This window comes from Shewanella sp. N2AIL, assembly GCF_022690845.1.
GTDB lineage: Bacteria > Pseudomonadota > Gammaproteobacteria > Enterobacterales > Shewanellaceae > Shewanella > Shewanella baltica.
In genome coordinates this window covers 1-57,671 of sequence record NZ_JALBYT010000019.1, presented here as the reverse complement: position 1 = coordinate 57,671, position 57,671 = coordinate 1, and the positions used below count along the sequence as shown (strand labels likewise).

Below are 57,671 nucleotides of genomic sequence, written 5' to 3'. Positions count from 1 at the left end.
TTGCCGCTGTTTGGCTTAAGCCTGAGGCTACAATTGGATATTTGATTAATTCAGTTCTTGCTTATTTTGTGATTGAGAGCACAACATCGTCATCGATATATTCGGGTTAATTCCTAGTTAAATAGTAGGATAAACTTGAATTTAGGCGTAATTACAACAACACTTGTAACATTGTTTATTGCTGTTCGTTTGCTAGGGAATTGGCTCATATGGACAAGGATGAGTTTTCTAAATCGCATAGCCCATCAAATAATATCTACTTTAGCGTGCTGAGTTCTAGCTGGCTGATGATTGTCGCTGCTTTACTTTTTATGGGCATTTCTTGGTATGTGCTGGAGCAATATCTTAGAGATAGGGGTGAAGAGCGTTTCGAGAACAGTGTTCAAGAGTTAACCGAAGCGGTGAATCGCAGAATGCTTGCCTACGAGCAAGTCTTACGCGGTGGTGTCGGCTTGTTATTGTCCTCCAATAGTGTGACCCGCAAGGAATGGCAAACCTATGTTGTCAATGCGCATTTATCCGAGTATTACCCGGGTTTCCAAGGCTTTGGCTATGCTCAGTTACTTAAACCTGACACATTAGATGCCCACGTCCAACAAGTTCAAGCCGAAGGCTTTAAAGACTATAAAATATACCCTGAAGGAGTTCGTGATCAGTATTGCGTGATCTTGTATTTAGAACCTTTTGATTGGCGCAATCAAAGAGCTTTTGGCTATGACATGTGTTCCGAGGCTAATCGGCGTAAAGCCATAGATCACGCCATTAGCACTGGCCAGCCAACTATCTCTGGCAAGGTCGCTTTAGTTCAAGATACTCCCGAAGATGCTAAAGCGGGTTTTTTGATGTATTTGCCAATTTATCAAGGAATTGTGGCAACGGAGGCAGAGCGGAAGCAGCAGGCGATTGGACTCGTGTATGCGGCGTTTAGGATGGACGACCTCATGCAAGGAATTATGGGGGATCGATTCTCAGGTTTGAAGCTCGCCATTTATGAAAGCCCGCAGGCAAGTGCCGACAGTTTAATGTTTACTAGCAGTAAAGTACTGCCAAATCAAAAAGATGTGTTTTATCAGTCACAGACCGACTTGATTGGCGGTAAGCAGTGGCGCTTAGACATTTCATCACAATCGCGTTTTATCTCAAGATCGGAAGAGACCCAAGGTATCTGGCTGCAATTTATCGGTTGTGCATTCATTTTGGCGCTGTTTTATTCTGTGCTAATCATGGCGCGTAATCGATATAAAGAGTCATTACTTACCTCTGAGCTAATCGCGAATGAAAAACGCTTTAGACTCGTCATTGAAGCCTCCCCAAGCGCACTATTTATGGTCGATAAGGCAGGGTTTATTACGTTAGTGAACACCCATGCCGAACGCTTATTTGGTTATGCCAGAGACGAGTTACTCGGCCGCTCTATCAATATGTTATTGCCAGACGCGCTGAGGGATGCGCATCAGCAGCACATGAATAATTACTTAGTGCAGCCCATTGCGAAAAATATGTCGTTGCGGGATGACTTATTTGGCTGTTGTAAAGATGGCAGTCGACTCGCGATAGAGGTGGGGCTGACGCCTATTCATTTCAGTAATGGCATTTTCATTCTCGCGACGATTAACAATGTGTCTGAACGTAAGCGCATTGAAGTCCAGCGTGCAGAACACATGCAAGAGCTTGAGCGGATTAATCAAGAACTCGACCGCTTTGCCTATATCGCCTCCCATGATTTGAAATCCCCACTACGGGGTATCGAGCAGTTAACATCTTGGTTAGCAGAGGATTTATCCGATAACACCAATGAAAACGTGCAGAAATATCTTGGGCTGATCCAAAGTCGTATTCATCGCATGGTGTTACTGCTCGATGGGCTATTGATGTTCTCCCGTATTGGCCGTGTCGATACTGAAACCACAGAGGTCAACAGTCGGCAACTGGCTGAAGACATGTTTGCGCTCGTCGCGCCGCCACAGGGGTTTGAATTAGTTCTAAAAGGGGAGTTTCCAAATTTCCATACTGTACGCGCACTGTTGGAATTGGTGATACGAAATTTAATCAGCAATGCCATTAAACACCATGACTTAGGCACAGGTGTGATCACTGTCTTATGTGAGGCCGCGGATAAACATTATCTATTCAGTGTGATAGACGATGGCCCTGGTATCTCAAGTGCCTATCAGAATAAAGTCTTCGAAATGTTTCAAACACTTAAACCTAGGGATGAAGTCGAGGGCAGTGGTTTAGGGTTATCACTTGTGAAGAAAACAGTTGAAAGTTTAGGTGGGAATATTCAACTCAAATCGCAGGGCAGAGGCTGTTGTTTTTACTTTACTTGGCCTAAGCAAATAGTGAAAAAGGAGCTTCTATGAGAGCAGCAGATCAATATCAACAGGTCACCATTTTATTAGTTGATGACGATGATGTGGATTACATGGCCGTGCAGCGGGCGATGAGGCAACTTAGGTTACTCAATCCCTTAGTACGAGCGCGGGATGGCATTGAGGCACTAGCGATTCTCACCAGCTTAGACACGATTAAAGGCCCGTATCTTATTTTGCTCGACCTTAATATGCCAAGAATGAATGGCTTTGAGTTTCTTGAGCGGATACGTTCAGATCCTTCACTTTCATCATCTGTCGTTTTTATGCTCACGACGTCGAGTACCGATGAAGATAGAATGAAAGCCTATAGCCATCATGTGGCTGGCTACATGGTTAAAACTGACATAAAGGACGGTTTTAACAATATTTTTAATATGCTTGAAGGTTACTGGCGAATAGTCGAGCTCCCATCCGCATAAGGTGAGTATATGGATTTACTACTGATCGATGATGATGAAGTCGATAGAACGGCAATTATCCGAGCACTTAGGCAGTCAAAGTTGACGTTTAATGTGATCGAAGCCAATTGTGCATTTGATGGTTTGAATCTTGCCTTAGAACGTCATTTCGACGGCATTCTATTGGATTATTTATTGCCCGATGCCAATGGGTTAGAAGTGTTGATTAAGCTCAATGCCATGACGCAAGATCAGACTGTGGTCGTGATGCTGAGTCGCTATGAAGATGAGAAATTGGCCCAGCGCTGTATTGAATTAGGTGCGCAGGATTTTCTGCTCAAGGATGAGGTTAATTCGCGGATACTAACCCGTGCGATTCGCTACGCAAAACAAAGATCTTCAATGGCATTGGCGTTACGTAATAGCCATCAAAAACTCAAAGAGCTGGCCGAGCACGACTCGCTTACTAAGTTGGTTAATCGTTATGGCTTTGAACTGTGTCTGAATCGAGCGATCGCAAGGGCGAAACGTTGCCACGATTATTTAGCCGTTATCTTACTCGATCTCGATGATTTTAAAGCGATCAATGACACTTTAGGCCACCAAACTGGTGATGTGCTGTTAGTTCAAGTGGCGGCTCGATTAAGTGAAGTGCTGCGCGATGGCGATATTATTGCCCGCTTAGGCGGGGACGAATTTGTCGTACTGGTGACGGATAACGATTATAAATATTTCCCCATGATAGTGGCCAATCGACTACTAAAAGTCTTTGAGGATGAATTTTGCCTCGGTGATAACGATGTGCTTATCGGTGCCAGTATCGGTGTGGCTTTTTATAATGAAGCGGCTTCGAACAGTTCTGAGCTGATGAAATGCGCCGATATCGCAATGTATCGTGCTAAAAAGATGGGCCGAAACCAGATCCAGTTTTATTCCGAAGCCTTAGACAAAGAGGTGCGCTACCGCAATCATATCGAATCAAGTTTGCGTATGGCCTTAAAAAGAAATGAGTTTAAGGTCCACTATCAAGCACAGGTTAATGCGAAAACCCATCAGTTGGTGGGGATGGAAGCCCTTATCCGATGGCAGCATCCAGTGGATGGCATTATCGCCCCCGATCAATTTTTACCTATTGCTGACGAAATTGGCTTAATGGATGACATTGATGATTGGGTGCTTGAACAAGCCTGTACCCAAGCTCAGATTTGGTTATCCCAGTTACAGCCTTTAGGCCAAGAATTTACTATTGCAGTTAACCTCTCAGCCTCTCAAATAGGCAATGAGAACCTGTTCGATAAAATAGTGCATATATTGACTAAGACAGGCTTGCCTGCTGGAGCATTAGAGCTTGAAATTACAGAGAATTGCCTCATTGAAGATCCCCATGAACATGCCAAAGTGCTCGATAGAATCGCCGGATTAGGGGTGCGTTTTGCCCTCGATGACTTCGGGACGGGTTTTTCGTCATTAGAACACATCAAACTGTTTCCGATCAGCGTGCTGAAAATCGATAAAAGCTTTGTCGCTTCCTACGACAAAGATGAAAAAGACACCCGATTGCTCGCCGCTTTACTCAACTTTGCCTATGGGTTTAATGTTATTTCTGTGGCGGAGGGTGTTGAAACGTTAGAGCAAGCAGAGTTTTGTACTGCACGCCATTGCACGGTTTTACAAGGGTATTTATTTTCACGTCCCTTAGATACCGCGGCGTTTGAGGCCAAGTATATTCTGCCACTATTAACCCAAACTCAGCTCCCTGTGTGAGAGGTCCCGAACTATTTCAATAGCATAGTGATTTCGTCTGGTGAGGAATATTTTCTTGCTTTACACTGAGCAATAGACAAATATCAGCCCCTTTTTCTGTCGCTGTACTTTTAGTGCTGCAGAACGGTTTATTCACTCATGCTTAAGTTGGTCACTCAGCAATGAAAATAGGTATTTTATCCCAATTCCCCCAGTTGTATTCGACGCAACGTTTAGTGGCGGCTTGTCAAAGCCGCGGACATGAAGCGGTCGTGATCAATACGCTGAACTGCTACATGAATATTAATTCCATTAAACCTAGCATTCATTATGAAGGCACTGAATTAGTTGGTTTTGATGCCATCATCCCGCGTATTCATGCCAGCGTGACTTTTTATGGTTGTGCCGTTGTACGTCAGTTCGAAATGATGGGCGTGTATGCCGCGAATGATTCGATCTCCATTGCGCGTTCTCGGGACAAATTACGGGCGCTGCAATTGCTCTCCCGCAAAGGGATTGGTATGCCTGTGACTGGCTTTGCCAATAAGCCAAATGATATCCCCGACCTCATCAATATGGTGGGCGGCGCTCCGTTAGTCATTAAGTTACTCGAAGGTACTCAAGGGATTGGCGTGGTATTAGCTGAGACGAAAACGGCTGCTGAGAGCGTGATAGAAGCATTCTTGGGGCTGAAAGCGAATATCTTAGTGCAGGAATACATTAAAGAATCCAATGGCAGTGATATTCGTTGTTTTGTTGTCGGTGACAAGGTCATCGCCTCTATGAAGCGCCAAGGTCCCGAGGGGGATTTTCGCTCTAATCTGCATTTGGGTGGCTGTGGTGAGGTGGTTAAAATCACTGCAGTGGAACGTAAAATGGCGATTGCGGCGGTGAAAGCGATGGGATTGGTGGTCGCTGGGGTGGATATTTTACGCTCTAATCGTGGTCCTTTGATCCTTGAGGTGAATTCGGCGCCAGGCATTGAAGGGATTGAACAAACCACAGGGATTTCAGTGACTGAGCCTATTGTTGAATATATCGAGAAAATGGTCGCTGCCCGTAAAACCAATAGACCTATTATTGCCTAATAGTTGATTACGCTAAAAAAACGCCACCGTTTAAGGTGGCGTTTTTTATGCTTAGAGCTTAGAGGTTAGGGCTTAGCCCTTAGACGTAAGACTCTAAATGTTAGACCTTAGAGATCAAAGCTGTAGGAATAGCCGAGTACCAGTTTGGCATCATCATCGGTGAGATCGGTATCAGAAACCATGAACGACACTGTGCCCATGCTGGTATCTGCACTGAGTGTGACGTTATAGTCGGCATAGTTATCTTCGCCAAACCAAGATTGCACAACATCACCGCTTGAGTAGCCATAGTGCACTGATAAGCTAAGTTTTTCAGTGAGAGGCACAGAGACAGTCGCGGCAAGATAGCTGAGATCTTTATTATCTAACGGATCGGAGGCGACATCGTCACCGGCATTGATGACATGGGAGTAACCCAGTTCAAGCCACTTCCAAGTCACTGCAGCATGGAGTTCACCAAAATCAATGCTGCCAGGAGCGTCTGGGTAGGCGTAGTAGAGGTAGCCAAAGTCGTAACTGATGTCTTCGGTAATATTGCCACCATAACCCGCGTAGAGATCTAGCTCGTAGCTCGTATCGTCACCAAAATCCACATTCGATGCCCAAGTGCCGGCATAAAATCCAGAATCATGGCTGTAGTCAATCCCACCTTGGATTGCGACCGCATCTTTAGTTTGGGTCGCACCGCGCCATAGGTAATTAGAGGTACCACCAATGTTGCCTGATACGGCTGCAAAGGCATTGCCAGCCAGTAACATTCCCGTCGATAAGGCCAAAACGCTATACAGTGATTTCTTCATGCTCATCCCCTCGATTGACTTATTTATCGATTCACCATTGGCGCACTTAAGTAAGCAGTGGTCATTAGTGCATCTTGGTTTTTTTCTAAGAAGGGATTTGCTAATCACATGCCACTATTACAATCATATGTAAAACAATACATTAGAATATCAAGTGTTAATGAAATGTTTTTATTTGCCAGCTTATGGGGCAGAGGCGCACTCTTGTTGTGCAAAAAGTATTCAGGATTTCACTGGAAGAAAGCAAAAAAAACGCCTCACAATGGAGGCGTTGTTTTGAATTTTCTCGCTTAGTTTACGCTGTCGCGTAGGGTTTTACCCGCTTTAAACTTAGGCACAGTCGCTTCAGCGATTTGAATTTCTTTACCTGTTTGTGGGTTACGGCCGGTGCGAGCTGCACGAGTCGCAGTTTCAAACGAACCGAAGCCTACGATGGAGATTTTGTCACCATTTTTCATTGATTCGGTAATGGCTGCTTCAAAAGACTTCAATGCGCGTGCGGCTTCTACTTTCGTTAGATCGGCATTTTCTGCAATTTTGGCGATAAGTTCAGTTTTGTTCATTTTTATTGTCTCTTCTTTCCGTAGATTTATTTGAAATAAGCGTGCCTAACATGCCATAAGGTTTAGCGCTTGGAAAGCCTTTTGCGTCTAAGGTGCCGCAGGATGTTCGGTAAAGCGCAGAATATTTGCTCAGTTCGTGACTTAAGTTTTATTCTGGTTTTATTCTTCTAACAGTTGATAGAGTAATTTTTTTACCAATTTGGGTTCAAAGGGCTTGTCGCATAAGGCATTCACACCCGCTTGGGATACATTGCTGAGGTGGGTATCGTTGGCTTCGGAAGACACCATCAAGATGGGAATATGTGATTGTTGGCTTTCATTACGGATATATTGAGTCAGCGCAAGGCCATCTACGCTTGGCATATTGTAGTCAGTGATCACTAAGTCAAACATATTGTTTTTCATCAACTCTATGGCCTGTGCGCCATCTTCGGCCTCGGTAATCAGTTTCATCCCTAGGTTACCGATAGTGCGTTTAATAACGTTTCTTGCCATGCGGCTATCATCGACCACTAATACGCGCACATCCTGCACATCGAAATTACTGAGGTCGAGTTCATCGTGGCTGAGCAGATCGATAGTGGCATTTAAGGCTGTGGCTAAATGCTCGGCACTGAAGGGCTTAGGCAGGATAGCGACCACACCCGATTGGCGGAATATCTCAAGTTGCTCACGGCGACATTCGCTCGATACCAGCATAAATTGAATATCTTTGCAGTCAGCGCTAGCCCTTAAGTAGCCTAAGAGATCGATGGCGGTGCCATCATCAAAATGCATGGCGCTGGCGATAAGATCGGGTTTGTGGCGAGCAATAATATCTTTAGCCGCTTCAATGTTTTCTGCGGTTTGAATGCTGAGAATGCCTTCCTGTTGTAAGCGTTGAATAATAATTCGACGCTGGATATCTGAAGGTTCTACCAAAAGAATGGAAAGTTCACTGGGCGATAAATGGCTCATAGTCTACTTCAAGTTAAGAGTCGCAAGTATTTTATTGGGTCGCTAAGCTACGCGATTAGTAACAGCTTAGCAACAAATGTCCATTACTGCGTTTGACGGGTCAAATAATGACTCGTGACCTTAGAAAATGCGATCCAATATTGCAGGAGTAAAATGACAATAATGCTTATCGTCAGCGGCAACATAGGAATATTGTGACCAGAAACAATCACTTTTACATCTTCAGGGGTAATACGATAGGCAATAATCGCTGTAATGCCTAGGGCGGAAAATCCTAAGGTTTGCATGCCGATATAAATCTTCAATACTAAGCTCGACCACGGGGTGCGCATCATTATGCCAACGAGCACGGGGAGGACGCCTAGGGTGAATACATCAAAGGATTGCGTTGTCACAGCCCGTAAAAGTGCGGCAATGCTGAAGAGGCAATATAAAGAGATCAGTAGCATAAGACGTTTAGGCATAGATGTATGTGTAGACAAGTAGCGAAGAAGATGAGCAAGTGTAGGAAATGCCCTAATCCGAGTCCAGCATAACCTTAATATCGTGTAGAATATGCCTTTTTGTGAAAGGCTCTAATAGGTGAAGTTTATGACAGAAGTTGAGTTTTGGGGTTTAGTCACGCGAACGGAAGCGGCGCAATCACAGGAGTCTTTGACTCAAGCACTGAAGCAGAAACTCGCCGAACTGAGTAATGAAGAGTTAAAAGCCTTCGATAAAATCTTTGGTCAGCAGATGCGCCGGAGCTATTTGTGGTCGGTGTGGGGTGCGGCTTACATTATTACTGGCTGTGATTCTGAATATGCTTTTGCCGAATTCAGGTGTTTTTTGATTTCACTCGGCAAAGAAATCTACGATGGTGTAGTCAATCAGCCTGATACTTTAGCGCGTTTAGCCGCTTGGCCTGAGCGAGATGCCTATGCTTATCCCTTTGTGGATGAATACGATCTTATTGCTGGGCAATTATATGAAGATAGAACCGGTGATGAATTGCCCTTTACGCCATCGGGCAAGGCGACGCCCGTAGGGAAGAAATTTAGCACTAAGTCCAAGGATTTAAAGCAACAATACCCTGAGCTCAGCGCCCGTTTTCCATTTTAATCTTGGCAATCGCTTATGAGCGTAAGCAGGCATTGGTTGTGACATCGAAGGTCATGCCGTATTTAGGGCAGATGTCATTCATAAACTCATGTTCTTGCACGGTTAATTGCTGAGTAAAATCTTGCTTAAGCTGCTCAGTCATTTGGGTTTCAGCCGCATGTTGCGTCTGAGCCAATTTGCTAAAATGAGCGTTAACCGCCTGTTGTTGGCTGATGGTCAATGGCGCCGCATGGCTTGAAAGACTTATGCAAGTTCCGATCGTTAGCAGGGCTAGTAAAGCAAATTTATGTGAGTAAGAATTTGATAAGTTAGCTATTTTTAGGTTCATAGGTAAGCTCCAAGTTAAAAATTACGTTTAACACGTCAGTTCTAAATCGTGCATCCTTAGACGGTAAAGAAAACGAGTTGTGCTGTGAGGGGCTTAGCTTATTGTATAAATATTGAACCTATGCTGAACGGTTAGTTAGCGCTCATTCTTCATTTCTTTGCATTGAAAGCCTTGCTTGCGTGTATCGAATTGGCACATAGAACCACATTCCCAAGGTACATCGTCGTAAAAGGCCGATTGTTCGCGAGCAAAATCGCGGCAGGTCTCATAGCTGTCAAAGTTATCCGTTTTTTTATACTTTCCAGAGTCATAGCCATGGTTATAGATAAAGGCTGACCAAGTTTTAGGGCCGGTATTTTTATCACTCGGGGAGATAAACCAAATCGCACTAACCACGCAGGTAAACAGGATAAGAATGAACACAGGTACAACGGGGAATTTCATTTTTATTAAGTGAGCCATGTAAACAATAGCGGAAGGATAACGTTTTTTTTGTGGTTATGCGCGTAAAATGTTCACAAATTGATAACTATGCACTTACTTAGTGCAGTCTCGATACAAAAAGATACGTGTCAATTGTGGTTATCAGATAAAATTTACGTATTTATACAAAAGCTTACATAGCATTAGCTGTACTTATATCAGTTTTGCGTTAAGCTCTAGTTCAGGTTAGATTTTGTACTGTGGTTCTCAGAAAGTTATCTAGGCCTTGGAGGCAAACATGAAAATTCAGTCCCTTTTACTCGCAGGTGTATTAAGTTGCAGTGCGGCTTGGGCGGCCGATGAAGCGCCAGTGAATCCCGTCACCGAAGATGGGGTGGTTAAAATTGTTTGGCAAAGTCCTAAGGATTTTCGCGATATCAAATCATCGGGGGAAATCCAATCCCGCTATGAGAAGCGCTTATTTGAGACCTTAACAGAAAACATCAATAAAGAAGCGGCGAAGATTTTAAAGCCGAATCAAAAGCTTGAAATGACGATCACCGATGTTGATCTGGCGGGAGATATGCGCCCAACCTTTGGTGCGACCGCCAATGATTTACGCATTATTAAAGACATTTATCCACCGCGTATAACTTTTTCCTATCAAGTTTTAGAAAACGATAAAGTGATTATTGCGGGTGATGAAAAACTGACGGATATGGGTTTCATGGGGGGGATACAGTCTCTAAGTGACAAACCTTTTATGTACGAAACCAAAATGTTGACTGATTGGTTAAAGAAGACGATTGCCCCACAACTTTAATCGTCAATCCTTCAATTGTTAAATCGGTCACTTAAGACTCAAGCACTGAGCGCTTGAGTCTCGATAGTAAGGTGATTTTCTAACAGGTAAAATCCGTTATTCGCGGATTTTGCCTGTTTTTTTGCTCGGGCACTTAAGGTCGACAGGCTATGTTCATTGGCGTTAAAGGTCAGTGCTGGTGGCAAGATACCCACGCACAGGCTGATCAATTGATGGTAGCAGGCTTCGCCTTGTCTATCGTCGGCGAGCATCTCTTGGGCTTGCCAATGCTCGGCGCTGTAAAACAAATGCTTATGGGTTTCAAAGTCCGCAAGAATTCGCTGACAACGGCTGATCATATGTTCACAGGTGCTGATAATCACAAAGTCATCGCCGCCCACATGGCCGATAAAGCAATTGTCACTTTTATATTTCAGTAACAGATTAGTCACTTCACAAATCACTTCATCGCCGCGACAAAAGCCATAAATATCGTTATAGGGCTTAAAGTTACATAAATCAAAATAGGCTAGATAAAAGTGTTTCTTTTGGATTTTAAGGCGTTTTAATTCCTCCTGAATGGGCACATTGCCCGGCAAGTCTGTCAGAGGATTTGCATGGCGGGCCATCTTAATTCTGTGCTCTGTGATCCTTTGCAGTAAATCTTTAGTGTGGCCTATGCCGAGCAGTTTGCCTCGGCGAAGTATGATGAACTGCTGAGCGACTGTATTGGCCGTCTCCGAGGTCAGCAATTGGCTCACAGTAGATAAGGGTTCGTTGGCCTCAATTTGGATGACCTGCGGGTCCATCACTTCACTTACGGCATGATTCTCATGCAAGGCACGACCATAGGGCGTACTGAAAAGTTCGAGTAAGGTCGCGCGGCTGATAATCCCCAGCGGCAACTGATTATCGACTACCACAACCGCCTGCAGTGCGGGTTGCGAGCTAAAGGTGTCACTTAAAAATTTGAGTTTGAGTGTGGGCGCCACTGTGATGGCGTTCGTGCACAGGCTTTCGGCGGATTCGCTGTATCTAGGTTGAATCTGAGTATTGTTTGGCACTAAGGTCGCTTTCATCGCGCGGCAGGGGAGCACTTCTGGACGACCTAACAAATAGCCTTGGCAATAGACGATACCCAGTTGTTTGAGTACGGCTAATTCCTCTTGCGTTTCAATCCCTTCTGCTATCACTTTGCAGGTTAAGCTTTGGCATAACTCCACAATTGAGCGGACAAACTCTTGTTTGACGGGGGTCGAATCAATTTCATGGATAAAGTGGCGGTCGATTTTGACATAGTCGGGCGACAATTCTGACCAAAGTCTTAGGCCTGAATAACCTGCGCCTAAGTCATCGATGGCCGTTAAAAAACCTTGGCTACGATAATGATTCAAGCAAGATTTGAGTAAGTCGATATCATCGGCGGGATATTGCTCCGACAGCTCAATCACCACCTGCGATGGCGCTATGCCGAGTTGTTGCAACAGCTGTAAGGTCATACCCTTGGGATGCGCGGGATCTAATAATGCCTTGGGTGATATATTGATAAACAGCTTGCCTTGGAACTGACGCAGCTTAAATTGCTCGAGTGAAATGCGCCGACAAAGGGTTTCTAACTCGCTTAACTTGCCTTCATGCTCTGCGGTCTGAAATAGCGGCACTGGGGAGTATAACGGGCTGTGTTCAGGGCCGCGACTTAGGGCTTCAAAACCGTGGATCTTATGTTCTAATATATTGAAAATTGGCTGAAATAAGGGATTAATTGCCGATTTAGAAATTATCTTATCGAGCTCTTTAGCCAGATCTAAACTTGTCATTACGTCAGCCCTTTCGTCTATGTGAGCGGAGTCTATGACTTAGAAATGACAAAATGATGACAATTTTGAGGGAGCTTAACGCTAGCTATGCGGGGGTTTTGAGTGGATAGCAGATGAAAAGAGCTGAAGTCTACTGGCGAGTTTCAGCTCTTCATCTAGGTTAGCTTTGCGTCTTAAAGGCCTGCAGCGTTTGCAGTAAAGCGCCGAGCTGGCGTACATAGGTTTCGAGTTCTTTAGGATCGAGCGCTTCATATTCTTCCATACGAGTTAAGTCATCGACCAACTCTTGTACATAGGGTAGAAAACGATTACTCGAAGCGATAAAACCTTGTTCTGCCGTGAATATGCTGGTGAAGTTTCCATGGCCAGCTTTCTTTAGCTCATCTAACTTAGCGTCGGCGTCTATGGCTTGGCGATAGGCGATTTGAAGATTCTCTTTCAGTTGCTCTATAACCTTGGTATGTGGCATAACAGCGTCTCATTGCAAAATTTGCAGGAATTATAAGGGGCAAAGGATATGGCAACAAGCCAATGGCGATTAATTGCATCAATCTGTTTTCTGGCGTTGACGGGTTGGAGCACCAAAGCGGTGAGTACCGAAACCGATAAGCCGCCATTTTATCAAGTGCAATGGCAAGGAAAGAGCGCGTATCTACTGGGTTCGATTCATATTGGACGTGCCGATTTTTATCCTTTACCCACCCAAATTGAAACCGCGCTTGGCAAAGCGAAGGGCTTAGTCGTGGAAGTCGATATGAATAAAGCCGATAGCAATGCCTTGCTGCGCCAATACGGCCGCGCCGATAAAACCAAAGGTTTAGATTGGCAGAGCCGAGATAAACAAACGGTTGAGAGCATGACGCCTTACTGCGCTGCCACGGCGAATGTTTGTCAGTCGATTCAATCCTTCGCGCCTTGGCTGCAAGCCACGCAAGTTAACTTAATACGTTATAACAACTTAGGTTACAGCACGGATTATGGCGTTGATATGCAGTTGATGGCCCGTCATGCGGCTTTACCTGTGTATCAGTTAGAAACCGCCGAGTCGCAATTTCAGTTATTAGCGTCCTTTGATAGCCAAGCGCAGTGGTCTATGGTGCGTGAGGCGATTAGTACGTCGGATGCAGATCTTTTATCGTTAATTGCGGCTTGGCGCTCAGGTAATGAAGCTGAGCTTGATAGCATAATGCAGGAGCAAATGGGCGGCGAGGGCGACACTGAGATGCTAGAGAAAATCCTCTGGCGGCGAAACCATGTGATGGCCGACGGCATTATAAAGTTAATGGGCTCGACTGAAATAACTTCACCATTATTTGTAGTGGTTGGCGCGGGTCATGTTGTGGGGGATAAAAGTGTGGTGCAACTGCTAGAGCAAGCAGGCGCCAAAGTGAGCGCCTGCTGGAAACAGACTTGCCAGTAATCGTTTAGGTCGCAGTGCTTAGAGCGATGCGCATTTAACCTGCAGGACTCTGCCCTAAAAAGTGTACATATCGACCCAGCGAAATGTAGGGCTCGCGTTGCGAATACTCGAGCTCCATTTTCAGTAGTTTTTGATAATCGAAATCCACTGGCTGACTCTTTTTCAAATAGTCGTGGATCACCCGCACGCCGGACTGGCTGATGAGTGACATTTGCCAATCGCTAAACCACTCTTTAACCTCTTGAATATAAAGTGGATGAGTGGGTGTTAGCTGTACTTTCTTCTTTACTTTTAAATCTGCGGCGACGTAATCGAAATTGCCCGACACTAAGGCATGAAAGCGCATGGCTTCTTTGTTGTAAAACATCAAAGAGAATATTCCCGCGGGTTTAAGCATAGTGAGTAGGCCCGCCATAGTGGGCTTAGCATCCGTTAACCATTCGACGACGGCATGGCACAATATGATATCGAAATAGCCATGGTGCTCGACCGATAGTGCTTGAATAGGCGCATGGATGAGCTGGATAGCTAATGGTTCAGGCGATGCATCTATCTGTTCTTGCGCTTGCGCCAACATCTCCGCTGAGATATCGCACAGCACCACTTCGTGGCCGAGGCGGGCCAATTTTTGGCTAAAGTAACCAAAACCACCGCCTGCATCTAATACTCTGAGTTTTCTATTCCCCAGTTTTGCTAGCGCAGGTGCGAGGTCGCGCCACAGTACGGCGGCACGAATGTCGCCTTTAGGCGTACCATAAATGTTTTTCGCAAATTTTTGCGCGAGCTTGTCGAAATTCTTATCTTGCACGTGATAACTAGGTTAAAGAGAGTGGAACGATAGTGTGGCACAGACGTAAATTTTTCGCACTCAGGAGATGTTATTGCCGAATCGAGATGGACAGATTTACATCGTGATATTTTAATCTATTGATTTTATTGGTAGTAATTATTCCTACTAAACTTAGGGATACACAGAACTCTGTCCTCTGGGTTATAATCACGCCGTTTTCGACAAACCTGACTCTATAGCTATCCATTCGGTGAGTCAGCATCAGCCCTTATTAAGACGCAGCGCTGCCTGTTTTACACTCGTTATCAACTTGATTGAGCAGACGTTACTCGTCTGTGCGGGGTAATTTATGGCAATGCATTTATGTGCCAAGGGATAGTTAATTAAAAGGTACTCAGACTTGAATAATGCATATTGTGTTGAATTGAACGCGATGCCGTCGCTGTTTTCTCTTTATCGCAAGATCTTCTTTGGCCGTAAGCCGGGTTGGGATCAGCAACCGCTGCCCCATATTAAGGTGACCGCGCCGCATGTGACTGTGTCTGAAACTAAAGTAAGCCAATACGCGCAGGTGTGTGGTTTTCAATTTGACGGTAAAGTGCTGCCGCCAACCTATCTCTATGTGATGGCATTTCGCCTGCATGCGGTGATTTTTACCCACGATGGCATCACTTTCCCGCTGCTTGGGATGATCCACCTCAAGAACCGCATTCAAGTGTATCGCCCAGTGACGGTTGACGAGACTTTCTCCCTCGAGTGCGCCTTGACCACAAGCCGTGAGACTGATTCAGGCTTAGAGTTTGAATTTGTGTCTAAGGCGTTTGTGGGTGAAGAACTCGTTTGGGAATCGCTATCCACCTATTTATATCGTATCGATGTTGCTGGACGTCGGGTTCGTCCACCTAAAGCCATTGATATGGCGTGGGAAACGCCGCAAAGCTGGCGCTTGAGTGAAGATTTAGGCCGTCGTTATGCTAAGGCGTCTGGCGACTATAATTTGATCCACTTGCATCCTGTGCTCTCAAAGCGTTTTGGTTTTGATCGCGTGCTCGCCCATGGTATGTGGTCTAAGGCCCGTTGTTTGGCGGAGTTGATGCCAAGTATTGGCGATCGTCCATTTACTGTGGATGTGACCTTTAAACTGCCACTGTTGATGCCTGCCGATGTCGGGTTTGGCTATGAGCAGAACACCGATAATATGGTATTTGAATTACGTGACAGCAAAGGCCGTCGCCCGCATTTAAGTGGCGATGTGCAGTTTTAAATCGCACTCAATAATGCATACAACAATGGCGCCTTCTGGCGTCGTTGTTGTTTATGGTTGTTGCGTTTGGGAGGTAAAAATTAAGGTACGCTGTGACCCATAGATGCCTGCCAAATACTGAACCATTGCTGGCGATCGAGCTGGATCTCATTGGAGGCAACGGCACGCTTTATCCGCTCGATATTGCCACTGCCGATAAGCGGCACCGGTCGGCTTGGTAGCATACGAACCCAGGCATAAATCACTTGGCTGATATCTTGGGCTCCCACTTGCTCGGCGATGAGCTTGAGGGTTTGATGCAAGCGAACTGCCTGTGGATTAGTGGTTTCAAAAATCTTTCCGCCCGCTAAGCACGACCAAGCCATAGGCCGAATACGACGTTGCTGGCACAAATCGAGCGTACCGTCGTGTAGGGTGCTCATCGCTAGTGGCGAGAGTTCCACTTGATTAGTGACTAAAGGAGCATCCAAGCGCGATTGCAGCAAGGAAAACTGTGCATTGGTGAAGTTCGATACGCCAAAATGCTGCACTTTACCTGCTTGCTTGAGGATCTTAAATGCCTCGGCGACCGCATCAGCGTCCATCAGGGGATCGGGTCTGTGGATCAGCAGCAGATCTAAATAGTCGGTATTGAGCTGTTTAAGGGAATGCTCGACGCTGGCAATAATATGCTTGCAGGAGGTGTCGTAGTGATTAACGTAGCGCTCAGGGCGGCAGGCAAACGCGGGTTTAATACCGCACTTACTGACAATTTGCATCTGTTGGCGCAGTGCAGGCTTTAAGGCTAATGCCTCGCCAAACAAGGTTTCGCATTGATATTGGCCATAAATATCAGCGTGATCCATAGTGGTCACGCCTAGTTCTAGGTATTGCTCAATCAGGCTAAGGCGCTGCATGGGCGTCATGTCCCAGCTTTCCATTCGCCAGAAACCAGCAACAAATTCAGAAAAAGTAAAATGGGACTCGCTCATGCTGTTCCTCTTTGGGACTGTGTGCTTTGGATTTATAGGGCGCAGGGCAAAATATTTGATACAGATTAAGGAATCGCTCATTAACCCTTTCGATGGCTATATATCTTAAAGCCAATCACCTAATATCCGCCCTATTCAATGAGTGTTGTGCTTAGCAACCCCTCATACTAAACCAAAGCGTATCTGAAAGGGAGAAATCGACGCATGCTGACAGATATGGATATTTCGAGTCGCGCAAGCCTTAAAAACATCACCGAACTGGGCGCCGACTTAGGCCTGTTACCCGAAGAGATGATGCTATTTGGTCACACTAAAGCCAAGGTGGAGCTTAGCGTGTTGCAGCGTTTAGCGGGGCAACGCAAAGGTAAATTGATTATCGTCACCGCAGTTACGCCTACGCCCCACGGCGAAGGTAAAACGGTGACGAGCATTGGCTTAACGCAATCGTTAAATGCCATAGGCCAAAAGGCCTGTGCTTGTATTCGTCAGCCCAGCATGGGACCTGTGTTTGGGGTGAAAGGCGGTGCTGCGGGTGGCGGTTATGCGCAAGTGGTGCCCATGCAGGAGATGAACTTACATCTCACGGGTGACATTCATGCCGTCAGTAGTGCCCACAATTTAGGGGCCGCGGCGATTGCGGCGCGGCTATTCCACGAGGCGCGCTTAGGTAAAACAGAATTTGAAGCGCAATCTGGACAAGCGTTTTTGGATATAGCTCCCAACGAGATCCGCTGGCACCGAGTGGTCGATCATAATGATCGCTGCCTTAGGCAAATTCATGTGGGCTTAGGCGATAATAACGGCCCGGAGTACGGATCTAGTTTTGATATTACTGCCGCCTCTGAGTTGATGGCGATTTTAGCCTTAAGCCATGATTTGGCGGATATGCGGGCGCGGATCGGTCGTTTAGTGCTGGCCTTAAATACCCAAGGGCAAGTGATTACCGCCGAAGACTTAGGTGTGGCTGGGGCGATGACGGCCATCATGGCCGATGCGATAAAACCGACGTTAATGCAGACCTTAAATGGCTCGCCTTGTCTGATCCATTCGGGACCCTTTGCCAATATTGCCCACGGTAACTCGTCGATCATTGCCGATGATATCGCCCTCAGGCTGGCGGATTTTGTGGTGACTGAAGGTGGTTTTGGCTCGGATATGGGCTTTGAAAAGTTCTGTAATATCAAGGTTCGTCAATCGGGTCAGGCGCCAGCTGCCGCGGTGTTGGTGACGACTTTAAAAGCGCTGAAGGCCAATAGTGGCTTGGCAACTGAGGTGGATAGCAATGTATCAAATATCCATGTGCCAAACATCAATGCGACAAACATCAATGCCCCAGATCAGGCTCGACTCGAAGCGGGCTTTGCAAATTTAAACTGGCATATCAACAATGTGGCGCGTTATGGCATTCCTGTGGTGGTTGCCATTAATCGTTTCGCCACTGATTCCGATGCTGAGTTGCAATGGCTAATCGAAGCTGTCAACGCGAGTGCCGCCTTTGGCTGTGAAATTAGCGATGCCTTCAGCCAAGGGGAGGCGGGCGCTATCGCCTTAGCACAAACTGTGGTTCGCGCCGCTGAAACTGAGAGTCAGTTCAAACTGTTATATCCAGATGAAGCGTCATTAGAGGCTAAGTTGTCCACCTTAGCCGAAGTGGGTTATGGCGCTGCAGGCGTGAGTCTTTCTATCGAGGCGAAACAACAGGTACAGAAACTGACTGCCCTTGGCTATGGACATTTGCCCCTGTGTATGGCCAAAACGCCGTTATCCATTAGCCACGATCCTAGCTTAAAGGGTGTTCCTAAGGATTTTGTGGTGCCAGTGCGAGAGTTAGTGTTACATGCGGGAGCGGGATTTATAACTGCCTTAGTGGGGAATGTGATGACTATGCCAGGCCTTGGGCTTAAGCCGGGTTACTTGAAAATCGATATTGATGCCAAAGGTGAGATAGTCGGTTTAGGCTAACGTTTAGATTCAAAACTAACATTTCAATGAAAACTCACGCTTAGATGCAAAAGCGCTGCAGAGATAAAAAAGGGCGAGCTTGCTGCTACGCCCTTTGACTCTGGTTTAACGTGCTAATGCTGGTTTAACGCTTTGGCTGGTTTAAGGTTTTAGCGCTAGTTTTAGAAAGGTTACTTCGTGGTTTGATAGATATGCACATCGCGCTGCGGGAACGGAATGCTGATCCCTTCGGCGTCGAAACGCATTTTCACTTCACGGGTAATGTCCCAATACACTTCCCAATAATCTTCCGGTTTCGCCCAAGGGCGCACGATAAAGTCGACCGAAGATTCCCCCAGCAGATGCAGTTTAATCGTTGGCGCTGGCAGTGCTTGCACCTTTGGATGCGCCTCGACGATGGATTTGAGAATCGCTTCAGCATGTTCGATATTGTCGCTGTAACCAATACCAAATGTCATATCCACTCGACGTTGGTGCTCGGCCGTGATGTTGTTAATAGTGTCGCCCCAAATCTTATTGTTAGGAATAATAAGACGTTGGTTATCCATGGTTTTAATCGTAGTCGAGACCAGACTCATGTGGCTTACTCGACCCGTGACGCCAGCGGCGTTGATTAAATCACCCACATCGTAGGGACGATAAATTAAGATCATCATGCCAGAGGCAAAATTCGACAGGGTATCTTGCAGGGCAAAACCAATAATCACACCCGCAATACCAAAGCCTGCGAGTAGCGGCCCAAGTTCGATCCCAAGCTGGGACAGGGCGACCAAGAGTCCTATGGTAAAGACGGCTTTGCCTGATAGCGAGGTGAAGAAGTCTTGTAATAACTTGCTCAAATTCAACTTAGAATTGCTAACGGTATTCTTCACTATCTGTTTGGCTAACTTGCCGGCTAGACCCGCGATAATTAAGATCAAGCAGAATACAAACAACTTAAACACGACGGTAGGGCCATGATTTATCGCTTGTTCCTGCGCTGTATTCAGCCACTGCTCGACTAAGCTCGAGGCCACATCAAAGCTCAACACGTCCTGAGTAATATCGCCTGACACACTGAACAAGGTCTTTTTCAGCGCGGCGGTGTCTTGGCCTAAAGCATCGAGTAAGTTGATGTCGATATTTAAGCTTTGGCTATTTTGGGCCAAACGTTCCTTTAGCATCATCACATGGCTAGTTTGCGCCGACGTGACATCTTTACCGGCATTGGTTGCGGTATCGACCGCGGCTTGCAGTTGCTGCTGGGTGTAAGTCACTAAACTTTCTAGCATATCTGCACGCGCAATCAAGATTTGCAGCAGGGACTCTTGTGCTTCGCTAACATCTTGGCCAACTTGTTCGAGCCAATTGAGTGTCTCGAGTTGTTGTTTGTAATAGGTGTCTTTGTCTAATTCGCGCTTAGAGATATCGAGCAGAATCGCATCATCTTTACCTGAGCCTAATTGCTGCTCTAATTTATCAATGTTGTCATCGATATAGCTATCAATCTGTTGGATGTAGTTCAATTGCCCTTGGATCAATGGCTGCAGAAAAGCACTGTCGATCGGTGTTGCTTCGAGCAGATCTTTAATCTTATTACGTAACTGTAAGGTTTTGTTTTGAATGCGATATTCGACAATCGTTTTCAACTCACCTTTGGCATGTTTTAGTTTATGGATATCGGTATCGATAGCCTGTTGCAACATAGCCAGTTCGGCTTTGACCGCCACAGGTGTGGTTGATGTATTATCGGTTACTGCGACAGGTTCGGCTTGCGTTGGAGATGAAAGGCTTAACAATGGAATAAATAGGGCAAACACTAGAGCGAGGTAGCGATGCATAGGTGTGATCTTAAATAGAAATATGTTTGAGTATGATAGTGGCTGCCGGATTGACTGTAAAACGTCGTCGAGTGAAATTTGCTTCGGAGCTAAGGTTTTTTGTAGCAAGGGTGTATTTGGCTTACTGCTGGGCTCGTGGTTTTCCCTGCATTTTCGACAAGATTAGCCTTTTATCAGCATTTGCAGGCCGCACTCTGGCAGGGATCTGGTAAACTTGCGCATCGCTATTTAGGAATCGTGTTTTCATGTTGTGTTCCCATTGTAATCAGTACATCAAGGTCAGTGACATCACCCAACAAAGAGGCAAAGGTTTTGACGCCCAAGTGCGTTGTCCTCACTGCACCGCTTGGTTAGGCCGTAGCCCAACATTGGCTAAGCTTAAGTTATTAGGCTTTTATTTGAGTGTGTTTACGGCGGGATACAGTTATTTTGATGCCTCAGTGCGGCACTTTGCGATCCCTGTGATGATTTTTTCGCTGATGTTGTTGTTCGTGAGTCACTTTATGGACCAAGTGATCACCATTGAAGCGCCGGAACCCGTCGATGATAGTGACCAAAGACAGAAGTACCGATAACAAAGCAATAAGACAATCTGCTGAGGCAGAAATGATTCGAGCGCCTTTAGCGGGCGCTCAAGGTATAGCGAAGAAGGAGTTTACCCAGGTGAATTACCGCCACAGAGTGTGACTCCTGGTTTACTGAACGACTTGTTCTTGGGCCGCTAAGGAATGCTCAACGTAATAAATTCCACCAAATATCACCACGCTGAAAATCACTATCCCTAAGATAAGCCCTAAGTTTTCACGAAAAAATGCTAGCATGAGAGTTGCCTTTTGGTGGTTAAAAACGGACGCCATATCGAGCTCAATTTCGCCGTTGTGCTCGCTGACATAAAAACTAAATACACTATAGTTACACTCACTTAAGCTAATCTTAAATGCACTCTTTTACCAGCACTCCCGTAAGGTTTCGCCGTTATGTACGAGGCAAGTTGCCGCTAAAATTACCTACTTCAAATATCTTGTAACCTTTTGCAAAGTGATTACCTTATTGCAACTTGCTATGGCCCTGACATAGACTTATGCAACTTTTTAACTATGGGGACGACTGAGTGAGACTTAAACGTCACATTAGACGCACGATTTCGATATGGCTTTCGGCCATCTTGATATTGCTGTCTTTTGCCGCCTCAGCCCATAGTGTGACTCATCTTGACGATGGGGCTAAGACCCACTGTACCCTGTGCTTCCATCAGCACCAGCTCAACAAGATTTTATTGACCCAACCGCTGACGTTCAATTTAGGCGTGCAGCATTTCGATGTGGTCGAATTTGTTTTACCCCCCTCCATTTCTGAACACGTCAGTGTTTATCGCAGTCGTGCACCTCCTGCCACGCTCTAAATCAACTCAAACATTTTAACTTATTGTATTTCTTGATGACTTTATATTAGTCGTCGAGTGCTAGTTGTATTTTGGAGATATCATGACTGTTTTAAATACCCGAATTTCTTTGGTGGCTTTGGCGTGTGCGTTTGTTTCGCCTAGCCTATTGGCTGAAGATTCGAGCCTCACTAACCCAGCGATCAGCGCCGTATTAAATGGTTACTATCAAACGGGTGAGCGTCCATTAGCCGAGAGCCCGGATGGCTTTGGTTTAGGTGAGACTGAGCTGGCCCTGAGCGCCAATATCGATGATATGTTTTACGGTAAAGTCACTGCTGTGGTTGAGATGCATGACGGTGACACTGAGCTGAATCTTGAAGAAGCCTTCATTCAAACCATGGCGATGCCAGCTGGCTTTTCTATCCGCGGTGGTCGTTTCCTATCGGACATTGGTTACCTCAATAACCAACATTTACACACAGATTCTTTCACCGACCGTCCTGTGGTTTACCGTGCATTTTTAGGCGGCCATTATTTTGATGATGGTATACGTTTCAACTATGTAGCACCAACTGACTTGTATTGGACTATGGGCGTTGAAGCCTTTAAGGGCGACAGTTTACGTGCCGCCGATGAGCATGGTGAACGTGAGTTTAAGAAGGTCGGCGTTTATACCTTGTACTCAAAAATCGGTGGCGACATAGGCGATAACAGCTCATGGCAAGCGGGTTTAAGTTACCTGCGTAACGAGAATGGCCAAGTGACTGCCCATGAAGAAGGCGAGCATGAAGATGAGCATGACCATGGTGATGAGCACGCAGGTCATAGCCACGCCGCATCGTACACAGGTAAAAATACCTATGGTGCTGATTTTGTTTATAAGTGGGCGCCTAACGGTAACTACAAATATCAGAATCTTACTGTGAGCGGCGAGTATTATCGGGTGAGCGATTTTACCCCTGTCGATCTGCATCCTGAGGATGCGCCGAGCCAAGATTACCACCAAGGTTGGTATCTGAGCAGTGTGTACCAATTTACGCCGAGCTGGTCAGCGGGTGTGCGTTATGGTGAAGCGGATACGCAAGAGCTCCATGGCGATCATTTCCATGGGCAGAAGTTGAAAGAATCTGAGGTGAGTTTGGCTTGGCATTCTAGCCATTTCTCGACGGTTCGTTTCCAGTATACCAATCAAAAGGGTACTAACTTCGACGGAATTGAAGACGATAACATCTTCACAATTCAATACATTATGTCTCTGGGGGCTCACGGTGCGCATCAATTCTAATTTAGCTAAATTGGCCGCAGTGGCCTTATCTGTCACTTATACCGGTTTGGCCCACGCCGAACTGAACGTGTTTGCCTGTGAACCTGAATATGCGGCATTAGCGAAGGAGCTGGCTCCTACGGCGAGCATCTATTCGGCAACAACGGCATTGCAGGACCCGCACCAAGTGCAGGCGCGTCCGAGTTTGATCGCCAAAATGCGTCAGGCGGATCTTGTGGTCTGCGCTGGTGCCGATCTTGAAGTCGGTTGGTTGCCTATGCTGCAAATGAAGTCGGCAAACGCGAATGTGCGCTCGACCGATCAAGGCTTATTTTTCGCCGCCGATCAAATCGAGACCTTAGATAAGCTGGCCAGTGTCGATCGCAGCATGGGTGATGTGCATGCCCAAGGCAATCCACATATTCATTTCGACCCGACGCGGCTGTTAAAAGTCGCCACGGCACTGAGTGCTAAGCTGACTCAGTTAGATCCTGCTGGCGCGGTCGATTATCAAAAGTCACTGGCAGATTTTACCACTCGCTGGCAAGCCGCAGTCCCGCGTTGGGAAGAGCAAGCTAAGGGATTACAAGGTAAAAAAGTGATCGCTTACCACTCAAGCTTCAGATACTTATTCAACTGGATTGGTATCGAGCAAGTGGCAGATTTAGAGCCTAAACCGGGTTTGGCTCCGACTAGCGGCCATTTAGCGAGTCTGCTGACGCGCGCTGAACAAGGGGATATTCTGGCGGTGGTCGTGGCCTCTTATCAGGACGAGCGCGGTGCGAAATGGCTGGGTGAAAAAGCGCACTTGCCCGTGGTGATGCTGCCTATGTCTGTGGGGGGCAACGATAAGAGCCAAGATTTATTTAGCCTTTATGACAGCGTGATTTCCCTCTTAAATGGAGTGAAATAAACCTATGTTTGATCTTGAACTGATGTCGATTCTGTTGCCTGCATTGGCAGCGGGGATCTTAGTGTTGTCGACGCATATTGTACTTGGGAGACAAGTACTTAAGCGTGGCATCATCTTTATCGATTTAGCGATAGCGCAAGTTGCCGCCTTAGGCGCGATTGTCGCTCACATGGACCACAGATTAGAAGACATGCCGTTTGCTAATGTGTGGATGCCAGCGCTGTTTGCCCTCGCGGGCGCAGGGTTTATCGCTTGGTTATCTAAGCGGATGGCGGGTGAGTTGGAGGCAATGATTGGCTGCTTTTATGTGTTGTCTGCGGTAGCGGCTATGTTGCTGCTGGCGAACGATCCACACGGCGCCGAGCTGTTAAAGCAATTGATGTCAGGTCAGATCCTGTGGGTGAGTTGGTCACAACTGATTTTGCCGGCAGTGGTGTATTCACTGGTGTTATTGGCGATATTCCTGCGTCCCCAGATGTTGGATGGTGCAGGGTTTTATCTGCTATTTGCGCTGGTCATTACCTTGTCGGTTGAATTAGTTGGCGTTTATCTGGTGTTCAGTACCTTGATATTGCCCGCTTTAGCACTGAACAAGTACCGCGGTAAAGGTCGGTTATTTTACGCTTACCTCGTCGGTTTGTTGGGCTATGTTTTAGGATTAGTCCTGTCGGCGACGTTAGATCTGCCCAGCGGTGCGGCGATTGTCGCGACTTTGGCCGTGAGTGCCTTAGTGATCCGTTTAGTGTTAGCTAAAGTTACGCCTCAGGCAACGGGATCTGAAATCCTGCCAAAGCACCACGCTTAGATAAATATTGATATAAAAGCCCATAGATACACTGGATTTTCAGTATATCGATGGGCTTTTTTGCTTGCTTGTTAGCAAGTCAGCTTACAGATGTAAACAATATATTGAGTCCCAAAGCCATGGTGGATATACTGTCGCCACTTTTATAGTCGGAGTAAATCGTGCTTTTAATCGTCAGATCAATGCTGTTGGCGGTGTCATTGTTGCTTGCCTTTATTTTTGGTGGCTTAGTGTGTTTATTAAGACCTCGGCACCGCGACAATGTACATATGTTCGCCAAGATCTTCTCATCGGTCGCTCCGATCCTTGGGATCAAAGTGATTGTACGTCGACATAAAGATGTGCAGGATGGCCCCTATATTTTCCTCGCAAATCATCAGAATAACTTCGATCTTTTCACTCACACGACAGCGGTACCTAAAGGCACTGTGAGTTTGGGCAAGAAGAGTTTGGCGTGGATGCCATTATTCGGTCAAATCTATTGGTTGTCAGGAAATATTCTGATCGACCGTAAAAACCGTCATAGTGCCTTTGATACTATGGCGAAAACCGTGGAAAAAATTAAACAGAAGAATTTGTCTGTGTGGATTTTCCCTGAAGGGACACGTTCACGTGGGCGCGGTTTGTTACCTTTTAAAGCGGGCGCTTTCCATACTGCGATTGCGGCGGGAGTGCCTGTTGTGCCGGTATTGGCCTCGTGCCAAAGCCACATTAAGCTCAATCGCTGGAATAACGGTGTAGTCATTATCGATATGATGGCACCTGTGCCGACCGCAGGTTTAGATAAAGCCGATGTGAAAAACTTCTCTGCGCAAATTCATGCCAGCATGTCGGCGAGATTTGCTGAGATAAATCAAGAGGCGGCAGCACTTATGGGTAAAACTCTCGCGAGTGATGACGTATAATATACCCAAGCTACCTGAAGATACGAGTTTCAGAGCGCCTAGGGTGCTTCAATTCAAGGTGCATCAATGAAAGAATGTCGGTCACCTTTTGAATTGATGCAACACGGAAATGGAGTGCCCTAGGCGCTCCGTCCCGGCGGGTTTTAACGCACTTTATGCTGAGTTAGTTATTTTTAACTTAGCCCGCTAGGTCTGCAAATAACCGCCTTGCCTAAAGTGCGTTAAATTCCCGCTGAATCCTGCATCTTCAGGTTGTTTGGGTATAATGCCAATTTGAGCCAGATTTACCTTAACGGAGACAAATCCATGTCTATTGAAAGTCAGTTAAAAGCCCAACTTGCAGAGAATCGTGACATAGTGCAAGCCCTGCTTGACGATGGCTCAGAGCCTGATGCGGAATATATTATTGAGCATCACTTTTCATCGACCAATTTCGATCGTCTCGAAAAAGCCGCAGTAGATGCCTTTAAATTAGGTTTTGAGGTAAACGACGCTGAAGAAATGGAACTGGAAGATGGTTCAATTATTTTCTGTTTCGATGCTGTCGCGCACCACAAACTAGAAGTTGAATTACTGGATAAAGCCGCAGAACAACTGCTGCAATTAGCGGTAAAACAGAAAGTGGAATATGACGGTTGGGGCACCTATTTCGTCGGTGATGAAATGGATGACGAAGAAGATGAAGACGACGAAGATGATGGTTTCCCTCATTAATTCGTACGTGAATATCTAATCTGTACCGTTTTAAATAAAAATGCCCATCTATGATGGGCATTTTTATTGGTTTGATATGTTAGTCTTGGGTCGTTTTATTCACACTTGTACTGGTATGCAAAACGCTGCAATTACGGCCTTTTTGCTTTGCTTCGTACAGCGCTTTATCGGAGCAAGAAATCCAGCTTGAGCTGCTGGTGATGTGGGAACCAATTTCGCACACACCTAAACTCACAGTCACAGAGATCTTCAGGCTTTCATACAGAATGACGGATGCGGCGATTTTTTCCCTGAGTCGCTCGGTGAAATACATGGCATCGGCGCCGCTGGTTTTGGGCAATACGACTGCAAATTCTTCGCCGCCATAACGTCCGGCGCAATCGGTCTCACGCAGGGATTGGCTGAGTAAGTGGGCGATATGCTGGATCACTTTATCACCCGCAACATGACCATAGCTGTCGTTGATATGTTTAAAGTTATCGATATCTATCATCACTAAACTTGCCATGCCTGAGTAGCGGGCATATATATCGTACTCATGGTCTAAACATTCTTGCCAATGGCGACGGTTATGCAGCTGAGTCAGGCCATCGGTTTGGCTTAGGCGCTCGAGTTGCTCGTTGGCTGCTTTAAGTTGTAACTTGTTGATGGCGATATCAGTCACGTCATAAATAATCACGCTGATATGGGTCACTTGTCCCGTGAGCGATGCCAGTGGCAACAAGGTCACGTTTTGGTACATGTAGTCAGCACGGCCCGTGATCGGGCGGTAGTTTTTAAATTGGAAAACGTACGGCCTTTGTTCCCAGCTGATAAAGGCACGGTTTTTAAGCATAAAAACCGATTCCATTTTCTGCTTTAACCAAGTGGCGGGCAGATCGGGGAAGCGGGTAAACAGGTTTTGACCTTTGATCGAATTTGGGGAAACACCGCTGTGATTCTCCATAAAACCGTTCCACAGCTGGATATTGTAATGGCGATCTAATACCACTAATCCCACCTCTATGGTTTGCACCATATCGATGAGCCAGTGTAGTTCGTTCATTGCGCTTTGGTCATTTGACATAGGATAAAATCCAACTGGTTAATCGAGTAAATAGCCGAGTTTATAGCTAAGCGTGGGGATAGAATCCTCGGTGAAGAGCAGTAACAAATCGCATTGAATATTATGATCTTCAATCCGATAGTTGATCTCCATAGCCAAAGTTCGCTGCCATTTCTCTGAATTATCATGGATCAGATCGTTAACCGTGCAGTGCCGTCCTAGCACGACAGGGTGAGCCTGACTAAATTTCATGTCGAGCTGTTCAGAAATACCGTTAAGGAAGGCGCCGATTAGCACGTTTCCAGTATCGATCAGGACTTCTATCTCAGTATTTTTATCTTCAGGATTGGCTAATCCCATCAGCTTTGCCATGTCCTTAAAGCTGGAATCATGGAACAAGAGCAGGGCTTCACCCGCAATCCCCGCCCCAATAAAACCTTGGCAAAGTGCCGATACGGTCGAGCTTTCTTCCGTGGCTTTGAGTGCCATGGTCAACTCACTCACCTCAAGCACGTTCACATTGGGGATGGGCAGCAACACGAATACATCGAGTAACTTAGCTAACAGATCGGCGGCGCGTCCCATGGCGACGTTGGCAATTTCTTGGCAAGCGTCACGCATGTCGACTTTGATCATCGGGACTTCGTCGGCGATATCTTTCTGCGTCAGGGTTAAGATGCCGTAATCTTGCAAAATGTTGCTGATGGCATCGGCGCTAACGGGTTTTTGAATAAAATCTAATGCGCCTAAGGCTTTGACTCGCTCGTGAGCTTTGATTTGAATGTCGCCAGAGACCACAATGATCAGCGCGGGGAGATCCTGCTGCTGCACGGTTTGCAGTACTTCATAACCGTCCATCACTGGCATGTTGAGATCGAGAAATACCACTTCGCCTTTTCCGGCTCGGATAGCATCAAGGCCTTCGGCACCATTGGTCGCATAAGTAATTTCCACATCCCACTCTTTTGGGAGCGTGCGGGCCATTTGCTTACGCGCCATGGCGGAATCGTCACAGATGAGTACAGATATTGACATGCTGACTAGTGATCCTTATTTGCCCATTAATTGAAGATAACACTTATTTTTCAGGTCCGACTGACGAATTGCGTTCTTCGGGCAAGTCTGATTTATATCTTCTAGATGTAACTTATAGATATTATTGATTAATTTCGTTTTTTCGCTGACATTAAAATTTGACTCATTATTGAATCACATGATGCAAAATCTTAAATCGAGCAGGCTAATTTTTAGCAAATAACAAGGATGTAGCGCATAAAAACGGACGACTGAGTCCATTTGTTTGCGGCTTTATCCTTAGCGGCAAGTACAGTGCTACATAAGTGTCGATGTTGGCGGCGAGGTAACTTCATTGCCGAGTTCGATAAGTCTATCTCATCGAAAGATACATTAGGATTACCGCACGTAGTGGCGACAGCCTAACATAAGTTGCCTTCAGTCCATGTTTGAATTGGCAATATTTTGACTCAAGTCAAAAAACAGGCTCATGTTATATCTTTTAGTGAATTATTCCAAACGTGTTAACATTTATTCTGGACTGACCAGTAACGGAATATTTCATGAGTGGCCAAAGTGTACAAGTCAAAATCGATGATGGCATCGCCTATGTGTTGCTTAATCGTCCTGAAAAAATGAATGCGATTAATTATTTAATGTTTAGTGAGCTCGACCGTGCGATTAAAAAGATCAAATCCAATCGTGGGGTGCGAGCGGTGATCCTCTCGGGGGCGGGTGGCAATTTTAGCTCTGGACTCGATGTCAAAAGCGTGATGTCGGCACCCATGCAGGCGGTTAAGTTACTGTTTAAGGGTTTACCGGGGAATGCGAACTTGGCCCAGCGGGTGTCATTAGGTTGGCAACGCTTGCCCGTACCTGTGATTGCCGTACTTGAAGGCTGTTGCTATGGCGGCGGTATGCAAATCGCCTTGGGCGCAGATGTGCGCATCGCTAGCCATGACTGTAAGTTATCGATTATGGAAGCGAAATGGGGACTCGTGCCCGATATGGCGGGGTTGGTCGCGTTAAGGCAAATCATGCCTAAGGATCAAGCCATGCTGCTGAGCCTGACGGCAAAAGTGCTTGAGAGCAATGAAGCGCTGACCTTAGGACTCGTGACGCAAGTGAGCGAGACGCCGATGGAAGCGGCGCAACAATTGGCGCAGCAACTGATGCAAACCTCACCGGATGCAGCAGCGGCCATCAAACTCAGCATTAACCGTAGTTGGACGGCTTCGGTGCGTAGCCTGCTTTGCCGTGAGTCTATTAGTCAGATTCGGTTATTGTTAGGCAAAAATTGCAAGATAGCGGCGGCGCGTCAGCTGAAAGATCCGCAGAAACCTTACCAATATCGTCAGTCGGGCTGGTAATGCTATTTTGTCTGAATTAGCTTAAATCGCCGTTGTTACTGCGCGCCGCTCATGCGGGCGGAAAAGCCTTTAATCGCATTTAAGCAATTCTGCCATGCGCTCTCGTTATCTAAATTGAGCGCTAAGCTGGTTTGGCGGTAGTTAGGACTTTTTAAGGTCACGGCTAAAATCTTACGATTCGCGGCCGTTTCTAATGAGGCGGGATGACCGTCCGGCGATTGGATATCTAAAATCGGCAGCGTGAGTTTCGCTAATTGCTCCGCGAGTGCTTGGTTGAGCTTTTCGTCCTCACGATAGGGATTGATGACGATCAGCACATCGGGATCGGCAATCTTCTTTTGGCTCAATAGGCTAATCAATAATCCTGCGCTTTGGTCGGCGGTGATCAAAATGCGTTTGCCCGCATAGTCTGCGCCGACCGTATCTAATTGCGACATGCTTTGGACCAGAAAGTCTTCCTGCTCTTGCAGATGTTTGCTGTTATCTTCGGGCTTGATTTTAGGGCTAGGTTTGTTGGACGGTGAGCTTAACTGCGCGGCGCCGGGCGAGGTGACTTCGGTGGCGGCGGTGGCAAAATTGGCCGCAGGCAGCTCAGTTGGCGGGGTTAAACTTAAGCTGGCCCAACCGGCTGGATTGATATTACGACGAACAAACGCCATCAATCCCGGCGCGTCTGCGGTGCCGTTGGTAGCGGGCAGAATGATTGCCGCACCGAGTTTCTTTTTCCCTTCCCATGGCCGTACTAACAAATCGTAGGGCTGATTGTCTATGGTGATTTGTTTGACTTCATTCTCGGGTAAATAGCGGTTATTTAATTTTTTAGCACTGACTTCGGCTGGCGTTGGCGCAGCGGTTGCTGGGTCTGCCGCGCGGGAAGAGATGGAAGTGAAACCAAGTAGGAGGCAAAAGAGAAGCGAAATAATGCGTGCCATAGAATTGATAACCACCTGTGTAGTCTCATAAATTCATCAGTGCTTGAGTATAACCTGAACAATTACCAAAAAGTGAACTTTCCTCGCCAAAGGGTCATGCCTCATTATTTCGGATAACCAAGACAGTTGAAGTGACGCCGCTGAGCATCAAAAGCCGCTTATTATAGAAAACCACTTTGAATCGAAAGCCACAGGGCATAAAAAAGCCCAGCGCTTTGGCTGGGCTAATTGATGGAAACCTGTGGTTTAGCTCGGGCCTATACGTGGCTGACGAGCACCATACGGATCGCATCGAGTTGTAACTGGCTGGCATCCAGATAAGTGTTTAACTCTTGCATCTGATTGCGCAGGTACTCCAATTCTTCCTCACGAATATTGGGGTTTACCGCCTTAAGTGACTCTAAACGACTTAGCTCTGCGCTCAGTTGCTGAGTCATTTTATCTCTGGCTTGGGCGACCATTTCATCGACAACCACTTGAGCATATTCCTCACCCTTAGCAAATAACGGATGCAGAATTGGCTGAGATGCGGTGACTAACTTGCCGCCAATATGACGATTCACCGCGCTCAATTGCTTATCGAAACTGGCGTAATCCACTTTAGCCGACAGATCGTTACCGTTTTTATCCAGCAACACGCGAATGGGTGTTGGTGGTAAATAACGATACAACTGGCTCGACTTAGGTGCAGAAGCATCGGCCATGTAGATGAGTTCTAAGAATAAGGTACCAGCAGGTAGGGCTTTATTCTTCAGTATCGCGACGCTGGTGGTGCCGGTTTCAGAACCTGTGATCAGATCTAGCCCCGTTTGCACCAGTGGATGCTCTTGGGTGATCAGCGCAATATCATCGCGAGATAACGCTGTGTCACGGTCGAAGGTCACAGTCACGCCATCTTCTGGCAAGCCAGGGTAGGTTGGGAACATCATGTGCTCGCTCGGGCGCAGAATGATCGAGTTTTCACCCTTATCTTCTTGATCGACACCGATAATATCCCACAGACGGATCACTGAACCGATCAAATGGGTATCACCATCATTCTGGGCGAGGCGTTGGACGATAGCCATTGCCTTCTCGCCGCCGTGTGAGTTGATTTCCAGCAGCTTGTCGCGGCCTTGCTCCATGGCGTGCTTGAGTTCTTTATAACGGCTCTGGGTGTGATTGAGCAGGTTTGTCAGCTCGTCGCTGTCATCAACCACAAGCACGTTTAACAGATCTTCGGCAAATTCACTGTAAAGCACATGGCCACTCGGACAAGTCAGTTCGAAGGCATTTAGCCCTTGGTGATACCACTGCATCAAACGTTCTTGGGCGGTGTCTTCAAGGTACGGCAAGTGAATTTGGATATCATTTTTCTGGCCGATACGGTCTAAACGACCGATGCGCTGTTCCAATAGATCTGGGTTTAGCGGCAGATCGAATAGTACTAAGTGACTGGCAAACTGGAAGTTACGGCCTTCAGAACCAATTTCAGAACAGATCAACGCCTGTGCGCCGCCTTCCTCTTGGGCAAAGTAAGCGCCGGCTTTATCGCGCTCGATAATCGACATGCCTTCGTGGAATACCGTCGCTTGAATCCCTTCGCGGGTGCGCAGGGCTTCTTCTAAGCTCAGGGCGGTTTCCGCTTGGCTGGCGATGATCAGCACTTTTTTGCTGCGGTGTGATTTTAAGAACTCGATTAACCAATCCACACGGGGATCGAACTTCCACCAACTGGCGCTGTTATCTTCAAATTCTTGATACAGTTTTTCAGGACTCAGGGCTTGCGCCGCTTTCGCCTCTAATGACTTGTGTCCGCCCATCATGCCGCTGACGCGTGCGGCTGTTTGATATTGATCTGGCATGGCGTGTGGGTAAGCGTTAAAGAAACGCTTTGGAAAGCCTTTTACCGAGGCGCGGCTGTTTCGGTATAACACGCGGCCAGTACCGTGACGGTCAAGTAATTCTTGCAGTAATTCGCTACGGGCGGCCTGTTGTATTTCGGCATCAATACCGTCGGCTTGGATTAAACGAATACTTGGGCTGATGTCTTTTTCGCCCAGTAATTCGGTCAAGCTGTTGATGGCGGCATCGGGTAATTTAGCGTTGCCAGCTAAGGCTTCGGCGGCAATGGCGACGTCTTTATAACTGTCTTCTTCAGCTAAGAAAGCATCGTAATCGTAGAAACGATCCGGATCGAGCAGACGCAAACGGGCGAAGTGACTTTCATGGCCAAGTTGATCCGGCGTTGCGGTTAATAGCAAAACGCCTGGGATCACTTCGCTTAATGCTTCAACCACTTGATAGGCGCGGCTTGGCGCTTCTTCGGTCCATTCTAAGTGGTGAGCTTCGTCAACCACTAACAGATCCCAATCGGCATCTAGGGCTTGATCGAGACGTTTTTTCTTACGCAGTAATTCGAGTGAACAAATCACTAATTGTTCTGTATAAAAAGGATTGTCGTGATCGGCATAGGCTTCCACACAACGGTCTTCATCGAATACCGAAAAACGCAGATTAAAGCGGCGCAGCATTTCCACTAACCACTGATGGCGCAGAGTATCTGGCACGATAATCAGGATGCGTTCGGCGCGGCCAGTCAGCAGTTGTTGGTGAATAATCAGACCCGCTTCAATGGTTTTACCTAAGCCCACTTCGTCGGCCAGCAGTACACGCGGCGCATAGCGACGACCGACTTCATGGGCAATCCACATTTGATGCGGAATAAGTCCAACGCGTGGACCTTGCAGACCAAGCAAATCCGATGAGGCCAGTTTGTGGCGCAACATTTGGCACTGATAACGCACACCAAAACGGTCGAGACGATCGATTTGGCCGGCGAATAAACGGTCTTGGGGTTTATTGAAACGAATATTGTGGTTCAGCAGGGTTTCACGCAGTGTAGCTTGCTCGCCTGTCTCACTGTGAATGCCGTGATAGATCACTATCCCGTCTTTCTCGGTCAATTCACTGACCGCAAGGCTCCAGCCTTCATGGCTTTCAACCGAATCGCCGGGATTGTATATAACGCGTGTCAGAGGGGCTTCTGCTCGGGAGAACATGCGATTCTCACCCGTGGCAGGGAATAAAACAGTGACCATACGGCCTTCTACTTGAACCACAGTTCCTAAACCAAGCTCTGACTCGGTATCACTTATCCAACGTTGACCTAAGGCGAACGGCATCTTAAATTCTCATTTCTAGGCGGACTCTAACAAAGGGCGCGTATGTTATACCAATACTCGTGATATTTAAATCGCCCTCTCACCCGTTAGAGCCTAATTCCCAGAGTGCTAGATTACAAATTGTACAAGCGACAAAATTGTCGTGCCAGTACATGAAATTGTCACGCTAATGTCACATCCGCGGTTATACACTGCCTCGAGTCTGTATGGTAAACAATGGTTGCTGTATTGTTATCTCGTGAGTTTGGTGCCAATATCAACTTAAGGTTTAAGTGCGAGTAAATTGCTATCAACTTGAACCTTATGATCATTCTTTGCCATATGCTTTGCCAGTAATAGGAGTTGGTTAACTTTTATTGAGACTCAAAAGTGTGTTTAAACTTTTATGAAGCACTCTGGAGGCGCCATGGAACAAGACGACAGAAAGTTGTTTGTACTGGATACCAATGTGTTACTACATGAACCTTTGGCGATCTATTCGTTTAAAGAGCACGATGTGGTCATTCCGATGACAGTGCTAGAAGAGTTGGACCAGATTAAAGATCGAAAGAGTGACGTGAGTCGCGATGCTAGAGTTGCCATTAGGGCATTGGAAGATACCCTAGGCGGTGAAACTACCCCAGAACAGATTATCAATGGTGTCCCTTTACCCAGCCGAGAGGGTCATGCCGATGCCGTCGGTTCGCTCTCAATCTTCCCTGATCACCTTGTCGATTTTACCTTAGGCGCCCTGCCGGGAGATGGAAACGACAATCGCATTATCAACACCGCCCTACATCTGCAAAATCTGCATCATCCCCGTACCGTTGTCTTAGTCACCAAAGATATCAATATGCGCCTTAAAGCCAAAGGTGCAGGTATTCAATTGGTTGAGGATTATCGAACCGACCAGTTGATCGATGATATTCGCTTCCTCAGCAAAGGTTTTTACCAGTTCGAAGGTAATTTTTGGGAACACTTGAATAAGGTCTCCACCGAGCGTCACGGTAGACACACAGTGCATGAAGTGCCGCTCAAAAATCTCGAAAATGATAATTTTTACATCAACCAATACCTTATCGACACTGAGTCGGATTTTTGCGGTCGCGTTACCGAGCGCACAGACACCCATCTGCACATTTTAGATCTTGGCCGTGAGCGAGTGAAAAACCTCGAAGCGTGGGGCGTTAAACCTAAAAACGTCTATCAAGGCATGGCGCTGCAAGCATTGCTCGATCCCGATATCGATCTGGTGATCTTAACTGGCCCCGCCGGTTGCGGTAAAACCTTGCTCGCCATGGCCGCGGCATTGGAACTGGTGGTCGAGCGTAATCGCTACGACAAAGTGATCGTCACCCGTAACACCCCAGAAATCGCCGAATCTATCGGCTTCTTGCCCGGCACCGAAGAGGAGAAGATGATGCCGTGGCTGGCCGCCATTACTGACACGCTCGAAGTGCTGCACAAGAATGATGTTAATCCCACGGGCAGCATGAACTACATTATGGAGAAGGCTAACATTCAGTTTAAGTCGATCAACTTTATGCGCGGGCGTTCAATCCAAAACTCCATAGTGCTACTGGATGAATGTCAAAACCTCACCGCCTCGCAGATCAAAACCATGATCACCCGTATGGGCGAGGGCACAAAGCTGATTTGTTGCGGTAACTTAGCGCAAATCGACTCTAACTACTTAACCGCAGTAACCTCAGGTTTAACCTACATTGTTGAACGCTTTAAAGACTTTGAAGGCAGCGCCAACGTGTATCTCAATGGCGTAGTGCGTTCACGCTTAGCGGAATACGCCGAAGAGCATCTCTAAAGAGTGTCGGTTTATTTTAGAGTAATCATTAAGGCCTCAGATATTGAGGCCTTAGTTTTATAGAGTAGTAGATTTTTAATCGACTTATCAGTGGTATGAGTAGCCTTTTTCCAGCAATTATTTTATGTGATTGGTAGTTTCTTCCTGCTACTATATGGAGCTCATAGCTTTTGCCGCCGTTGGCTGAAATCAAGCGCTGCAATCAAGGGTAGTGGATGAAATCGAGTGAGCCGGATCTGCAACTAAAATCGCCGATCCAGAAGAACTACAACCGTGCCGTTTTTTATACGTACATTGGCGTTATCGTCATGTCTTTGTTGACCGCATGGATGTTTTTCGACCGCCAAAAAGCGCAGCAGATGGAACAGCGTGAAGAACAGGTTCAGCGCCATGTTTTGCAAATCGATTTGCTACTCGAGTCGAGCATTAGAGCGGTAAAAAGCTTACGCAACGTTGCTGTGGATCATTTACGTTTGGGCGAACTCGTACGTAAAGAACGCTTACCCCAATACGGTAAATTCAACGAAAGCGGCCAGTATTTTACCTTAGAACCTAGCTATGCCCAGAGCGGTGAGCCCTTTACCAACATGGGTAGGATTACTGGTGCGGGTTCCCTCGACGGCCGCGACGACAAGTTCTATCAAGAGCTTGAGATGTTGTTTGAGTTGTCACTGTCATTCCCCGTCGCCAAAGAAGCCGCCCCGAAAGCCTCGGCGATCTATTACCTGTCGAAACGTAGGATCATGTCCTATTTCCCTTGGTCGAATGACGATCAACGTTTTAGGGACGAATTACTCAACAAGAAACAGTTCCAATACGCCACCCCAGCCATGAACCCGCAGCGCAGTGTGTTTTGGAGCGAAGCCTATGTGGACTCCACCGGCAAAGGTTTATTGACCACTTTAGGTGTGCCTGTTTATTTGGACGATGAGTTCATTGGTTCAATCAACTTGGACATGACGCTTGCCTCGTTAGCGCGGCAAATTCGGGTCTACTTTAAGATGCCGGGCACTGTGATTTTGCTCGACCAACAGAACAATATTTTATCCCACAGCGATTTTGATAGCTCAGATATCAATCGGGTCTATCACATCAGCCAACGTATTCCCTCTGAGCTGCATTCTTTGCCTGAGTCGGAATTGTTCGATGCCCACGACGGCATCATCCGCAACGGCTATTACATTCACTCGGTTGCACTGCATAACGCGCCATGGCGTTTACTGTATTTGCAGGATGAAGACGACCTATTCCAAGACTCGTGGGAAAAACTGCAGCTGACCTTTATTTTGGTGGTTATTGCCCTGTCAGTGTTGGTGACCATAGTGCATTGGCAGACGCGTCGATCTTTTGTGAGCCCAGCCTCGCGACTACTGTCGCACCTTGAGGGTTGCTCGCAAGAGCCGCGTAAGCCACCGGAGAAAATCACCCGCGGCTGGGAACCTTGGTTCTTGCTGGTGAGTCGGATTTTTGAGGAAAACAAACAATATACCCACCATTTGGCGGAGCAGAATAAGCGGCTCGATAAGCTAGTGGCGCGGCGTACTGAACGCTTAAAAGACACCACAGAGCGGCGTGAGCGTGAATATGCGCTGCTGCGATCTTTGCTTGACTCTATTCCGGAAGCCATTGTTTTTAAAGACAAAGAAGGCAACTATTTAGGTTGTAACAAGGCGGCTGAGCGCATGCTGGGTTACACAGAGAGCGAGATGATAGGTTTATCATCTGAGGATCTGACCTCGCCAGAAATGGGCATTCGTATCCGCGCAGAAGACGAACAAGTCCTAAAAGATCGCACGCCGCTGCGCTACCAAGAAAAGGTCGAGCTTGCGGGTAAACCTGTGCTGCTCGATACCCTTAAACTGCCTTTCTATAATCGCCGCGGCGAATTGCAGGGTCTGATTGCCGTGTGGCGTGATGTGACGCGCGAATACGAATCCGCTGAACAATTGCGCCTGTCCGAAGAGCGTTATCACTTAGCCATGGATGCGGTAGAAGATGGCCTGTGGGATTGGTATTTAGACTCTGAACAGATCATTTGTAACCCAGCCTATTATTCTATGTTGGGTTACAAAACCAATGAGTTCCCCGCTCTTGTGTCGACGATTGATGAATTATCCCATCCCGACGATCGGATTCGCGTCGAGGAATACCGTGCTCAGTATCTTGCTGATCCCGTCGGCGCTTACGAAATCGAATTCCGTATGTTAGGTAAAAATGGCGGCTATCACTGGGTGTTATCCCGTGGCCGTGTGGTGGAGTTCACCGCCGAAGGCCAGCCTAAGCGTATGCTCGGTACCCATAAGGATATTACCCGCCATAAGAGTAACGAAGTGGCGCTTTTGGAAGCCAAGCAAGACGCCGAATTAGCTAACCTCTACAAGAGTGAATTCTTGGCCAACATGAGCCATGAGATCCGCACGCCGATGAATGCCATTATCGGTATGTTGCAGTTGGCACAGCGCACCTCGTTAACGGCGCAGCAGAAAGATTACCTCGAAAAAGCTGGTTTCTCGGCGCAATCGCTGTTGAGGATCATCAATGATATTCTCGACTTCTCTAAAATTGAGGCGGGTAAGTTGGAGCTTGAGCGGGTGCCATTCCCGCTGGATAAAGTGCTCGATCACGCCCTTGATCTCAATGCGCTCAAGGCACAGGAACAGGGCGTTGAGTTACTCTTGTATGCCCCAGTGACTGCGGGACTCATTCTTAAGGGCGATCCACTGCGTTTAGGCCAAGTGCTGATTAACTTGTTATCTAATGCGGTGAAATTTACCCAATCTGGCGAAATTGAGCTGGGTTGTGAAGATGTCGGCGAGCGCGATCATCGCATTACCTTGAAATTCTGGGTGCGCGATACTGGTATCGGCATAGGTAAAGATCAGCAGGATAAGTTGTTCGATGCCTTCGCCCAAGCCGACGGTTCGACCACCCGTAAATACGGTGGCACTGGCTTAGGTTTATCGATCAGTAAGCATCTGGTGTCTATGATGGGCGGTAAGATGCAAGTGCAGAGTGAGCTTGGGGTCGGAAGTACCTTTAGCTTTACCATCAGTTTTGAGATTGCCGAAGCCGCTAAGATTGAGCCTTTGGTCGTGCCGGAAAAACTCAATAGCCTACGCACCTTAGTTGTTGACGATAACCCGACGGCACTGCAAATTTATTCGACCTTGATGCGAGATTTCCACTTCGAAGTCGATACCGCCGCTAGTGGCGCCGAAGCGCTGTATAAACTGTCGCGGGCGCCAATCGATCTGCTATTGCTCGACTGGATGATGCCAGAAATGGACGGCAGCGATGTGGTCAGCGCCATAGATACTATGGTCGCCGAAGGCCGCTTAGCGAAACGACCGGTGATTATTATGATGACGGCCTATGCGGCAGAGCCCTTGCAGCATGAAGTCGATAGCGCCAATGTGTTTGCCGTACTGCAAAAACCCTTCAAGGCATCGAGCTTGTTCGATGAGATCATTGCCGCCTTTGCCGATGAGCCGAGATTGAATGTGGTTCAGCCTATGGTTGAAGTCCAAGTTGAAGACGGCGAACACACAGGTTTAGTGCTGCTGGTGGAAGATAATTTTATCAATCAGCAAGTGGCGACTGAACTCCTTAAAAGTGCAGGCTATGAAGTGGTGCTTGCCGGCAATGGTCAAGTGGCGCTGGATACCATCGACTCGCGGCCGTTTGATGCCGTGTTAATGGATATTCAAATGCCAGTGATGGACGGGTTAACCGCTGCAAGGGCACTGCGTGAGCGTTTTAGTGCCGATGAACTGCCTATTATTGCCATGACTGCCCATGCCATGTCGGGCGATAGGGAAAAGAGTTTAGCGGCGGGGATGAATGCCCACATTACTAAACCCATAGTGCTCAACGAATTATTTGAAACATTAAATCACTGGATCAAACACAAGAATCAGCATCAGAATCGTTAATTTATTTGCTCGGGGCCAGTGATGGCCTCGCATTATTTACTTTTAATCAATCGCTTGAGATAAGCAGTCATCAAAGATGCCAATGACTTATTAAGGTAAATAACGCAGCCAGCCGTATCAGGAGGAAAGATGAAACCCCAAAGTTTAGCCTTAGCCTTATCCATAGCGCTGTTAGGATTTCCCACCGTTACCGTCGCAGCAGCCGCGCCTAGCGCCAAGATCATTAAGCAAAGCCAAGAGGCGAAAGGGTTTCTTAATCTCTATTACGAGGAGTCTCAGGGAGAGTTATACCTTGAGGTCAATCGCTTAAATCAGCCTTTTCTCTTGGTCACTAGTTTGCCGCAGGGCGTAGGTTCGAACGACATTGGTCTCGATCGCGGCCAACTGGGTCAGACCCGCATGGTGCAGTTTGAACGCCAAGGCCCCTATATTTTACTCAAGCAACTCAATACCCAATATCGTGCTAATACGACTGACGCTGCCGAGCAAAGAGCGGTTGCAGAAGCCTTTGCCGATTCTGTGTTATGGCAGGGCAAAGTGATAGAAGGCAAGCCCGATCTGGTGGCGATCAACGATCTGGTGCTCAATGATTTACACGGCGTATCTTCCGTATTGCAACAAACAGAGCAGGGCAATTATCGGCTGGATCTGAGCCGTTCTGTCATCCTACCCAAAGGGATAAAATCCTTTGAGAAAAACGCCGATGTGGATGTGCAACTCACCTTTAAAGGCGATGTCGCAGGCGCGCAGGTCGCACAGGTAACCCCCGACGGCACTTTAATGTCGGTGCGGATGCGTTATTCCTTTGTTGAGCTGCCTGATACTGATTATCAGCCGCGGGCTTATCACCCGATGAGCGGCTATTTGTCCGATGAGTATCGCGACTATGCGACGCCCTTTGACCAACCTTTAGTGCAGCGTTTTATCCTGCGCCACCGTTTACAGAAAGTGCATTCTGGCCCTGCGCCAAGCGAAGTCGTTAAACCTATTACTTATTATCTCGATCCCGGTGTGCCTGAGCCGATACGGTCTGCCTTGCTCGATGGCGCGCGCTGGTGGGAGACGGCTTTTACTCGCGCCGGATTTATCAACGGCTTTAAAGTTGAGTTATTGCCTGCAGATGCCGATCCGCAGGATATTCGCTACAACATGATCCAATGGGTGCACAGGGCGACGCGGGGTTGGTCCTATGGCGCTGCACTGACCGATCCTCGCACCGGTGAAATCATTAAGGGTCAAGTCACGCTCGGCAGCTTGCGTGTGCGGCAGGATTACTTGATTGCCAAAGGCTTAACCGCAGGCTGGCAGGATAGAGTGGCGGCCGAGAAAGCGGCGACAGCCTTGTCGCTGGCGCGTATTCGCCAACTGGCTGCCCATGAAGTTGGCCATACCTTAGGGCTTGATCATAACTTTGCCGCTTCGACCAATCAGGATGCCTCTGTGATGGATTATCCCCATCCGAAAATCCTGCTAAAGGGCAATGATATTGATATTTCAGCGCCTTACACTACAGGTGTTGGCCCTTGGGATGATTTTGCTATCGCCTATGGCTATAGCGAACAAGGCGATGCTCGCGCCCAACAAGCGTTGCAAGTCGACTTACTGGCCGATGTGGCGAAACGTGGCTTACGTTATATCGGTGAGGCCGATTCTCGCCAAAAGGATGCGAGTCAGGCCTATGCCAGTTTGTGGGATAGTGGTGACGATCCGATCGAGCAACTAGGTAAGCTCGACAAAATTCGCACTAAGGCGATTGCGGGATTCTCCAGTGCAGCCTTGTTACCCAATGAGCCACTGGGCGAGCTAGCCGATGCCTTTACGCCAATTTATTTGCTGACGCGTTATCAAATCGATGCGGTTGCTAAGTTTATTGGCGGCACTGACTATAACTATCAATCTATCGGTGAAGGCAGCCGCTGGAGCTATATTGCGCCGCAGTTGCAGTTAACGGGTTTAGACGCACTGCTTAAAACCTTAGATGCGGCGAGTTTAACTGTGCCGCAAATCTTGCTCGACAGTTTAGTGCCAAAGGCGGGGAATTATCATGCTACGCGGGAATCCTTCGACTCAGGTTTAGGCGCAATTAACGATCCTCTCGGTATGGCTGAAGTATTTAGCCGTTATACCGTGAGCTTGCTATTGATGCCTAAACGTTTGAATCGTGTCAGCGAAGCATCCATGGCGGATAGCGAGCAGTTATCGGTGACGACATTACTGGATAAGTTATTCGCGGCGACCTTGTATCAAGAGGACAAGCTTGGGCTGGTCGAAGGCGTGTGGATGCGAGTGAACGCTGTGGTGATTGATGAAGTGCTGGCAACGCTGCACAATCCTCAAACCTCACCAGAGGTGAGGGCTGCGATCAACGATCGCGCTCAGTTTGTGATTAAGCAATTGAAAGCGAAGTCGAATCGAGCGAATGCAAGTCTTGCGGCCCATTATACTTGGTTGCAACAGGGTCTGGCTGCGGGCTTAACCGATGCCAAGGTTAAGCTGATCCCTAAGCCGTTAAGCTTACCGCCGGGATCGCCGATTTAATCTGATGAATATAGGCGCCATTAGGCGCCTATTTCTTTTGGATTTTTCGGATAAAAGTGATCGGCTTTACGCTCTAGATGGGTAAAGCGGCGGGTGTTTTTGTAGGGTAGTTTCATAAAGCCCGACACGCCGTGGCCTTGGATTTTGCCGACATGATGCAAGATGCGATCTAGACTGGCGCGAAACGCCGCTTGCTTACGGGGGTTGAGCAGCTTCAAGTAACTGTGGATTTTCAAGTGATTCGGCAGTGCCTCAAAAATGATGCAGCCTGTGTGGTGAATTTGGTTGATGCGGGCTAATTCTTCCATGATCTCCACCGGCAATTCGAGGTTTTCGTCGGGATCTTTACCGTCTTCAAAGTAAGAGTGTAACCGTGACTTATCTTCTAAGGTGGGCACATCACCGACTTCAAAGGGCAATTGCAGATCGGCGCTGGCAACAAACGGCTCGCTGATATCTGTGCGCTCGATATGCAGCGTGTCTTTGGCGTTAAAGAAACAGGCCTTAAACACCCCGATACGTTTAATTCCCCGCGCCAGATCTACCATATTGTTGACCGCAATAATTAAGGCACTTTTTTGTTTTGCATCGTAAATCGCAAGATTGGAGTCGATAAACACGCCGGTTTCTTGCCAGTGGATCGCGAGACCGCCCACGATTGGATATTGCGCTAACCGACCCACGGCGGCGATAAAACCTTTTTCGGTATCGCCCATGCCCGCGAGGAAGTTGCGGTAATATTTTTCGAGCTGAATATCATCCATCTTAGCGATAGGATCTTGGGCGTTATGTTCCTTCAAAAAGGACTTACGCGAGCTGTAGCTGACGGTTTCAACATCTTTGTCGCGGGATTGCACCCACACAGGAATTTCACCCTGTAACTCAGCTTTGGGCAGTTCTGGTAAATGCAGTCTGTGGCTGTGGCGCATACTTTTCAAAAAGTAATCGCCGGCAATGTTGCGCTGCTTAGGATCTGTGCTGAGCATGCCCTCTAAGGTACGGGCTAATTCCATTGGTAAGCCAATGCTGGTGGGCGAGATAACTTGTGCGCCGAAGCGGCTTGCTTGGCCTGAGGCAAGAGCATACAGAGTTGCAGCAACGCCTTGTTCGTCAAAGCGCGGGCTGGAGAGTGCCCCATTGAGTTGCTCTTCGCCGATAAAGTACACATCGCCCATGCGGGCGTTGGTATGTTGTTGATCGCTCGACATTAACGCCATCACATTGTCTTCGACCGGCTTGTTATATTCATCTCGCTGGGCAAACACCGCCGATCCCCAATCGATCAACGATAAGTGTTGCTGTTCAATGTCGTAAACCAGATTAGAAGGTTTGATATCGCCGTGCACTAAGGGCTTGCCCGTGCGCAGGTAATACAAGATATCGGCGAGTTGGCGGGCGATGCTCATGACCATAGCTGTGGGCAGGGCGCCCATACGGCGGCAAAGTTGGTCGAGATCTTCGCCTTTTGCCCGCTCCATCACGAGTATGCCTTGCTTGCCGACTCGCTCAAATTTGATCGCGCCCGGCACATTGGGATGCTTGAGTAAGGACAGCATAAAGGCTTCTTCTTCGAGCCTATCTTGAATATGTTGCGGCAGATTAATCCGCGAGAACTTAAACACATGGGCATCGCCCGCTTGATTGATACCCGCAAACACGAAACCGTAGGCGCCTTTGCCGACCAATTCGATATCGGTATAACCTAACTTGCTCAGCTGCTGTTTACAGAGGCGGATCCACGCCTTGTGTTTACGGGCATCATTGGCTTTGAGCAAGTAAATGGATTGCTCTTCAGAAATATAAAAATGCTGCAGCTGAGGTGTTTGCAAATTGTGCTCCTTGTTTTGTCCATTTAACCAGTAAGCGGGGGCGATAATCAAATAGCGGCTGGCTTTATTTTAGGATTCAGAGCGGCATTAGTGATCAGCGTCAGGCGCGGTTTACCTATACGATCATTTCGTCACTGACTTTGACTTACATCAAGTTAAATCCTCGCGACTATAGGTAATCTTTGGGACATGAGATGGAATCAGTTTTTGTTAATTAACCTACAGACAAAGTGCAGCTAAGGAGGGCATATGCCCACCCAATATAAAGCCTTGTTGATCGAGCTATTGGAATATCCGCGTAAGCGAATTTTGCAGTCAATGGAAGTGACCCATTGCCCACATGCGGTATTTTTTAATGATAGCGACGAGCAATGTTTAACTTGTCATCAGGGCATGGAATGTATCTGGATGAACCAGAACGACGAGCTGGTGGCCGTGAACGAAAAATCGATTGCCGAGTTAAAACAGCAGTTGTTGATCGCCGTGGATTTTGTTGACTCATCGTTAAGCCCGCACCATTTATCACGCCGTCAATGTCAATGTGATAACTGTGTTTGGTTGCGTAAAGTGCAAGCCACGTTAGATCAGTAAGTGAGTCTTTACATTGCTGAGTTTGTCGAATGGCAGGCAGCTTTGCATCCGCTTTAAAATGTCATTAGAGTAAGGACAACTTTAGCGAATAGAGATAAACCCATGGAACCCGGTTTTTGGCATGAAAAGTGGCACCAGCAACAAATAGGTTTTCATCAGCAAGACATCAATCCTTTCCTGGTTAAGTATTGGCAGAAGCTTGGATTACCCGCAGATACACAGGTTTTTGTGCCCTTATGCGGCAAGTCGCTAGATATGTGTTTCTTGGCCGAACAAGGGCATCAGGTCATAGGTTGTGAGTTGAATGAATTGGCGGTGCAGCAATTTTTCAGCGATAACCAACTCGAGATGACGCAAACGACCGTGGGTGAGTATCAGCATTATCACACTGAGCAGATCAGTTTGTATCAAGGTGATATTTTCACTTTACCTAAGGCTATCACTCAAGAAGTGACAGCATTTTATGATCGCGCCGCGTTGATCGCATGGCCAGAGAGCATGCGTGCCCAATATGCCAAGCAGCTAGCGAGCTTGTTACCTAGCGGCAGTGTCGGCTTATTAGTGACCTTAGATTATCCGCAGGAAGCCTTAATTGGCCCTCCTTTCGCCGTATCCCCAACCTGGGTTGAACAGCATCTGAGTGATGACTTTGACATTGAAGTATTAGCCTCCCAAGATGTGTTGGCCGACAATCCCCGCTTTATTAAAAAAGCCGTGCCTTGGCTTAATGAAGCCGCCTATTTGTTGAAACGTAAGTAGGATTGAAACGTAAGTAGAATTGGCTCGAAAGTGGATCTGCAACCCCATTGAATTATTCGCGGCTTTCGAGCTTGGAGTTCAGTGGGGGCTTGTCATTAAAACATCATATCTAAAGTCTAAACTGGCAAGATTATTTAAGACGAAGTGACGCTCTAAACTGGCAAAACTATTTAAGACGAAGTGACGGATAGAAAGCTTTGTTGTCGCGGGACTTTTTGGATTGAGTTTGCTTTAGCTGGATTGAGTTTGCTTGAATCAGCGTGGTTTTAGCTTGTCGAAAGTGTGTTCGTTAGCGAGTTCCCCTTACCACCCTATTCGCGATTCAATTTACGCGACTTCGTAATAATTAGGCTCACGCTCTAATTGATTCTGGATGATCTGTACCGCCATTCTTGCACACTTGCCACATTGATCGGCAACACCTAAGCGCTTTTTCACGTCAGCAAGCGAGCTATCGCCCTGGCTTACTGCATTTTTAATTTGCGTATCGGTGATCGCATGGCAAAGACAAACGTACATATATTAGTCTCCAGAAGAATTGCGCTAATTCTAAATGAAAACGCTTATCAAATGCAATCGTGATTTTTGAGTGATTTTCATACATTAACGTTTTTGTTACATGGCGCACGTTTTATCGTCTATGCTAGATGTGTTTTAGCATTACACTGCTAGGCAGTTTTAGAAGTAGGTTCAGGAATATAGAGTCAGGGTGATGATGCCTCACGGATGGATAACTCATGGATGAATAACGAAGAATTAATCAAAGATCCATAAGGTTTCATGAGAACTAATCTACCAGTTACACAGCGAGAATATGATTATCCAGCGGATTGGATTTTATTGTCGACCACGGATACTCAAAGTCATATTACCTACGCCAACCAATCCTTTTGTACCGTTGCCGGTTTTGAACTCGATGCCATGTTAGGCAAGCCCCACAACATGGTGCGTCATCCAGATATGCCTCCCTATGCGTTTGAAGATATGTGGCGCTGCATCAAAAAAGGTGAGCCTTGGAAAGGGATAGTGAAAAATCGCTGTGCCAATGGCGATCACTATTGGGTTGATGCCTATGTCTCCCCGATTTCAGTTAATGGTAAAGTCGTCGAGTTTCAATCTGTACGCACCAAACCCACCCGCGAGCAGGTTAAGCGTGCAGAAACGGCTTATGCAGAGTTGAACAAAAAGGGCAGTGTTAGTGCATTAAAACGTACAGTGAGCATGCCCGCCAAATTGCTATTACTAGCACTACTTGCCATGCTGCCGATGCTTTACCTTGCTCTGCAAATTGGCTTAATGGGCTTTATTGCCCTAGCGATAAGCATCTTAGTATTGCTGGTGGGCGGTAATCTGGTGCTGAGTCGTTATTACGCTATCGTGGCTAAGGCAAAGCATATCTACGATAACCCCTTGATGGCGCATATTTATAGTGGAAGCTCTGATGATCTTGGCGCGATTGATTTGGCGCTCCAAATGCAGACCTCTGAGCTTAAGTCGATTCTGGGGCGTGCATCGGATTCCTGTTTTAACGTTTCTGAACAAGCCAAAATATCTGCCGCCAAGGGCAAACAAATCCAGAGTACCAGTCAGGCTCAACTGTCTGAAATAGAACAAGTTGCTACGGCGATGCAGGAGATGACCGCCACATTAGGCGATATGTCCTCCAATTGTGCCGATGCCGCCAGTGCCACGCAAATGGCATCCGCTGAAACCATCAATAGTGATAAAACGGTGTCGAGTACTATTAGCTCGATTCAAGCTATGGCGGAGCAATTGCAACAAACGTCAAAGGTTATTACTGAGTTAGAAGCCCACAGTAAAGATATCGGCACTGTGCTAGATGTGATTCAGAGTATTGCGGGTCAGACGAATCTACTGGCATTAAATGCCGCGATTGAAGCGGCGCGTGCGGGTGAGCAAGGCCGTGGTTTTGCCGTTGTTGCTGACGAGGTTAGGGCATTGGCGCAACGTACCCACGATGCCACCAAGGAAATCCAAAGCATGATTAACCTGTTGCAGCAGGGGACCAATAAAGCTGTGGTCAGCATGCAGCAAGGCGTGGTTGCCGCGTCCCAATGTATTTCAACGGCGGATTTAGCGGGCACGGCATTACGTACGATTCGTGAAGCCATTTCGACCATTACCGATATGACGCACCATATTGCTAGTGCGGTTGAAGAGCAATCGAGCGTGGCGAATGAGATGAATCGCAGCGTGGTGAATGTGTCGCAATTTACCCATTCTAGCCATCAACTTGGCAGTGAAATGGTCGGCTTGAACGATGAAGTGACTCGCGAGATGGATTCTCACTCAGTCTTAGTTGATCAATTCTTAAAGCGCAGCTTTAGGGTGTAATCACCTAAAACGTAAGATAACAAAGGCAATAGTCTGACTATTGCCTTTGCTTTTTCTGACCCAATTTCAATTCTCTAACTTAATTCCTGAGCGCTAACTCAATAGCCCTTACTAAAGTCGATTCGATTCTGCAGTGGCTCACCGCTAATGTAGCGGCGATAGTTTTGGCTAAAGATTTCGACGATTTGTGCGGGATGGCTTGGCGCAGAAATATGCGGCGTGATGATGGCATTTTCCCGCTCCCAAATGGGATGGCTATTGGGCAAAGGTTCTTGAGCAAAAACATCGAGAATCGCTTGTTGAGTAGGTTTAGCGATAAGCTGGACATTAAGCGCATCGAGATCGAGTGCATCACCGCGGCCGACGTTAAACAGCACAGCATCATCTTTTAGCTTGCCTAAGGTATCAGCGTTAAGCAGGCTTTGGGTTGCCGGAGTGCTGGGCAGTAAATTCACCACCACATCGGCTTGCGTTAACGTCTGGGCTAAATTGGCCATCGCTTCAATGGCATCAAAACCTTCTACGGCATTACCGCTGCTATTAATGCCTGTGACATGCATGCCAAAGTGTTTTGCGGTTTGCGCTAGATGCTGGGCAATTGAGCCAGTACCGAGTATGAGTAATCGCATTCCCTGTAAACTTGTGTGACGTATGGGTGGTTGAACTTGCCACTGTTTATGCTGTTGCTGCTGGCGATAAAAGCCATGGCCACGGATATGCGCGAGTAAATAACCGAACACAAACTCACTCATCAGCGGGCCAAAAATGCCTTTAATATTGGTGAGTTGATAGTCTTTTCTGCCCCTTGGGCTCATCAGAGCATCTATGCCTGCAAAGCTTGATTGTAACCATTGCAGATTTTTAGCATGGGGTAATAGGGGCGCGGCGAGTTTAGGTTCGGCTAACCAAATATCTGCATCAATTATGCCCGCTGGATTATCATCGAGTAACGTTAAATCTGGGAGACTCTGCGCCTCAATCAAATCGCGGTACTGTTGATTTGCCTTCGTTAGCAAGAGTAACTTGTGCCCCATGGCGTCTCCCTTTATGCTTGGTTATTGTTATTTTTCAATGTGCTGTCGCGGCCACGTCGAGGGATTGTGCAGCATCTTTTTAGGTTGAGTCATTATGGATCAGTTAGTCGCCCTTATTGCCCAGTTGGGTAACATGCTTCGCCCTTGGGCTTTTGATATTGCTACCGCTATGGTGGTGTGTCTTATTTTGGTTTTTTCAGCGGATGTCAATCGTATCCTAAGGCGTCATTTGTTGGGGCATTCTTTTGTGCTGCGAACATTTGTTTTTATTATTGTGAATGCCTTTGGCTATGGCCTATTGATCGTGAAAGCCACGCCTTGGGTGGCAAGACACATAGTGGCTATGCCATCCCATTGGATGTTTCTGTTAATTGTGGCCATGTTTATTTTTATCGGCTATTGGGCTCAGCGAAATAGCCAAGCTTAATATCGATATCAAGGCTGTCGTTATTCAAAGTAACCAGAGTAATCGGCCGTGGTCACTTGAGCTAAGGCTTGCATGGCACGGTCGGGATAATTGCTGAACACACCATCGACGCCCATCTGCTTAAGTGCATGAATATCGTCGCTATGATCGACCGTATAAACATAAACCTTAGCGCCTCTGTTGTGGGCGTCATCCACTAAGGCTTGGCTGATAAAGCTGAGATCTAAGTGTAGCGAGTAAGCATTTAGCTCACTGACAACCGCGGCATTATCAAGCGGAATACTGGCCAGCAGCGGCGCGACTAAAGCCTCGGGCAAAGCTTGTTTAAGTTCGCGCAGATACGGGTGATTAAAAGAAGATATCAGTAACTGCTCCTGGGTAAACCCAAGCTGACTTAAGGCCTTTGGATATAAATCGATTAACGGCGTGACGGTATTAATGCCTTTTAATTCAATATTGACTATGCAGCGCCCCGCAATCAGCTCAAGTACTTGCCATAAGGTTGGTATGGGTTCGCCTTTCACATTGATGCTCGCCAGATAATGCTTACTCACTAAATGGATCACGCCAGAGCCCGAGCTTTTATTATCAAGCCTTCGGTCGTGGAACACGACTAACTCACCTTCGACATTATGCACATCGAGCTCGACGGCCTGAGCCCCTAATTCTAACGCCTTAGCCATGGCGGCTAAGGTATTTTCGGCCTGATAACCGCTGGCGCCGCGGTGAGCAAAAATAAGCATGTTCTGCGATCCTATTAGCTTCTAATAATGCCTTGTTGCTCTCGACTTTGACCATTCTTAATATGGATTTCCATCTGCGGATAGGCGAGTTCGAGATTGTTTTCTTTGAGTTTTTTAGTCACTCGTTTATGTAAATCATGGCGCAGTGGCCAACGTGCCGACATATCTTTGGCATATGCGCGCACTTCATAATCTTGGGTGTGTTTACCAAAGCCGGCAAACCAGACTTCAGGTTCTGGGCTGGCAAGTGCATCTTCACACTCTTGCACCGCTTGGTACAGGGTCGCTTCGACTTTGGCGGGATCAGAATCCCGCGCCACCGACACATAAACAATGACCCGCGTAATAGGATCTGACAACGACCAGTTGATCAGCTGCTCTGTGATAAAGGCTTTGTTCGGGATGATAATTTCCTTTCTATCCCAATCGATAATCGTTGTCGCCCGAATTTGAATTTTACTCACGGTTCCCGTTAAATCGCGAATCGTCACTGTGTCGCCAATCCGCACTGGCTTTTCAAATAAAATGATCAGACCCGAAATAAAGTTGGCGAAAATCTCTTGTAAACCAAAACCTAAACCGAGCGACAGTGCGGCAATCAGCCATTGCAACTTAGACCATTCCATCCCGAGATTAGAGAAGCCGATTAATAGTCCGAGGAAAACCACTAGATAACGACTGACGGTTGTGATCGCAAACCCTGTGCCGGGGGAGAGATCGAGTCTTTGTAGGATCATCAACTCAAGTAAGCCGGGGAGATTAGTGGCAATCATCAGCGAGAAACCGACCACTATCAGCCCAAACATCAAGGACTTCATGGTAATGGGCAACTGTTGTTCTAGGCCATTAACGCTGGTATTGGTCGTCCACAGCGTAATGCCATCGAGGAAAGAAAACAGCGCCGTGTGGGTTTGAGTCCACAGACCAATCAAGCTGGCTAAGAAGGCCAATAACAACAGCGAACGCACTAGGCCGAGGGATTGGCTCGAAATGGTTTCCAGATCGACCACGGGTTCTTCGTAGGTATCGAGTCCATCGGCGGAGAGATGATGGGTTTCGCCTTTCTCCCGTTGGGCCAAGCGTTCGGCACGTTTTGCCTTGGCGCGGTCGAAGGCGATACGACGACGTTCAATCAACATCCAGCGTTTGATCAATTGGTATAAGAGTAAGAAACCCAGACCAAGCACGATCGATAATTGCAGTTGTAACAGCATTTGGAAGGCGGTGAAGTAGTAACCTCTAAAGGCTAATCCTGCACTTAAAAGAGGCACAGATATTAACAAGGTCCAGAGGATCTTCTGAATGAGTTTTTTGTTTTTACCGTCTTTCTTCGCATCCGAGTTTTTACGGCTAAGAATTAAGATATCTTTGTATAACAAGAATAAAACGATACAGAAAACAATAAAGGCACCACGGCCTATGCTGTTGCGCACCAGTGAGGTGTCGAGCACTTCGGTAAAGCCCATCAAGCCCAATAATGGACTGGCGACCAGCACAAAGTGTCTGAGTCGTGATTGTCCGGCTTGAATGAGTTTCGAGGGACGTTTGAAATGGCCCACGAGTACGCCTTTGTCGAGCGTCAGAATAAAGATGAAGCGATACAAGAGGTAAACTAAACCAATCGCCAGTATGCCCATGCCCACTGCTTGCACAAAGTTGCGATCGGATTGATAAAAAATCAATCCCGCCATGATCACTGGGAAAGGTTTTATCAAGGCATAACTGACACTGCAGGCGAGTGCCTTGAGGGTGTAAATGAATTTATCTTGGGTCACATTGCCCACATAAGTGGTGTAATGATTTAGCAAGCGATTGAATTTAGGCGTGATTAAGTCCTGTACGACTAAACACAATACCAGCAATATGATCCACCAAGACCAATAATCGTTTTGCTCTTCCCACGCTTTACCTAGCTCATCCCACTGCGCTTGCTGCACTAGCCAAACCGTACTGCGCTCAAGATCTGTCAGCCATAATTTACTGATACTGGCAGCATTAGGCACCCAGAATAAATGCTCGTTTAGGGTATTTTTAAGGGTGAGATGTTGCTGACTCAGTTGTTGATAGTTGACCTTCAACTTACCTAATTCACTCAAGTATTGGTCATAGCTTTGCATCAGCTGCGAGATCAAACTTTGCTGCGAGTGCAGTAGTTTAATCTGTTGCTCATTGTATAAGCCGGGCTGTTCTAACTCTTGATCATTAAGGGCTTGTTGCTGCTCTAAATGGTATCTGTCTAAGCGTGCATCGGCGATCAGGGTTTGCAGTTTTTCGTGGTTCGGCGGCTTAGGCAGTGATTGCAACATCTGCAAAAAGCGCTCACCAAAGGCGGAGTTCATTTTGACCCAAGTGATCTGTTCTTGGATGTTCGCCAACTGTTTGGCTTGGGATTGATATTGGGTTTCTGCCTGTTCCTGCTGCTCGACCACATTATTGATCTGCAAGGTTAAGGTTTGCAGTTTTTGGCCATAAATCTGGTTAGTGTCGGCAATATTGCGGGTAATGGGATCGAGGACTTTGTCCGTGTTGACTAAGTTTTTGGCTAGGGTGGCATCGGTTTGTTGCTGACGTTGTTTATTGATCGCCTTGTTGATGGTTTCAATTAAGGCTTCTTGCTGCACCAGTTGTTGGCGTACTAGCTGTAATTGCAACTGCGTCAGTTCAATGCGTTTTTGGCTGCTGGCAAGCTCGGCCTCATTGGTCGCAAGGCTTTGTTCAAAGAAGAGTCGTTGAGTTTGTTGTAACTCACCCGTAGGGGTATCAAGCGGGGCGAGTTCAGCTTTTTTGTTTTGGGCGACAGTTTGTCTCGCGTTGGCAATTACTGTCGGTAAGTCATTGTGGCGCTGTAATAAATCGTTAACTTGTCGGCCAAGGGTCGATTCGCTTTCTTTAAGTTCAGACAAGCGAATATAGGCCATCGAAGCCTGCTGGCTGAGGTCTGTGCCTTTTTCCAGTGATAGAGGTTTGTAGGCTTCTTTCAGTGCTTGGTTGGTGCGCTTCTTGTGTTGTTCAAAATCGATCTGCGCTTGTTGGAAACTGGTCGCACTGGCGGCGAGTTTCTCTATGTTAATTTTTAGGTCGTTAATTTGTTCATCAATGCTGAGATTTTGTTGCTGATCTTGCTTGTTCATGCCAAGACGTTTGTCCAACTGCAAAGGCGAATTGGCAAGGACGGAAAATGAGAAAAAAGCAATAACGAACAATAAAATACGTGGCATAAGGACTAAAGACATTTAGGGGCGAAAGACGCTCCATATTAGCCAAATTGCGTTGAGATTGGTATGTTTCAGGCGTTCTTTTTTCGCCGCTGTGACTGGTGCGATTGATGGGTTTCGAAGATGGCGGTCGCGACTATGATAGTGCCGCCGATTAGGGTATTAAGATTGAGCTCTTCACCCAAAATAATCAGCGCTAACATGGCGCCATAGAAGGGCTGTAAGCAAGAGACTAGCCCAACCGTTTTGGCGCTGAGTTGCCTCAGTGCGGAAGTAAATAGTGCGTGGGGCGCGGCGGTAAAGACGACGCCGAGTAAAATAATTAACCCCCACACTTCGAGTGAGATGCTGTTCAGTTCCGTTTGGTGCCACGGCATTAGGAACACGACGGCGACCAAGGTTTGGTAGAACATGGCATGTGGGCCGCTGTACTGGGAAAAGTAGCGTTTGTGCAATAAGTTACGGGCGGTGAACAAGATGGCGGATACTATGCCGATGGCAATGCCCAGCGTAGTGTCGTTACCTAAATTGGCCTCAGGGATCAGTAATATCACCCCAATCAGCACTAACACGCCGCTAATCATATCGAGTAATTTTATTCTACTGCCGGTCAGTAACGGCTCAGCAATCACTGTCATCACCGGATAGGTGAAAAACGCAATCATGCCAATGGCGACCGACGAGAGCTGCATGGCGGCAAAATACGTGACCCAATGCAGGCTTACGATAACCCCAAGCCCGATGGCGACCAGATAATCTTGTTTGCTGGCCAGCGTTAGCCGTTTACGGCTGAGTTTGACCAGCAAACCTAACACAGTGGCGGCGACGATACAGCGTAGGAAGGTGATGTCGAGGGCACTGAGTGGGATTAATTTAGAAAACAAAGCCGTGCCGCCAAATAGCAGCACTGCCAAATGTAATTCAATTAATCCCGAAGGTTTAGCAGAACTCAAGAAAGCTTAATCCGCTTGCTTAACGTCTTTCAGGTTCGCGAAGGCTTGTCCCATGCGCGTTACGGCTTCGGCTTCGACACCTTCAGCAAAGGTCGCGATAGCATCTTTAGCAAACAACATCACCACAGTACTGCCTAACTTGAAGCGACCCATTTCTTCACCCTTGTCTAAGGTGATGGCATCGGGGCCTTGGGTTGGATATTCCCAAGTGAAGACTTGCTTACCTGTCGGCGGCGTGACTGTGCCTGCCCAGACCGTTTCTATACTGGCAACAATCGTTGCGCCAACCAATACCATGGCTAATGGACCTAATTCGGTTTCGAAAATTGCCACCACACGTTCGTTACGGGCAAAGAGACCGGGTACGTGTCTGGCCGTTAACGGATTCACCGAAAACAGTTCACCAGGTACGTAAGTCATTTTTGATAACGTGCCTTTAATCGGCATGTGAATACGGTGATAGTCCTTAGGCGCCAGATAGATAGTCGCAAAATCACCGCCTTCGAAGCGTTTAGCATCTTCGGCTTGATCGCCAAGCAGGGTTAAGGATGAATAGTGGTGACCCTTAGCTTGGAAGATGCGGCCGTTTTTAATCGGGCCTAATTGGCTTACGGCACCATCGACGGGATGCACCATGATATCGGCGTCCATATCTAACGGACGAATACCGGGTTTAAGGGCGCGGGTAAAAAAGGCATTAAAGCTTTTATAGGCTTCAGGCTCACTCTGCGCCGCTTCGCTCATATCAATTTTATATTGCTTGATAAACCACTTGATAGCGGCCGTGGTTAACGCGCCCGCTTCGGCGGCGGCGAGTTTACCCACTAAACGAGATAATAAGTGTTTCGGCAGCATGTACTGCAGCGCAATTTTGACTTTATCCAATTTTAATTCCTTTTCTTACTGCTCAATCTTTGCTGAGACTGTTGTTATTTATCAATAAGTCGTTATTCATCAGTGGCCGCACGGAAATGGCGGGCATGACGTTGTTCATCTAAGCTGGCGATAATTTTATGGTAATTATTAAAGCGATCTGCGCTGATTTTACCTTGGCTCAGAGCTTCTTGCAGTGCACAGCCGGGATCGTCACCGTGTTTACAATCGCGGAATTTACACGCGCCAAGATACTCGCGAAACTCGATAAAGCACCAGCCTACACGTTGCGCAGGAAGATGCCATAGGGCGAATTCGCGCACGCCTGGGGAGTCGATTAAATCGCCGCCACTAGGCAAGTGCAGCAGTTTGGCTGTGGTGGTGGTGTGTTGACCTAAACCTGAGTTATCGGAAACATCACCAATTACCAGTTCGGCATCGGGTAATAGGGCATTGATGATCGATGACTTACCCACACCAGATTGGCCAGCAAATACGCTGACTTTATCTTTGAGTATGTCTTTGATGGTATCGATACCATCACCTAACTTACTGCTGACCTTATAAACCGGATAGCCAATATCTTTATAGCGCTGTAGCGCTTCATCGATAGCCTGCGCTTCATCGGGGTTGAGCAAGTCAATTTTATTCAAAATGATGATAGGCGGAATATCAGTATCTTCAGCGGCCACTAAATAACGGTCGATGATCTGGGTGGTAAAGCTGGGTAATACCGAGGACACAATCAAAATTTGGTCGATATTCGAGGCGATAATTTTCACGCCATCGTATAAATCTGGGCGTGTAAGTGATGAGCGACGTGGATGAACGGCTTCAACAATACCCGCTATGCCGCTATTGGCTTGGCTCTCAATGGCTAAGCGTACGAGCACTTTATCGCCAGTGACTAAACTGGTGACGGCACGGCGAATATTACAGCGCACAACTTGGCCGCTTTCGGTTTCTATGTCGGCATGTTGGCCAAAACGAGAAATCACAGTACCGGGCTGTTCTTGCCCCAGTGAACTATCCTGTAACTCTGGCGTATTTTTTTCGCCACTGTCACGATTGAGTCGCTTCTCGTGATTAGCACGCATACGGCGTAATTGACCTTGGCTTAGGGGTTTCTTTTTACTCACTGATTCGTCTTCGTCAATTAGGTGATTTTTTGTGTCGGAAAAAAGCAGTATGATACACGCTCTTGAATAAAAAAGCCTGAATTTAGGCTAACTGACATGATAAGGCTGATTTATGACGGCAGATGTAAATAATCTCATTTGGATCGATTTGGAAATGACAGGGTTAGAGCCCGATGTCGACAGGATCATTGAAATTGCCACGTTAGTGACAGATCAAGAACTCAATATTATCGGTCAAGGTCCGGTTATCGCGATTCATCAATCGGATGACGTGCTGGCCGCTATGGATGATTGGAATCAAAAGCACCATGGTGAGTCAGGGTTGATTGACCGCGTTCGTGCTAGCCAAGAAACCGAAGCGCAAGCCGTGGCTAAGACGATTGCCTTCTTAGAACAGTATGTTCCTAAGGGCGCATCTCCGATGTGTGGTAACAGTATTGGCCAAGATAGACGCTTCTTAAATCGTTATATGCGCGAGCTGGAAGATTATTTCCACTACCGCAATGTGGATGTCAGTACGATTAAAGAGCTAGTGAAGCGTTGGAGCCCAGAAACTATGGCGGGCTTTAAGAAGCAAAACACTCACCAAGCCCTGCAGGATATCCAAGAGTCGATCGCTGAATTGCAGTATTATCGCAGCAAAGTATTTAAAATTTGACCGATCAGTAGATAAATATGCAAGAAGGGGTTGCAGCCGCATGAATTTTTCATATAATGCGGCCTCAACTTTTTGATGCGAACAGAGATGTACGGTCATTTAGATTGAATGCGACATTATGTCAGTTGATAAAGGTTGATAGACGATACCTTTGTTAATGTTGAAGGCAAATGTAGCAGCGATACAAAAGGCGACATTAGCTCAGTTGATAGACGATACCTTTGTCAATGTTGAAGGCAAATGTAGCAGCGATACAAAAAGCGACATTAGCTCAGTTGGTAGAGCGATACCTTGCCAAGGTATAGGTCATCGGTTCGAACCCGATATGTCGCTCCAAATTCTAGACTGTCACAGTCTTAAAATGTGAAATGCGACATTAGCTCAGTTGGTAGAGCGATACCTTGCCAAGGTATAGGTCATCGGTTCGAACCCGATATGTCGCTCCAAATTAAAACTTAGTGATTTACCAAATCATTAATACAGATTATGCGACATTAGCTCAGTTGATAAAGGTAGATAGACGATACCTTTTTGAATGTTGAAGGCTGATGTGACAGCGATAATTATGCGACATTAGCTCAGTTGGTAGAGCGATACCTTGCCAAGGTATAGGTCATCGGTTCGAACCCGATATGTCGCTCCAAATTAAAACTTAGTGATTTACCAAATCATTAATACAGATTATGCGACAT

The 57,671-nt window shown here is 47.0% G+C and carries 49 protein-coding genes and 3 tRNA genes; 28 read left to right on the top strand and 24 right to left on the bottom strand.

Features of this window, described 5'->3' with window-relative positions; all coding sequences use genetic code 11:
- Positions 1-209 precede the first annotated feature (209 nt).
- The 4 genes from MO387_RS12545 (at position 210) to rimK (ending at position 5,604) form a co-directional block, all read left to right on the top strand.
- Positions 210-2,363, top strand: a complete 2,154-nt coding sequence (locus MO387_RS12545; RefSeq protein ID WP_107949357.1) for a CHASE domain-containing protein — start codon at positions 210-212, stop codon at positions 2,361-2,363.
- The gene (locus tag MO387_RS12540; RefSeq protein ID WP_006079986.1) at positions 2,360-2,794 is read left to right on the top strand and encodes a response regulator; all 435 of its coding nucleotides are present in this window, start codon (positions 2,360-2,362) and stop codon (positions 2,792-2,794) included. The genes MO387_RS12545 and MO387_RS12540 overlap by 4 nt, the downstream gene beginning before the upstream one ends.
- Before the next feature lie 9 nt (positions 2,795-2,803).
- Positions 2,804-4,537, top strand: coding sequence for a GGDEF domain-containing response regulator (locus MO387_RS12535; RefSeq protein WP_107949355.1), 1,734 nt, complete (start codon positions 2,804-2,806; stop codon positions 4,535-4,537).
- A gap of 161 nt (positions 4,538-4,698) precedes the next feature.
- Positions 4,699-5,604 carry a 30S ribosomal protein S6--L-glutamate ligase gene (rimK, locus tag MO387_RS12530; protein ID WP_107949353.1) on the top strand — a complete coding sequence of 302 codons (906 nt, stop codon included), beginning with the start codon at positions 4,699-4,701 and terminating at the stop codon, positions 5,602-5,604.
- A gap of 107 nt (positions 5,605-5,711) precedes the next feature.
- On the opposite strand, the gene MO387_RS12525 is transcribed toward rimK, so the two are convergent.
- The 4 genes from MO387_RS12525 to MO387_RS12510 all read right to left on the bottom strand — a co-directional run bounded on the left by MO387_RS12525 (position 5,712) and on the right by MO387_RS12510 (position 8,388).
- Positions 5,712-6,404 carry a TorF family putative porin gene (locus MO387_RS12525; RefSeq protein ID WP_107949350.1) on the bottom strand — a complete coding sequence of 231 codons (693 nt, stop codon included), beginning with the start codon at positions 6,402-6,404 and terminating at the stop codon, positions 5,712-5,714.
- Positions 6,405-6,694: 290 nt separating this feature from the next.
- Positions 6,695-6,967, bottom strand: coding sequence for an HU family DNA-binding protein (locus MO387_RS12520; protein WP_006079990.1), 273 nt, complete (start codon positions 6,965-6,967; stop codon positions 6,695-6,697).
- Positions 6,968-7,126: 159 nt separating this feature from the next.
- Positions 7,127-7,924 carry a response regulator gene (locus MO387_RS12515; protein WP_006079991.1) on the bottom strand — a complete coding sequence of 266 codons (798 nt, stop codon included), beginning with the start codon at positions 7,922-7,924 and terminating at the stop codon, positions 7,127-7,129.
- A gap of 83 nt (positions 7,925-8,007) precedes the next feature.
- Entirely contained in the window at positions 8,008-8,388 is a 381-nt protein-coding gene (locus MO387_RS12510; protein WP_006079992.1) for a hypothetical protein, read from the bottom strand.
- Between the two features lie 127 nt (positions 8,389-8,515).
- On the opposite strand from MO387_RS12510, the gene MO387_RS12505 reads away from it, so the two are divergent.
- Positions 8,516-9,025 carry a DUF4240 domain-containing protein gene (locus tag MO387_RS12505; protein WP_107949345.1) on the top strand — a complete coding sequence of 170 codons (510 nt, stop codon included), beginning with the start codon at positions 8,516-8,518 and terminating at the stop codon, positions 9,023-9,025.
- 13 nt (positions 9,026-9,038) lie between these two features.
- Here the strand turns inward: MO387_RS12505 and MO387_RS12500 are convergent, their stop codons facing one another.
- Positions 9,039-9,353, bottom strand: coding sequence for a hypothetical protein (locus tag MO387_RS12500; RefSeq protein ID WP_107949343.1), 315 nt, complete (start codon positions 9,351-9,353; stop codon positions 9,039-9,041).
- 135 nt (positions 9,354-9,488) lie between these two features.
- Positions 9,489-9,797 carry a hypothetical protein gene (locus tag MO387_RS12495; RefSeq protein ID WP_012090285.1) on the bottom strand — a complete coding sequence of 103 codons (309 nt, stop codon included), beginning with the start codon at positions 9,795-9,797 and terminating at the stop codon, positions 9,489-9,491.
- 277 nt (positions 9,798-10,074) lie between these two features.
- Here MO387_RS12495 and MO387_RS12490 point away from each other — a divergent pair, with 277 nt between their 5' ends.
- Entirely contained in the window at positions 10,075-10,599 is a 525-nt protein-coding gene (locus tag MO387_RS12490) for a DUF3016 domain-containing protein (protein ID WP_012090284.1), read from the top strand.
- 38 nt (positions 10,600-10,637) lie between these two features.
- Here MO387_RS12490 and MO387_RS12485 read toward each other — a convergent pair whose 3' ends face one another.
- Both MO387_RS12485 and MO387_RS12480 read right to left on the bottom strand, forming a co-directional pair.
- Positions 10,638-12,395 carry a GGDEF domain-containing protein gene (locus tag MO387_RS12485; RefSeq protein ID WP_011845698.1) on the bottom strand — a complete coding sequence of 586 codons (1,758 nt, stop codon included), beginning with the start codon at positions 12,393-12,395 and terminating at the stop codon, positions 10,638-10,640.
- 160 nt (positions 12,396-12,555) lie between these two features.
- Entirely contained in the window at positions 12,556-12,864 is a 309-nt protein-coding gene (locus MO387_RS12480; RefSeq protein ID WP_006079998.1) for a hypothetical protein, read from the bottom strand.
- A 48-nt stretch (positions 12,865-12,912) separates the two neighbouring features.
- Between MO387_RS12480 and MO387_RS12475 the strand changes: the two genes are divergently transcribed.
- Positions 12,913-13,815, top strand: a complete 903-nt coding sequence (locus tag MO387_RS12475; RefSeq protein ID WP_107949341.1) for a TraB/GumN family protein — start codon at positions 12,913-12,915, stop codon at positions 13,813-13,815.
- Positions 13,816-13,849: 34 nt separating this feature from the next.
- On the opposite strand, the gene MO387_RS12470 is transcribed toward MO387_RS12475, so the two are convergent.
- Entirely contained in the window at positions 13,850-14,623 is a 774-nt protein-coding gene (locus MO387_RS12470; RefSeq protein ID WP_107949339.1) for a methyltransferase domain-containing protein, read from the bottom strand.
- Positions 14,624-15,038: 415 nt separating this feature from the next.
- Here MO387_RS12470 and MO387_RS12465 point away from each other — a divergent pair, with 415 nt between their 5' ends.
- Positions 15,039-15,869 (top strand): MaoC/PaaZ C-terminal domain-containing protein, encoded by an 831-nt coding sequence (locus MO387_RS12465; RefSeq protein WP_011845701.1) that lies wholly within the window; start codon positions 15,039-15,041, stop codon positions 15,867-15,869.
- 80 nt (positions 15,870-15,949) lie between these two features.
- On the opposite strand, the gene MO387_RS12460 is transcribed toward MO387_RS12465, so the two are convergent.
- Entirely contained in the window at positions 15,950-16,840 is an 891-nt protein-coding gene (locus tag MO387_RS12460) for an aldo/keto reductase family oxidoreductase (RefSeq protein ID WP_107949337.1), read from the bottom strand.
- Positions 16,841-17,044: 204 nt separating this feature from the next.
- Between MO387_RS12460 and MO387_RS12455 the strand changes: the two genes are divergently transcribed.
- Complete coding sequence (locus MO387_RS12455) at positions 17,045-18,802, top strand: formate--tetrahydrofolate ligase (RefSeq protein ID WP_107949335.1); 1,758 nt, start codon at positions 17,045-17,047, stop codon at positions 18,800-18,802.
- A 170-nt stretch (positions 18,803-18,972) separates the two neighbouring features.
- Here MO387_RS12455 and MO387_RS12450 read toward each other — a convergent pair whose 3' ends face one another.
- Positions 18,973-20,622: a mechanosensitive ion channel domain-containing protein gene (locus MO387_RS12450; protein WP_107949333.1), complete on the bottom strand. Its 1,650-nt coding sequence runs from the start codon at positions 20,620-20,622 to the stop codon at positions 18,973-18,975.
- 245 nt (positions 20,623-20,867) lie between these two features.
- Here MO387_RS12450 and MO387_RS12445 point away from each other — a divergent pair, with 245 nt between their 5' ends.
- Entirely contained in the window at positions 20,868-21,197 is a 330-nt protein-coding gene (locus tag MO387_RS12445; protein ID WP_006084232.1) for a hypothetical protein, read from the top strand.
- Between the two features lie 120 nt (positions 21,198-21,317).
- Here MO387_RS12445 and MO387_RS21185 read toward each other — a convergent pair whose 3' ends face one another.
- Entirely contained in the window at positions 21,318-21,443 is a 126-nt protein-coding gene (locus MO387_RS21185) for a hypothetical protein (protein WP_086010635.1), read from the bottom strand.
- 290 nt (positions 21,444-21,733) lie between these two features.
- On the opposite strand from MO387_RS21185, the gene MO387_RS12440 reads away from it, so the two are divergent.
- The 6 genes from MO387_RS12440 (at position 21,734) to rraB (ending at position 26,607) form a co-directional block, all read left to right on the top strand.
- Complete coding sequence (locus tag MO387_RS12440; RefSeq protein ID WP_006084230.1) at positions 21,734-22,024, top strand: hypothetical protein; 291 nt, start codon at positions 21,734-21,736, stop codon at positions 22,022-22,024.
- An 82-nt stretch (positions 22,025-22,106) separates the two neighbouring features.
- Positions 22,107-23,291, top strand: coding sequence for a membrane protein (locus MO387_RS12435; RefSeq protein ID WP_006084229.1), 1,185 nt, complete (start codon positions 22,107-22,109; stop codon positions 23,289-23,291).
- Complete coding sequence (locus MO387_RS12430) at positions 23,275-24,183, top strand: zinc ABC transporter substrate-binding protein (protein WP_199908761.1); 909 nt, start codon at positions 23,275-23,277, stop codon at positions 24,181-24,183. The genes MO387_RS12435 and MO387_RS12430 overlap by 17 nt, the downstream gene beginning before the upstream one ends.
- A 4-nt stretch (positions 24,184-24,187) precedes the next feature.
- Positions 24,188-24,988: a metal ABC transporter permease gene (locus MO387_RS12425; RefSeq protein WP_107949331.1), complete on the top strand. Its 801-nt coding sequence runs from the start codon at positions 24,188-24,190 to the stop codon at positions 24,986-24,988.
- A 161-nt stretch (positions 24,989-25,149) separates the two neighbouring features.
- Complete coding sequence (locus MO387_RS12420; RefSeq protein ID WP_012090274.1) at positions 25,150-25,893, top strand: 1-acylglycerol-3-phosphate O-acyltransferase; 744 nt, start codon at positions 25,150-25,152, stop codon at positions 25,891-25,893.
- A 306-nt stretch (positions 25,894-26,199) separates the two neighbouring features.
- Positions 26,200-26,607: a ribonuclease E inhibitor RraB gene (rraB, locus tag MO387_RS12415; RefSeq protein WP_107949328.1), complete on the top strand. Its 408-nt coding sequence runs from the start codon at positions 26,200-26,202 to the stop codon at positions 26,605-26,607.
- Between the two features lie 79 nt (positions 26,608-26,686).
- On the opposite strand, the gene MO387_RS12410 is transcribed toward rraB, so the two are convergent.
- Positions 26,687-27,673, bottom strand: coding sequence for a sensor domain-containing diguanylate cyclase (locus MO387_RS12410; protein WP_006080017.1), 987 nt, complete (start codon positions 27,671-27,673; stop codon positions 26,687-26,689).
- 18 nt (positions 27,674-27,691) lie between these two features.
- Entirely contained in the window at positions 27,692-28,687 is a 996-nt protein-coding gene (locus tag MO387_RS12405; RefSeq protein ID WP_006080020.1) for a response regulator, read from the bottom strand.
- Between the two features lie 542 nt (positions 28,688-29,229).
- Here MO387_RS12405 and MO387_RS12400 point away from each other — a divergent pair.
- The gene (locus MO387_RS12400) at positions 29,230-30,036 is read left to right on the top strand and encodes a crotonase/enoyl-CoA hydratase family protein (RefSeq protein ID WP_107949326.1); all 807 of its coding nucleotides are present in this window, start codon (positions 29,230-29,232) and stop codon (positions 30,034-30,036) included.
- 35 nt (positions 30,037-30,071) lie between these two features.
- Here the strand turns inward: MO387_RS12400 and MO387_RS12395 are convergent, their stop codons facing one another.
- Positions 30,072-30,968 carry a DUF3530 family protein gene (locus MO387_RS12395; protein ID WP_107949324.1) on the bottom strand — a complete coding sequence of 299 codons (897 nt, stop codon included), beginning with the start codon at positions 30,966-30,968 and terminating at the stop codon, positions 30,072-30,074.
- A 257-nt stretch (positions 30,969-31,225) separates the two neighbouring features.
- Positions 31,226-34,132: an RNA polymerase-associated protein RapA gene (rapA, locus tag MO387_RS12390; protein ID WP_107949322.1), complete on the bottom strand. Its 2,907-nt coding sequence runs from the start codon at positions 34,130-34,132 to the stop codon at positions 31,226-31,228.
- Positions 34,133-34,538: 406 nt separating this feature from the next.
- Here rapA and MO387_RS12385 point away from each other — a divergent pair, with 406 nt between their 5' ends.
- The 3 genes from MO387_RS12385 (at position 34,539) to MO387_RS12375 (ending at position 42,403) form a co-directional block, all read left to right on the top strand.
- A complete protein-coding gene (locus tag MO387_RS12385) occupies positions 34,539-35,933 on the top strand; it encodes a PhoH family protein (RefSeq protein ID WP_242326314.1) in 1,395 nt (464 codons plus the stop codon).
- 215 nt (positions 35,934-36,148) lie between these two features.
- Complete coding sequence (locus MO387_RS12380; RefSeq protein WP_107949319.1) at positions 36,149-39,865, top strand: response regulator; 3,717 nt, start codon at positions 36,149-36,151, stop codon at positions 39,863-39,865.
- Between the two features lie 129 nt (positions 39,866-39,994).
- Positions 39,995-42,403: a zinc-dependent metalloprotease gene (locus tag MO387_RS12375; RefSeq protein ID WP_107949317.1), complete on the top strand. Its 2,409-nt coding sequence runs from the start codon at positions 39,995-39,997 to the stop codon at positions 42,401-42,403.
- Between the two features lie 20 nt (positions 42,404-42,423).
- On the opposite strand, the gene MO387_RS12370 is transcribed toward MO387_RS12375, so the two are convergent.
- Positions 42,424-44,232, bottom strand: a complete 1,809-nt coding sequence (locus MO387_RS12370; RefSeq protein WP_011845712.1) for a protein kinase — start codon at positions 44,230-44,232, stop codon at positions 42,424-42,426.
- Positions 44,233-44,481: 249 nt separating this feature from the next.
- Between MO387_RS12370 and MO387_RS12365 the strand changes: the two genes are divergently transcribed.
- Entirely contained in the window at positions 44,482-44,823 is a 342-nt protein-coding gene (locus tag MO387_RS12365) for a hypothetical protein (RefSeq protein WP_006080029.1), read from the top strand.
- A gap of 102 nt (positions 44,824-44,925) precedes the next feature.
- Positions 44,926-45,582: a thiopurine S-methyltransferase gene (locus MO387_RS12360; RefSeq protein WP_107949315.1), complete on the top strand. Its 657-nt coding sequence runs from the start codon at positions 44,926-44,928 to the stop codon at positions 45,580-45,582.
- A gap of 327 nt (positions 45,583-45,909) precedes the next feature.
- Here MO387_RS12360 and MO387_RS12355 read toward each other — a convergent pair whose 3' ends face one another.
- Complete coding sequence (locus MO387_RS12355; RefSeq protein WP_006080031.1) at positions 45,910-46,101, bottom strand: bacterioferritin-associated ferredoxin; 192 nt, start codon at positions 46,099-46,101, stop codon at positions 45,910-45,912.
- A 261-nt stretch (positions 46,102-46,362) separates the two neighbouring features.
- Between MO387_RS12355 and MO387_RS12350 the strand changes: the two genes are divergently transcribed.
- Positions 46,363-47,937: a PAS domain-containing methyl-accepting chemotaxis protein gene (locus MO387_RS12350; protein ID WP_107949313.1), complete on the top strand. Its 1,575-nt coding sequence runs from the start codon at positions 46,363-46,365 to the stop codon at positions 47,935-47,937.
- Positions 47,938-48,035: 98 nt separating this feature from the next.
- Here the strand turns inward: MO387_RS12350 and MO387_RS12345 are convergent, their stop codons facing one another.
- The gene (locus tag MO387_RS12345) at positions 48,036-48,971 is read right to left on the bottom strand and encodes a D-2-hydroxyacid dehydrogenase (RefSeq protein ID WP_107949310.1); all 936 of its coding nucleotides are present in this window, start codon (positions 48,969-48,971) and stop codon (positions 48,036-48,038) included.
- 94 nt (positions 48,972-49,065) lie between these two features.
- Between MO387_RS12345 and MO387_RS12340 the strand changes: the two genes are divergently transcribed.
- The gene (locus MO387_RS12340; protein ID WP_006080036.1) at positions 49,066-49,398 is read left to right on the top strand and encodes a DUF3392 domain-containing protein; all 333 of its coding nucleotides are present in this window, start codon (positions 49,066-49,068) and stop codon (positions 49,396-49,398) included.
- Positions 49,399-49,418: 20 nt separating this feature from the next.
- On the opposite strand, the gene MO387_RS12335 is transcribed toward MO387_RS12340, so the two are convergent.
- The 5 genes from MO387_RS12335 to rsgA all read right to left on the bottom strand — a co-directional run bounded on the left by MO387_RS12335 (position 49,419) and on the right by rsgA (position 56,321).
- On the bottom strand, positions 49,419-50,141 hold the full coding sequence (locus tag MO387_RS12335) for a glycerophosphodiester phosphodiesterase (RefSeq protein WP_107949308.1): 723 nt from the start codon (positions 50,139-50,141) through the stop codon (positions 49,419-49,421).
- Positions 50,142-50,155: 14 nt separating this feature from the next.
- Positions 50,156-53,374, bottom strand: a complete 3,219-nt coding sequence (locus MO387_RS12330) for a mechanosensitive ion channel domain-containing protein (protein WP_234420962.1) — start codon at positions 53,372-53,374, stop codon at positions 50,156-50,158.
- Between the two features lie 53 nt (positions 53,375-53,427).
- Positions 53,428-54,309: a DMT family transporter gene (locus MO387_RS12325; RefSeq protein WP_107949304.1), complete on the bottom strand. Its 882-nt coding sequence runs from the start codon at positions 54,307-54,309 to the stop codon at positions 53,428-53,430.
- Between the two features lie 6 nt (positions 54,310-54,315).
- Complete coding sequence (gene asd, locus MO387_RS12320; protein WP_028761759.1) at positions 54,316-55,194, bottom strand: archaetidylserine decarboxylase; 879 nt, start codon at positions 55,192-55,194, stop codon at positions 54,316-54,318.
- Positions 55,195-55,256: 62 nt separating this feature from the next.
- Positions 55,257-56,321, bottom strand: a complete 1,065-nt coding sequence (gene rsgA / locus MO387_RS12315) for a small ribosomal subunit biogenesis GTPase RsgA (protein ID WP_107949301.1) — start codon at positions 56,319-56,321, stop codon at positions 55,257-55,259.
- Between the two features lie 112 nt (positions 56,322-56,433).
- On the opposite strand from rsgA, the gene orn reads away from it, so the two are divergent.
- The 4 genes from orn to MO387_RS12295 all read left to right on the top strand — a co-directional run bounded on the left by orn (position 56,434) and on the right by MO387_RS12295 (position 57,622).
- Positions 56,434-56,979, top strand: a complete 546-nt coding sequence (gene orn / locus MO387_RS12310) for an oligoribonuclease (RefSeq protein WP_006080044.1) — start codon at positions 56,434-56,436, stop codon at positions 56,977-56,979.
- A gap of 260 nt (positions 56,980-57,239) precedes the next feature.
- A tRNA-Gly gene (locus MO387_RS12305) sits at positions 57,240-57,315 on the top strand.
- Positions 57,316-57,349: 34 nt separating this feature from the next.
- Positions 57,350-57,425, top strand: a tRNA-Gly gene (locus MO387_RS12300).
- A 121-nt stretch (positions 57,426-57,546) separates the two neighbouring features.
- A tRNA-Gly gene (locus MO387_RS12295) sits at positions 57,547-57,622 on the top strand.
- Positions 57,623-57,671: the final 49 nt, after the last annotated feature.

Excerpts from the sequence above, each read along its gene's own strand:
- MO387_RS12425 (WP_107949331.1), top strand. The coding sequence starts at position 24,188 with ATGTTTGATCTTGAACTGATGTCGATTCTGTTGCCTGCATTGGCAGCG.
- rimK (WP_107949353.1), top strand. The coding sequence starts at position 4,699 with ATGAAAATAGGTATTTTATCCCAATTCCCCCAGTTGTATTCGACGCAA.
- MO387_RS12500 (WP_107949343.1), bottom strand. The coding sequence starts at position 9,353 with ATGAACCTAAAAATAGCTAACTTATCAAATTCTTACTCACATAAATTT.
- MO387_RS12445 (WP_006084232.1), top strand. The coding sequence starts at position 20,868 with ATGTTGTGTTCCCATTGTAATCAGTACATCAAGGTCAGTGACATCACC.
- orn (WP_006080044.1), top strand. The coding sequence starts at position 56,434 with ATGACGGCAGATGTAAATAATCTCATTTGGATCGATTTGGAAATGACA.
- MO387_RS12395 (WP_107949324.1), bottom strand. The coding sequence starts at position 30,968 with ATGGCACGCATTATTTCGCTTCTCTTTTGCCTCCTACTTGGTTTCACT.
- MO387_RS12345 (WP_107949310.1), bottom strand. The coding sequence starts at position 48,971 with ATGGGGCACAAGTTACTCTTGCTAACGAAGGCAAATCAACAGTACCGC.
- MO387_RS12510 (WP_006079992.1), bottom strand. The coding sequence starts at position 8,388 with ATGCCTAAACGTCTTATGCTACTGATCTCTTTATATTGCCTCTTCAGC.
- MO387_RS12535 (WP_107949355.1), top strand. The coding sequence starts at position 2,804 with ATGGATTTACTACTGATCGATGATGATGAAGTCGATAGAACGGCAATT.
- MO387_RS12515 (WP_006079991.1), bottom strand. The coding sequence starts at position 7,924 with ATGAGCCATTTATCGCCCAGTGAACTTTCCATTCTTTTGGTAGAACCT.
- MO387_RS12350 (WP_107949313.1), top strand. The coding sequence starts at position 46,363 with ATGAGAACTAATCTACCAGTTACACAGCGAGAATATGATTATCCAGCG.
- rraB (WP_107949328.1), top strand. The coding sequence starts at position 26,200 with ATGTCTATTGAAAGTCAGTTAAAAGCCCAACTTGCAGAGAATCGTGAC.
- MO387_RS12405 (WP_006080020.1), bottom strand. The coding sequence starts at position 28,687 with ATGTCAATATCTGTACTCATCTGTGACGATTCCGCCATGGCGCGTAAG.
- MO387_RS12340 (WP_006080036.1), top strand. The coding sequence starts at position 49,066 with ATGGATCAGTTAGTCGCCCTTATTGCCCAGTTGGGTAACATGCTTCGC.
- MO387_RS12360 (WP_107949315.1), top strand. The coding sequence starts at position 44,926 with ATGGAACCCGGTTTTTGGCATGAAAAGTGGCACCAGCAACAAATAGGT.
- MO387_RS12435 (WP_006084229.1), top strand. The coding sequence starts at position 22,107 with ATGACTGTTTTAAATACCCGAATTTCTTTGGTGGCTTTGGCGTGTGCG.
- MO387_RS12525 (WP_107949350.1), bottom strand. The coding sequence starts at position 6,404 with ATGAAGAAATCACTGTATAGCGTTTTGGCCTTATCGACGGGAATGTTA.
- MO387_RS12335 (WP_107949308.1), bottom strand. The coding sequence starts at position 50,141 with ATGCTTATTTTTGCTCACCGCGGCGCCAGCGGTTATCAGGCCGAAAAT.
- MO387_RS12450 (WP_107949333.1), bottom strand. The coding sequence starts at position 20,622 with ATGCATCGCTACCTCGCTCTAGTGTTTGCCCTATTTATTCCATTGTTA.
- MO387_RS21185 (WP_086010635.1), bottom strand. The coding sequence starts at position 21,443 with ATGCTAGCATTTTTTCGTGAAAACTTAGGGCTTATCTTAGGGATAGTG.
- MO387_RS12375 (WP_107949317.1), top strand. The coding sequence starts at position 39,995 with ATGAAACCCCAAAGTTTAGCCTTAGCCTTATCCATAGCGCTGTTAGGA.
- rapA (WP_107949322.1), bottom strand. The coding sequence starts at position 34,132 with ATGCCGTTCGCCTTAGGTCAACGTTGGATAAGTGATACCGAGTCAGAG.
- MO387_RS12460 (WP_107949337.1), bottom strand. The coding sequence starts at position 16,840 with ATGAGCGAGTCCCATTTTACTTTTTCTGAATTTGTTGCTGGTTTCTGG.
- MO387_RS12475 (WP_107949341.1), top strand. The coding sequence starts at position 12,913 with ATGGCAACAAGCCAATGGCGATTAATTGCATCAATCTGTTTTCTGGCG.
- MO387_RS12465 (WP_011845701.1), top strand. The coding sequence starts at position 15,039 with ATGCCGTCGCTGTTTTCTCTTTATCGCAAGATCTTCTTTGGCCGTAAG.
- MO387_RS12365 (WP_006080029.1), top strand. The coding sequence starts at position 44,482 with ATGCCCACCCAATATAAAGCCTTGTTGATCGAGCTATTGGAATATCCG.
- MO387_RS12455 (WP_107949335.1), top strand. The coding sequence starts at position 17,045 with ATGCTGACAGATATGGATATTTCGAGTCGCGCAAGCCTTAAAAACATC.
- MO387_RS12385 (WP_242326314.1), top strand. The coding sequence starts at position 34,539 with ATGGAACAAGACGACAGAAAGTTGTTTGTACTGGATACCAATGTGTTA.
- MO387_RS12355 (WP_006080031.1), bottom strand. The coding sequence starts at position 46,101 with ATGTACGTTTGTCTTTGCCATGCGATCACCGATACGCAAATTAAAAAT.
- MO387_RS12520 (WP_006079990.1), bottom strand. The coding sequence starts at position 6,967 with ATGAACAAAACTGAACTTATCGCCAAAATTGCAGAAAATGCCGATCTA.
- MO387_RS12400 (WP_107949326.1), top strand. The coding sequence starts at position 29,230 with ATGAGTGGCCAAAGTGTACAAGTCAAAATCGATGATGGCATCGCCTAT.
- MO387_RS12505 (WP_107949345.1), top strand. The coding sequence starts at position 8,516 with ATGACAGAAGTTGAGTTTTGGGGTTTAGTCACGCGAACGGAAGCGGCG.
- MO387_RS12495 (WP_012090285.1), bottom strand. The coding sequence starts at position 9,797 with ATGAAATTCCCCGTTGTACCTGTGTTCATTCTTATCCTGTTTACCTGC.
- MO387_RS12410 (WP_006080017.1), bottom strand. The coding sequence starts at position 27,673 with ATGTCAAATGACCAAAGCGCAATGAACGAACTACACTGGCTCATCGAT.
- MO387_RS12545 (WP_107949357.1), top strand. The coding sequence starts at position 210 with ATGGACAAGGATGAGTTTTCTAAATCGCATAGCCCATCAAATAATATC.
- MO387_RS12480 (WP_006079998.1), bottom strand. The coding sequence starts at position 12,864 with ATGCCACATACCAAGGTTATAGAGCAACTGAAAGAGAATCTTCAAATC.
- MO387_RS12380 (WP_107949319.1), top strand. The coding sequence starts at position 36,149 with ATGAAATCGAGTGAGCCGGATCTGCAACTAAAATCGCCGATCCAGAAG.
- MO387_RS12485 (WP_011845698.1), bottom strand. The coding sequence starts at position 12,395 with ATGACAAGTTTAGATCTGGCTAAAGAGCTCGATAAGATAATTTCTAAA.
- MO387_RS12330 (WP_234420962.1), bottom strand. The coding sequence starts at position 53,374 with ATGTCTTTAGTCCTTATGCCACGTATTTTATTGTTCGTTATTGCTTTT.
- MO387_RS12490 (WP_012090284.1), top strand. The coding sequence starts at position 10,075 with ATGAAAATTCAGTCCCTTTTACTCGCAGGTGTATTAAGTTGCAGTGCG.
- MO387_RS12540 (WP_006079986.1), top strand. The coding sequence starts at position 2,360 with ATGAGAGCAGCAGATCAATATCAACAGGTCACCATTTTATTAGTTGAT.